The sequence below is a fragment of the Natronolimnobius baerhuensis genome (assembly GCF_002177135.1).
Taxonomy (GTDB): Archaea; Halobacteriota; Halobacteria; order Halobacteriales; family Natrialbaceae; genus Natronolimnobius; species Natronolimnobius baerhuensis.
The window spans coordinates 284154-341001 of sequence record NZ_MWPH01000002.1 but is presented as its reverse complement, the minus strand read 5'-3'; the positions used below and the strand labels follow the sequence as shown (position 1 = coordinate 341001).

Genomic DNA, 56848 nt, shown 5'->3' with positions numbered 1-56848 from the left:
AGTTTTGAGGAGTTCGGTATCGACCTCGAGCGTCAGGTAGCCACTGCCCCGTTCGCGGTGGGCTGTAATGGCATCGGCGTACAGTTGCTGCCGATCAGCAGGCTCGGTGGCGTCGAATCTGGTCATACGGTATCCTTGTGGGCGTTTCTTTAAGCCTTTATGCGACGCCGGTGAACATCGGGGTATGGCACAACCACGACTGCTGATTATGGGTGCCCCCGGGGCAGGAAAGGGAACCCAGAGCGCAAAGATCACCGAGGAGTTCGACATCGATCACATCACGACCGGCGACGCACTCCGCTCGAACAAGCAGATGGACATCTCCGATATGGACATGGAGTACGACACGCCCGGCGAGTACATGGACCAGGGCGAACTCGTCCCCGACGCAGTTGTCAACGCCATCGTCGACGAAGCACTCTCACAGGCGAATGGGTTCGTCCTTGACGGCTACCCACGCAATCAGGAACAGGCCGAAGAACTCGAGGACATGACTGACCTCGACCTCGTGCTCTTGCTTGACGTCAGCGAGGACGAACTCGTCCACCGCCTGACTGGCCGCCGTCTCGACCCCGAAACCGGCGATATCTATCACGTTGAGTACGATCCGGCGGAGGATCCCGACGTCGAAGAGCGACTCGTCCAGCGCGATGACGACACCGAGGACACGGTCAAGGAACGGCTGCGTGTCTACCGAGAGAACACGGAGCCGGTCATCGACCACTACGAGGAGGCGGGACTGCTCGAGCGCGTCGACGGTGAGCAAGCGCCTGCGGACGTCTGGGAAGACGTGAAAGCGACTATCGAGGACGCAGCCTGAGAATACTGCTGTTTTAGTTATTTCTCACACCAATTTCATGGTGTGCGACATTGAGGTACGTCAATTGTGGCGGGAGTTCGTACTCCTCACTGTAGAGACTGATTTCGTTATCGATAAGCGCTGGATCATGTTCGACCGTGACGGACGACGAGTGAGCATCAAGTGAGCGAGCGACGATGGCACCGGTGACCTCTACGTTCGATTGCATACAGACCTGTGCCTGACATTCTGTCGGATACACTTCGTTTTCCTGTCCGTCCCATGGGGAATCTCGTGGTGCGTACAACGTTCCCTCGTAGGTAGTTCCACCCGTTCCAAAGCCGATATGTGCGTCTGACGTTCCGTAGAACTGGAGATTCGTTGCGTTCCCGTCAGTCACCGACACCTCGCCAGCATCGATGTGGACGTTCCCCGTCGTGTAGAGTTTCAACTCGTGGTCTGTCTCAGCAGCATCAGCAATGAGTTCGCCACTGACAGTTACGTTTCCATCGACGACGACTGTTGAATTCCCATCGGAAATGTCAAATTCCAGTCGATCCTCGCTCGCTATCTCGAGGTCGTCGTCAACCCAATAGGAACCAGTATCAGTCAGTGTTTGATCGGTTTCCGACAGTGACTGTGCGTCCTCTTCGCCGCTTTCGACGTCGTCGATGATGTCGTCAACGATTTCGTCGATAATTTCGTCGAGTTCAGGCATCGCTCCGGTTTCGATGTCCTCCTCGTCGATGTCTGCATTCTGATGGATATCATCATCCGTTGGCCGTTCTGCAAGCAGGAACCCATCTTCGTAGGCATCCTCAATATCGAGATAGCCGACCTGCACCTCGAGTGTTTGATTGTCGTGATCAACAGATTGAACGGAGGTGTCACCCGCTTCAGTCCGGAAGAACGATTCCCACCCGCGATAGTACTCACTCTGAATCGTTATCTCGACGCTCTCGTTTTCAACGACGTTTGCATCCTGAAACGTCTTTGTCTCATGTTTCGAAAACGTCACATCACCGCCACCGAGGCGGTCATCGCCAGTTGCCGTTACAACCGGAAGCGTGAGTGTTTGCGTGACCAGATCGTAGTGAATCGGCGGTGCCGACACGACCTGTGTCTCGTTTCCTTTCTCGCGGAACACCGCTCCCGCTTCGTACGCGAGTACCGTTCCATCAGTACTCTCGTATTCAATCGTCCCGATTGTCATATCGTCTATCGCATCGTCGTCCAGCGCATCTGAATTCACGGTAATGTTACCAGTCTCCTCGCGAACGACTGCCCCATCCTGTCCAACGTCGAGGTCAATCGTCCTCGAGATGTCGTTGCTCGAGGAAGCAGTCTGGAGTTGTTGACTGAGTTCGACGAATGCTCCTTCGACTCGCTCGTCTTCTGCTTGGTGCTCGAGGGACGCAACGGCATCTCCAGCGACGAAGAAGAAAGTGAGACTGAGTGTAGCCACCATACCGATCAATAGGACGACGCCGATGAGCGTAGACTGGCCACGAGTTTCTGAATCAGCCACGTCGTCCTCACGACGGAAAACCATGCACAGACCATGGAATATCCAATTAATAATAGACTCGTCTGATCAAATACTTTGGGACCGTTTACTACCGTCCACAGATAGATTTCATCAGGGAAGCCCCTGCCGAATACTGCATTTTAACGGTTTAATTCACAAAACTACAGAATAAATTGTTGGTGTTATTATATAATGGGGGCTACGGTAGTACGCCGACTTTGTCACTCAGATTTCTGTCTCGTCTATACTCGAGTGGTTATCCATAATACCGTGTCAATTACCCTGACCGTCTTCGTACGTGGAAACCTGGGAGATAAGCTGACATCAGTGGCAGTAAATTATTGTGCTGGCGAATCTATCTTGTTACTCAAGGTTGACTTCCGCAAAACGGATATCGAAATGATGAATCTCATTTTCATGAAGTTGGAATTCCATTATATTTGGTGTATCGAGGATCATACCGGGAAGAACTGGTGAAGCTGGATTTTCTTTGGGGTCTGAATTACAATTATCCGAGTCTCCCCCAACGTACAACTCGCCAGTGATGGTGCCACCATCACACGTTACGTCGCCTGCTACGTGAAGATCGTCGTTAATGCTATTCCTGATAGTTGCGTCTCCGTTAATATACGCGGTCATACTGATCGGTTCACCATCAAATTCCAAATCACCTAGCACGTGCAGACCATCACCACCGTTGAAGTTAGGATTACCGTTGATATTGAGATTGCCGGTAACGTAGACATCTCCGTCTAATGTGCCGCCTTTGACAGTCACATCGCCGTTGACGAACAAATCGCCGTGTATATTCAGTTCGTTTGTGATCGTCGCGTCTCCGTCGACCCAGATATCGCCTTTGACGACACCACCATCGATGTCGAGGTCATCTACGACGACGAGATCGTCTTCGATGGTCGTCCTTTGGATATCGGCACCGTCTTCAACGAGTAGCGATCCGGAGTGGTCGCTCCAAGGATCTTCTATGGTAGCAGAGCCTTTCACGAGTAAATCGTCATCGAACAACCCGTCGGGATCGCCGTCAACGTGGAGGTCTCCATTGTGAACTGCCCCATCGTGATTTTCGAAATATGTTTCGAGAGGGCTGCCAGGAACGTTCGTGGTGGCGTATGGTGCTTCTCCCTTGAGCGTCTCATCGTAGTACAGATTGAAGTAGTCATCAACGTTACCCCGACCAGGATTACCCGCGCGCTTGATGTCGTCAACTGTGACGCCTCCGTACAGATTAAATTGGGGAGAATCGATTTCGAGGGTCGATTCCGTCCCGTAGAGTAAGCCAGTCATCGAGACCTCATCGTTGATGTTGACATCATCCTTGACGAAGACGGACACCTGATCACCCTGATGTGGTCCATCTGTTCGGATTGTTGAGTCAGTGAGCGTCAATTCTCCGTGGACATGTATATCGAGTGCATCATTAGCCAGGACGTCGCCGTCTTCGATTTCGAGGTCGCCATCGACTATCAGTATCGATTGGTCAGTTACCTCGATATCGCCCTTGAGCGATTCGGACCCGTCAGTATAATAGATACCACCTGTCAGATCAGTACCGCTGGCATACGTTTCTACCCCAAGGATATTCGTAACATCGTTAACATCGATTAACAATTCTGTCGTTGGTGTAGGTTCGGGGATTTCGTCGACTTGGTCGGCACCCTCGGTTATCGTAACATGAGGTGGCCCGTCGTTGACTGGTTCTCCAGAGGAAATTAGTTCACCTCGTACCATTAGGTCACCACCAACATTTCCGCCATCCGCGTCGACCGCAACCGTTGCCTTATTACGTGGATTGTTTTTGTCGTATTCATTATTGTCGTAACTTTCAACATGCGTATCTGGAATGTCGTTCAAACCAAACGACGACTCATCAGATAGTCCTACGCTCAAAGCATACGTAATGTCACTCGCTCTTGAGTCTTCGATATCATACTCAACGGTTACGACCCCGTTATGCTCGGAGACGGTTGCGTTTGCAGCATCAAATTGATGTTTCCACTGTTCAGAATACTCACTCTCAATTTCGATTGTGAGAGAGTCATCAGGATCAAGTGTCGGTGTATTCACAGTCTGTGGTCGAATTTCGCCGTCGAAACTCCCGCTGTCTTCATAATTGATGATAGTTGGGAGTTGAACCATCGAATGGCCGTCATTGAATTGGAAGTGAGGGGAATCGATAACTTGCCCATCTTCGACAACTAACCCTCCCTCGTAGACGATTTCGTTGTGGCGCAGTTGTCCTGTGTTCGTCTCCGAGACATTGGTTCCATCCTCGTACACCGTTATTTCCGCCCCTTCCGAAAATTCGAATTGGCTCTGCAAATTAGCCATCGAATTCGGATCGTTGGACTGGAGCGATGTATCGATACGTTCTGAAATCGACTCAAACTCGTTGTGCGTCTGTTCTGACTCCGACTGTCCTTCAACTGCACTCAGGGCCGTCGAACCAACGGCGACAACAGCAGTTGCACTCACAAGAACGAACCCTATCAGCAGTACAACGCCGACAAGTTCCGCACCCCCTCTAGAATTTGTCCAACTCTTTGGAATCCCAATGTTGTTTCCACTGCTTCCTTCCCAATTCATTGAGTGTCTGTTAATTCTCATTGATATTAAAGTGTAGGGTACCAATACATGTTTAATTACTGTTTGTATTCGTGGGATTAAATATGTGGCTGAATATTGGTTTTCGCGTCAGCTCTAATCCGAGAATAACGAATTAAGCAGTCTATGTCGAACATAACTATTGTTGACAGATTACCTTATAGATATTAATAGGTGAGGGACTTGAGTAGTGTGAGAAGTAGAATATAATTACGGCAGACTATCCATACGCTTGCTGTCCGCCAGTACTGGTAGTCCTACGACATCAAGACAGCAGTCCGTCTCAGTTCAACTCGTCGGCAATGCTCCACCCGAAGATAAACACTTGTATACCGGACGTACCCTAGCACAAATCAGATGACGCGTACAGCCGAGAAAATCAACGCCCTCGTCCGCGAGGATTCTGAGATGGACGGTGCCCTCCAGGCCATCCGCGAGGCGGCCGACGAGAACGGCGGGGAGGTCCAGTGGCAGGACGTCAATGACGACCTGACGAGCGGACAGTGGGGTCGGCTGATTGAGAAAGGAGTGCTGGTCGATGGGACCGAAGGGTTCGAAATCGCCGACCGCGAGGCCTACGATGAGGCACTCGACGGTGATGGCACCGATGGTGACTTGCCCGGTGCAGACGTCGATATTGACCCAGAGGAGTCGAAGTGGTCTCAGTGGGATAAGCTGGCTGCGGTTGGCTCCGTCCTGTTGATGGTTGGCTACTGGTTCGATTCCGTCCGCGATACGGTTGGAACCACGCTCGATGTCGCCCTCGCACCGCTTGACGCGGCGCTCCCGTTCTATGCCGTGATTCTCTCCGTTGCCCTGCTGACTGGCCTGTATTCGACGCTGTTGCAGGCGAACCTGATGAATCCGGAGATCATGGGCAAGTACCAACAGCGGATGAAGGCCATGCAGGAAAAGCAAAAGGACATCCGCGAACGCAAAAAGGAAGCCGAAGAGCGCGATGCAAGCGACGCAGAAATCGAGCGCATCGACAACGAGATGGAACGCGCTCGCGAGGAGCAGATGGAAGCGATGGCCGATAACCTTGGCATGTTCAAAGAGCAGTTCCGCCCGATGGTCTGGATTATGCTCTTTACCATCCCACTGTTCCTCTGGATGTACTGGAAAATCCTCGACGGTCACGTCGCCCCAGCCGAACTGACGATGGTCATGCCAATCGCTGGCGAGGTCGACCTCCACAGAGGACTGATCGGTCCAATGTGGGGTTGGATTGTCTGGTACTTCCTCTGCTCGATGGGCTTTACGCAACTGCTGCGAAAGTCGCTCAACATCGATATGACGCCCTCGGGGACCTGATCTCGAGCGCGTCTAACGTCGATATCGACTCCGGTTTCTCGCGGGTAGTGATCATGTAGCCGTGCGTGGACCCAGAGATAACACCTCGAGGGATTCAAAACCCATTTTACCGGCCACGTCGCAGAACCAGTATGTTACTAACCGTCTCCGGCCCGCCGGGCAGCGGGAAGAGTACGACTGCGGAGTTGCTTGCTGATGCGTTCGATCTCGACCACGTCAGCGGTGGCGATATCTTCCGTGAACTGGCCGATGAACGCGGCTATACGCCTCTCGAGTTCAATAAACTGGCCGAGGAAAACGACGAGATCGACCGCGATCTCGACCGCCGTCTGCGCGACATCGCGGTGACAGAGGACGATCTCGTCCTCGAGTCACGACTTGCGGGGTGGCTCGCAGGCGACGAAGCCGATTTCAAGTTCTGGCTCGATGCGCCGGCAGCGGTTCGGGGCGAACGGATTGCCGACCGCGAGGACAAAGATCCCGTTCGTGCGACCGAGGAGACAAAAGCACGCGAAGCCAGCGAAGCCCAGCGCTACGAGGACTATTACGAGATCGATATTCGCGATCTGACGATCTATGATCTCTCAGTCAACACTGCTCGCTGGAACCCCGACGCAGTGCTCGATATGCTCGTGACTGCCGTCGAGGAGTACGACGATGACGGCGACGAAGGGAAAGCTGACCTTGACCTCGAGTACGAGTTCTGATCGATGACTGAACTGCGTGGTCCACCCGACGACCGCTCGCCCGCCGAACTCCTCAGCTTCGGCGTCGTCAACCTCGATAAACCACCAGGGCCGTCCTCTCACCAGCTCAGCGGCTGGCTTCGCGATGCCGTCGACGACACGCTCGCCGACCGCGGTGTCGATACAACGATTGATCGCGCTGCCCACGCGGGGACGCTCGATCCGAAAGTCACCGGCTGTCTCCCGATCATGCTTGGTGATGCAACCCGGCTTGCACAGGTCTTTCTCGAGGGGTCGAAAGAGTACGTTTCCGTCCTCGAGTGCCACGGATCGATTCCGGCCGATGCCGAGTCGGTGATCGACGAGTTCGAGGGGCCGCTCTATCAGAAGCCACCGCGAAAAAGCGCCGTTTCGCGTCGCCTGCGCGTCCGTGAAATCTACGACCTCGACTTACTCGAGCGAAACGACGAGGATCGCCAACTTCTGCTTCGCATTCGCTGTGAGAGTGGCACCTACGTCCGGAAACTCTGTCACGACCTCGGACTGGCGCTTGGCACTGGCGCACACATGGGGCATCTGCGACGAACGGCGACGACGCCGTTTGACGACCGCGACCTGCACACTCCCTACGAGTTTCTGGATGCACTCGCGTTCTGGCTCGAGGACGACGACCCCGAGCCCCTGTTCGACATCGTCGATCCCGCTGAACGGATTCTCGAGGACCTGCCACGCGTTCTGATCGCCGAAAACGCCGCCCGCGAAGTCGCACACGGTGCGCCGGTGTACGAACCGGGCGTGCTCGAGGTCAGTGATGATCTCGAGTCTGGTGATCTCGTTGCGTGTTACATGCCGAATGGGGCCGCGATCTGTCTCGGCGAGTTCGTCGGTGACCGTGACGGCGAGGCGACGGACGGCGTGGCGGTGTCGCTCGAGCGCGTGCTGGTGTAGCCTCGAGTCCGCTTGAGGGCTGTTTGGGGACGATGAGGGGCGTGAACGGCAGCGAAACGACACGCTTAAACAGCAGACGGCCATCGAATACGATACGGGACCGTGGGGTAGTGGTATCCTCTGCGGATGGGGTCCGTAGGACCCGAGTTCAATTCTCGGCGGTCCCACTCGAAATTATCTAAGTGTTCATCCGTGGGGTTCTCAGCCCCCTGAGACACCCGAAAATCCAATTCTCGCTTTTGAGATATTTCTACTTAGTCAACAGTATGGCCGGAGGTGGTCGGCGTGACGGTCGCACCGTGGCCGTCGACCGGCACCGGATCGACATGCCTTCACTGCGAGAGACACGTTTCTGACCGCTTCAGTCGCGTCTATGGCGATAATCAGAACCGAGTTCACCGTTGCTCGAACTGCGATTCGTACCGGCGACTGACTCGAGGCTCTGCAGCTGGGAAAGCGCTCGAGATTCCAGACCCAGAGACGGCGAACGGCCACCAAGGGGGTGAGTCCGATGTCTGAGTTCGTCCGGGCCAGCCGCCTGTATCACGTCTCGAGTCGGACGCCCATAGCCCATCCAGCCCATCAAGCGAGCGACGACGACGTTCGCCGTTCGCTCGAGGAACGGGAAGTTCGGGCAGACGGCGGGACTGCCTCGAGCGAGCAGCACGTTCCAGTTCGAATCGACGGTGCTCGAGTCCCTGCGTTCCAGATTGATCGGATCGACGACGACGTGATCGTGCACGTTGAGGTCGCGTCTGCGGTCAGTGAGGGATTCGATTTCACCGGTATCTGGCGGTGCAAGCGTGCTACCATCGAGACACCTGGGATACAGTTCACAGCGACGATCACCGCATGTAGTGTCGAGCACGGCATTGCGGCGATTCGATTGACCGACCGTGAGACGCTCGAATCGAACGGTGGTTCCCGATGACGGTCGCCGAGAACCGCGAACGCGGCCACTACGTCGAATCGGCTGCCTGCGAACGGTGGCCCCTCGAGCGTGTCGACGACGACCGTGCCGAATGGCACGATCTCGAGTTCGTCCAGGACGTGATCGGCGAGCAGGTCGGCGTGATCGCAACGGTTGGCGAGGTCGCCGAGGCGAAGTCGTGTTACGAAACGTACGACGACCGCGCCGGTCGCTGGTGGATTCGCCGCGAGAATCACGAGCGCCTGGTCGACGCGAACGGCTGGTACATTCTCGTCGTCCTCGAGCGCGACACCGACGAGATACTACGTATTTCGCTTACTCGAGCGAAGACAGTTGATCGAATCATTGGCGGCAGTTGGTGGGACTGCGGCAACGGTGGCCGCAGCGCCGAGCAGTACCGACAGATCACTTGGACAGCCGTTTTCGACGACCTTCGGGGGCCACAATGACGGTTCACACGACCTACTTCGGTGGTCTCTCGCAGTACGGGCCAGCCGCGGACGTCGACGTCTTCGGCGTGGTTCGGTATCCGAAGGACTTCGTGGACCGGGTGACTGATCGGAATATCCCGGCCGTTGCCCCGCCCAACGACCTGCTGGATGCGTACAAGACGGTCGAAGAAGCCGCCGAAAAGAACGACGAGCCCAACCCAGCGGCAATCGCCTGGGATTCGGTGAGCTACGAACCGCGGTATCTGCAGTACCTCGAGCGAGACGGCCCCCAGGCGGTGATCGATGAACTCGCCGACCGCGCTCGAGAGTGTGATATCTGGCTGGTGTGCTGGGAGAAAGACGCTCGCTGGTGTCACCGGCGACTGCTCGCGGACGTCGTCGCCGGTCGCCTCGAGGACGTCGAGGTCGTTCATCACCCGGACCCGTCAACAATTCCGATAGCGACTGACAGCGAAAGCGGCGAGAGTAGCGACGAGACGGCTACGCTGCAGGAATTTGCGGAGGCTGGAGGGGACTGATGCACCGCTTGATTGCCCGCGGTTCTGAGCTACGGGACTCGTCAGCGCCTGGCGCTGGCGACGATCAGGAGGTGCGCCGATGAGCCAGGTCGAAACGACGCCCCACGAGATCGAGGGTCGCTGGAAGTGGCCCGACTGGGGTCGCGGTCCCTACGACGCGCTCTCGTCGGTCATGCTCGGTGATCCGTTCGAAGGCTACCTCGAGTTGAACGTCGAGATCGACGGCGAGCCGTGGCTGTTGAAAGTCAAGTACAGCCAGTCCGGGTTCGCGCCGCGGCTGAGCGACGGAATCAACGCCGAACGCCTGTACGAGTGGGATATCGTTGGGCGCGGGCGCGGCGAGCGAAAAGCGTCGTTCAACATCTCGCCCCGATTCCCGGACATGCGCCACTGGGAGACCGGCGAGCCGATCAACCTCCCCTGGGAAAACCAAATGGGCGAGGTCGACGGTGTCGACGTCGAATTCCACCTGAGTAACATCGAAGCCGACCGCGGCCTCGAGTTGTTGCCAGCGTTTTTCGAAGAGATCTTCGAGCACGCCGGCGAGCGAATCAATTCCGAGTACTTGCGGGCAGAGCCGCACGAAGCCAGCCGAATGTGGGCGTACGAACGCTATGTTCGTATCCAGCGTGAATGGGCTGAGAAACTGTCTTCGGCGGGTGTGCTGCAGAAGGTCGTTCACTATCTCTCCGACCTGGAGGGAATCAAAGCCGAGTTGCATCTGGATAATAAGGAGGTGATCAACCACCAGAATCGGCTGTTTCTCGACCCTGCGTCGGCCAGCGAGCTACTGCCGGGACACACCTACGGACGAAAGTTCGAGATCTACCAGCTGAAAGACCCCGATGCGGTGTCGAAAGACCACCCGTCGTATCACCCGAAAGTCGAGGTCTTAGTGAACAAGGCGAACAACGACGGGAATGCATGGGCATGGGCTGACAGACACGAAGTCACCGAGCAGATCGAAGAGACGCTACTGAACGCGCTGCATTGGGAGGATATTCCGCTGGCACCCGATGGCAGCGGCGTGTACGTCGCTGACGATCACTTCGACGCCGTCGCCCGTGACGATCCAGTCGAACTCTACGAAGACCCGACACCCCGACTCGAGTCGAAGACCGATCACCTGCTAATGACCACGCTGCGGGATATGAGCGACACCGCTCGCGAAGTGACCGAGACGGTCGCGACGGATGGACACGGCACTGTCGACGGGCTGGCCGACGAGTTGGGCAAGCACCCGGCGACGATCTACCGCGCCATCGAGGATCTTGGAGACATCCTCGAGCTTGACCAAGGCGAGATCTCGTTCCGAGCGCGCAAGTACCAAGAGGAACTGCGCGCGCTCGTCGAGTCGGCCGAGTACGCAATCGAGAGTTTCGCCGACCGAATTCAGCACGTGATGGGCCTGGCCGATCACGTCGCCGAGTCGTCGCCGTTCCAGCAGTGGCTTGCCGAGAACGGCGCTAAAATCGACTTTGACGAGCAGGGCAACCCGAAGAAGCTCCGTGTTGACGCCGTGCTGTCGATGCTGAAAGGCGATAGCCTCGAGAACGCCCGCGAGGTCGCACAGGAAGCAATCGACGCCTGGCGGCACTCAGGGAACGACGTCGTGCTGTTCAGTCAGGTGCCGATGATCTGGCGGACACCTGGCGGCGGACAAGACAGCCGACGAGTCGGTTCGCTCGCCGACTGGTAGAACCGCCCTCCTGAGTGGCAACGCTGTTCTGATACCTGTTTTCAGCAAGTTTACTTGCGTAAGAGCGGTGCTTAGTCAATTCTGGTTGTAGTTTTCTGCTCGAGGGCGGGGTCGCCGCGCCGATCCCGCCGCACCGCGTGCGGGGTCGTTTCGCGCGAAGCGCGAAAACCCCCTTGGCGTGTGTCCCCAAGGGGACAGAGCCGAAAAAATACACCGCCCCCGCCCCACTTCCGCACGCAGATCTCCAGTTGAAGCACACGAAACAGAGGATCAATACAACAGAGATATGATGTTGTATATTCAGTGGTATTTTATACTTGATAGAGACCAATCAATATAATGCCTGACCAAGAGCTACTACTATCACTACTCCAGTTTGTAGGATTAGTTGCTCCTGCTATAGCTATTTTAATGCAAGCACTCATGTCCTTTCATGATTCTATGGATATCAATAGGAGTGGATTTCCTTTAGAATTAGAGTTACTCACAGTAAGCTTGCTGATGATAGTTAGTGGAGGGATAGTGATTGGTGTCAGTCTCCTCTCTCAATTAGATAATCCTTTAGTCATCTTAGGCACAGGACTGACATTTTTATCACTTTTGTTTGTAATTGGGGCAATAATAACTACAATTATTAGAAGTGCATGGCTTAGAAGTTCTGCTGACGATTTCAAAACACATCTGCTGAATCTGACATCTATACTTTATTACATTTTTGTCGCATCGTCTGTCAATATATTCTTCTTTGGATTGGCCCTCTGGGCATTCTGGACATACTTAGATCCCCACCTGCAGTATGGAATATTTGCTCAATATGGACCAATCACACCGACAATGGTAGTTGGAATTATATTGCTGGTCTTATTCATGAGATCAATTATGGTGAAGTGGGAGGAAGGAATCCTATTTAGAACAGATAATCAGATGGTTATCAAATACTCTTTCGTAGCTTCCCTATCTTTGATTGTATTTGCAGTTGTATTCATCTTCCCTTCCATCCTAATTATCGCCATTTTTGAATTGATACCTGATCATATAATTTCTCTTGATGAATCACACAAGGTATATAATATACCAGTGGTCTGGTCAATCTTCATTTTAATCCTAATCTACGCTATACCGCTTAATCTTCTTGATGAAGAGGAGATTGAAGAATACGACCTACACAAAGACAACTAACTCGTTCATATCCGAATCGGTGTCTTTCTCTACATTATCTCCCAGTAAATCCCCAGGGGTCGCACGTCGGCAAACCACGTTTCCCGAATATGCACACGAGACGACGAACCCCGTGTGCATATTGGTCGGTGATCGGGCTGCCGATCTACCGAACCACTCTGGTTGACTGATAGAAACACCCCCGTTTTGGGCTGAATGGGCTGGTTCAGTGAGTCGAAAAAACTAGGATTTTGGGGGTCGTGTGTACGAGCATGCGAATCAGAACTGACGGCGACTACGCCTACCGGAACAGCGCAATCGAGCGAGCAGCGGACTTCTACGACTGTAACAAGACGAAAGCCGTCGTCTCTGCTTGCGAGGACGTGCCCCTGCTCGTCGCAGCCGCACGCCAGGTCCTCGAGCGCGACGACCTCACGCACGAGCAGCGCCAAGAGATCGCCGAGACACTGAGTACTCGAGTGACGAGTTTCAAGGTCAAGAAGGCCGTAACCGTTGATCGGGACTAGAGGGCTGTTGATAGTAAATTCCCAATACAGAGGTCAACCGGCAAATGTAAGACCTAGTGCACTATTGATATGATAAGTGATGGTGGGGCTGAAGGACGATTGGCCGAAATGGGGGGCTCTCACTCTACTGCTGATCGGGTTATCCGGAGCTACCTACTGCCTCAATTACACAATCTCCGGCACTGGGGTATCGATTCTAAATACCTTGGCTAGGGCCCAGGCAGCGATTTTCGCTATTGTATTCTCTGTCCTCATCCTTGGTGTTCAGTTGTCTGCTTCCAGTTACTCACCACGGCTTGCCTCCTCGTTCAGCTCCGATCCAGCCTACAAATGGGCTGTTGGAATATTCGCTATCTCAATTGGCTTCAACATAGCCGTCCTCTTCCTCATTGATCTCTTTTCAAATTTTCAGTTGACCGTTTTGGTCCTCACAGCATTTCTCCTAGCCGTTGGCGCGTTCTGGACTATGTACGAATTCGTTGATGAAACACTTGAGAAAACGACTCCAGAAGGGATTCTCAATCAAATAAGTGATAATTTGACCTCTGAACACATAATCTCTGTATCAGAGGCTTCAACAGGAGATCCGACTGACCGAGATCCTTTCCTCACCCTGATCTCAGTCATTCGCTCTTCAATAGAACAATCTGATCGGGTTAGCGCCAAATTCGGATTAGATATACTCGCTGATCGAATTAACAACTTATTGAAAACGGGCTCAGAGGATATTTTCGAAGAAGAATCTCCCGTAGACGAATCATTGGAGGGCGTCTGCGTGGATCAACTAGCTCACATTGTTGAAGATGCCATAGATGAAGACTTGACCCAGACCGCGGTAGAAGTCACGAGTACAGCGGAGTCGATTGGTGAAACAGCGATTGAGGAGGAACTAGAACGGCCCCTTGAGCACGTTCTTGAGGGCCAAAGTGATCTAATCGACTTACTTGGATTTGCACCAGATGAGGAACGTGTTCGGCGGGAGGCTATCGACACGTCTCGTAGATTGATCTCGGATTCAATCGATGCTGAGTTGTGGTATCCGGCAGCGGTCGGAATCAGGAGATTGGGTTGGATATCTGCAACTTCAGTGATAAAACGTGATGCCGACCAGCGACAAGATGAACGGTACACCACTCTATTGATCAATGGGTTCCCGAAATATTTGAGGGATGTACTCCAGTCCGACAAAGGACTCACTGAATACCAGACTACCGCATGGTTCTATAGATCAACAGGAGATGTTGACCCAGCCGATTTGCTAAGTTGGGCATGCTACGAATCGATAACCGAATTAACCTCTGCGGCCGTAAGGTACGAGATCAAAACTGATAGACAGTTTCTCAACTGGCAGCACGCGAGCCACGGGTGGGTGGAAGGTTTCGAAGAACTATACGAGTCAGATCTAGAGAACCTGACTCAGATATGGATGGGGACAGCTCTCTACTTAGACTATCTTGAGTCAGAAACTGGCTCAAATATCTTGAATGGTGCTGATCTCAAGCGCCTATACATGAAGGACTATGGCTTTACAGTGGATACTATTGATGCTATTCTGGATGGAGACATTGACGTGAGAAGGCGGATGGACTATTACCCGGGAGGACCGAATCCGGTCGATCTTGGCGGCATTAACTATACTGTGCCGATTATCAGAGATCCCGACCAGACATTCCAAGAGTTCCTTGAACATCAGAAATCGGTTTATCAAACCGTAGGTCAATCATCAGGAGGACGTGTTGGTGGTTTTGGGGATCCTGATTTGGATGATTTGAACGACAATAAAGAGTGATTTGGAGATAACTATCGAGGGATATGGAGTGCAGCATAGATTCTGAAACCTGTCTCTGGTTTGGAATCACAACAAGACTAAATTAGAAGATGTCGCCGATAGATATCTTTGATTGTTGAGTTCCACGGTGATCGCCGCCCCCGTGCCACCGAAGCAGCGGGAGATCGCACGCTCGCACCATTTTGTCTTTGACGACAGTCAACCCCGAGCGGCCGTGTGGCCGGTAGACGACGAAACAGTACCAGCCGTCGTTCCGTCGTAGCTTGTCGTGATAGGCCCGATAGACCTTGAAATTCCCCGGCTGGCCGTTACTGTGCTCGAGCATGGTGCTCTTAATCTCGACGGGTGTGCCGTTCTGGAACGTCGCATCGTGCCAGCTGCAGCGGGCGAGTTCGAACCGACGTTTCCGCGCCATGCGCTTCTCGCAGATCGTTCCGAAGTGATTCGCGCGTTTTGATCGATTCATCGGTTTCTAATTCTGACCTTCTGCATAGGTCACTGGTTCGGACCAGACCCAGCGCGTTCGACCAGGGCGAGTGAGCCACCAAACCGCTGGCGGGAGATCGTCGTCGACCGGCCAGCGAGGCTCACATTCGCACGCGCCTCGCGCGCCGTTATATATAAACCTCCGCTGGCTGTGAGACGAGCGTCGCGATGGGCCGAGCCTGCGAGGCCCTGGCGGGCCACGCAGCCCATGTCTAAAGGGGGGACGGTTGCGCTTTACAGCGTTACATCCCGACGCCGTCATGCGATCACCTGTTCAACAGTGGAAACCCAGTTTGCCTTCTCGCCGCCGTTGTCGATGTCTTTCCACCAGTTTCCTACGGTAGTGTGACTGTACGGGACGAATTCGGCGGTTTCGCGTGGGGACATGCCCTGCCGTCGGCATTCCTCCATTGTCCACGCAGCGACCTTCTTGATGTCCGTTTCGGCGATTGCGTCGTCTTCCTTGTCGCCGCTGCTCGGCGCTTCCCAGTTCCAATCGGCTTCGTCCTTGGTGTTGTAGTTCCAGTCCGTCGGTGGGATACCCTCGAGCGGTCGCGGATCGATACCTTGGAGCGTTCCACCGGAAACGCGGTCTGCGACGATAGCGCGTTTCTGCGACTTCTTTTTGATAATCGTGCCGACGCGCCAGAGCATCGGGTGAATCGACGACTCGCCGTGAGCAATGTAAATGAGTGCGCCGCCGTACTTGCGGATCTTGTAGACGAGCGGCCCCATCTTCTGGCGGACTTTGTGACCGTCTTCGCCGGTTCCAGAGGCATTGCTCGAGAATTCGTCGCCGATGAATAGCTTCGGTTGCTGGCTGTTGTGTACCGGGTCGCCGTCTTGGGTGACCCACTCCTCGAGGAGCGGGTAGTGCGGAATCCAGCCGTCTTCGACGCTGCCGTCCTCTCGCACCCAGCGGTTGATCCGGTCGAGCGTGCGGATGTTGCTGCCGACGAGCAGATCACCGTCGACCCATCGCTCACGGAGCTGACCCAACAGCCCAGCGAAGTCGGTCTTGCCCGCGCCCATCTCGCCCAGGAGGACGATCACGGGTGCCGGTCCGGCGACGATCTCCTGCAGCCTGGTGACCGCTTTGATCCCAGCGAGGTCAGCCTCTTGGGAGGGGTCGCCGATATAGTGTTTCAGCGTGAGCGTATCGCCGTTCTCGAGGGCGTTGCGCGCTGTCTCGCTACCCTCAGCTTTCAGGATTTTGCGGTTCTTGCCGACCGCCAGGTAATCTTTCGAGGCCTTGCCGTCCCAGCGGTCGACGTCGTGGTGAATCGCTCGCATCGTGAGCTGGCGGTCGACCTGCTCGTCTCTCACGAATCCCGAGTGTGGCAGCACTTCGTCGGGGTCGCGCTCGAGGTTGCCATCTTGCCATTCGCGAAAGCCACCGACCGCATATGCTTCCTGTTCGTTCGTGCCGCCGTCGGTCATCAACCGCTGCCCGTTCTTGCGGTACTCGCGCCTGGTGCTCATCGCTTACCACGCGCTCGAAGCGCCACGAGGGTTGCGAGGTAGCTGTTTCGTTGCTGTTCGACTTCTCGGTGAGACTTGTGTAGTTCCCTGAGTTCCAGCCGTTGTGCGGCCGTCAGTGTGTTCGCGTGCTCGCGCTCGCGGATGCGGTCCTCGAGTCGCTGTCGTTCGTCGTCACAGACGGTGTAGAGTTTACGTAGCGTGTAGGTCATTCCTCAGTTCCTCCATCGGTTGCGGCTTGTTCTGCGGCCTGTGCGCGCGTCTGTGGTGGCCCGCTGACGGTGTCGATGCCGTGCTCGTCGGCGTAGTCCTCGACGTAGCCGTTCACGTCCTGAATCCCATCCGTCGCGTTCTCTTCCGCGTCTGCTCGAGCGTCGTCGAAGCGAGTCTTCACAGCGGTCTTCGGATTCATCATGCCGCGCTCGTCGGCTTCGGCTTCTTCGTTGACGACGTCTTTCTGAATCTGCAGCCCCATCTTGCTGATTCGACCGCGGAGTCGGTTCGCTGCCAGAAACTCTTCGACGAGGTCGCCGTGAATGTCCTCGAGCATGGCTTTGATCGTGATTAGCTTCGAGTCGGCCATCTGGCTGAAGTAGCAACCCCGAACGATCAGGGTTTCAGTGTCCTCGTGCCACTCGAATTCCCGAACTTCGAAGTCCGAGCCGTCGTTGACGGTATACGGCGACGGGCCTTCGACGGTCTTGTTCTGCCAGATTTTGGGTTCGACGTACCACTTCTCGCGGGTGTCAGTGACGCCGTTGATGTGGTGAACGGTCACCATACGGCGTTCGCGGATCTTCTTGACGAGCCAAACGAAAAAGCCGAACAGCGCCGGCCCGAACAACAGCGCCGACGCGAAGATCCCGATTGCAATCGGTGGCACAGCTGGGAGCGACGGCCGGAAAATCACCAGCGCCGCGCCGAGGCTGAACAGTACGCCCAAGAGTAGGATCTGTGCCTCAGCGGCCAGATACGTGAATCGGTCGCGCCAACTGCTGAACGTCGCGCTCGTGGTCGCGCTCATGCACGGATCACCCCGCTTTCCTCACGCCAGAGCACGAACCACGTTGCCGCGCCGGACATGCTGACGGCCATGATCATGCCGGTGAACAGCCCGGATTCGCCGCCGAAGTACTGTAGCGGGTTCTCGTCGCTGCTTTCGTCCATCTCCGTCGACAGGCGAACCGACTCGCCGTTGACCGTGACGGTGACCGACTCGCCGCCCTGGAAGGACTCGACGGCCATTGTCGCGACTGTTGTTTCCGTTCGGGAGAGTTGGTGACTCGTCTCGGGGACGTGAACCGCGCCACCCTGACCGATGCCGGCGACGTTGTCGGAGATCGACGCCCAGGCGGTCATGTCCGACTCGAGAGCGACCTGTGCGGTGCCGCCGGTGATCTCCCAAGCAACGATGCGGGTCTGGTTGGTGAGTGCGATTCGCTCCTGGTGCTCGAGCGTGTCGGCCAGCGTTTCGTCGTCGACGGTCTCGGCGGTCTGCTCGAGGTCGCTTTGGTTGGCCGGTGCAGTTGCGTTGTCCTGTGCGGCTGCGCCCATAACGCCCATGCCCATCGCGCTAACCAGCGTCAGCACTACCAGCACGGTTGAAAAATGGAAAAGTCGAATCATGGTCAATTCCCGGCCAGATAGCCGATACCGAAGATTCCAGCGAGCACGACGAGTGCGCCGACGATTGCGCTGGCGACGTCGCCAACGCTCCCATCGAAGTCGGGCAGGAAGCCGCCGCCACCGCCACCGCTGTCGCCCTCGAGGTCGACGACGATCTCGTGCTGTTGGTCGGCTATTTGCTGTTCCAACTGGTTGATGTCCTCGCGCGCTGCTTGCATTTCCTCCCAGTTGTCCGGCGGTTCCTCAGTCTCCGTCTGCGACCATGTGAGTTCGTCGTCTTCGACTACCTCACCGTCTTCGACGCGTTCCGCGTTGACGATCTCGAACGGTTGTTCGATTTCTCCGAGTTCGCTCGATTGCTGCCCGTCGTCGTCAACGACGTGAAACGCATACCAGAACCGGGATTCAACCGTGTCCGGGTCGACCGTTTGGCCGACTTCGAACCCTCCGCTCGGCATCGGATGCGCGTACAAGTTTCCGGTCGATTCGACAGGTTCGCCGTCATCGTCCAGTTCCTCAGGGAACCGAAGCCTGACCGTCTGCGCCGAATGCGGAAGCCCGAGCGCGGCCAGCGAACCGCCAGCGTACGGGAACGTGTCTTGATCGCTCGCCATCTCTGCCAGCATGCCGGCAGTCAACACGTCCTCTGGATCCGTGTCGTCGTCCTGCAGGTCGTCCCAAACCGACTCGAGGAAGGTCTCAACCTCTGCAATCGTCTCCTCGTAAAAATTGACATAGTCGTTAAAAGCGACGTTTATATCGTGATGTCCGTATAGATTGGCGTACTCATCCGCGGTCACTGGAGGGCTGATCTCCTCTTGCGTCTCCTCATCAAGATTGTCATAGTCATCGTAAGGGAATGGACCAACACTAACAAGCTGACAAGAGGATCTTTCAGGCCCCTCGACTGAAATGTCATCTCCAACGTGATAAACTCCATCCTCAAATTCCGGACCGATCGAATTGAGATGTGGAGCCAGAGTGCGTTTACCATCTGATGTCCCAATATCATAGTCAACATCCTCGAGCCAGGTGAACTCGAGAGTTACCTCGCGTCCGTCGAATAGCGAATAAGTAAACTCGTCCGTGCCCCAATCAGCGATGTCTTCGATCTGATCTCCCCCCCAATAGAAGGGCTCCTCAATATCCACATCAGTGATATTCTCGAAATCTCTGAGAAGGTTCTGGAACGTCCCATCTGCGTGTGCAGCGACTCTTAACAGCGACTCAATCCCGTTCGATAGCATCTCTGCGAGATGATCCGCTGCAGCGTCGATGGACTCCTCTTGGGTCGCTCCCTCGTCGGCCTCGAGCACGGCCTCGACTGCCGCCTCGTCGTAGGCGTTCGATTTGCCGAAATCAACGAAATCAGACACGAACCCCATCATGTTGAGGTCCTGCGCCTCGTGTTGAATCGCCGACTCGTACGCGTCTGCCCAGAGTCCGAGCCGCTGCAGTGAACTGAACTCATCGGACCCGCGCAACTCGTCGTCATCGAATCCGACACCCAGAATAATTCCAGAACTGGCCGCAAGACCGACACCAACGGCGAGAGCCGGAAGCGCAGCCTCGGCACGGCCAACCGGCGCGTACTGGGGAGCGACCTTCGATCCACCCGCGCCGATCACGCCGACGGCCGCCGCGCCGGTGCCGACTCGCTGCAGGTAGCCCCGCCTCGAGCAGGTGGACGTCGACGACTCGTCGTCGCGGTCGCCCTGGTCGCCGCGCTCGAGATTGTCACGATGGGCTGTGGGCTGTGGGCGTGGGCTACTCGACATGGATCACCTCCCGGCGGATGCCGACCTTCTCGAGCGTACTCACGATTCGATTCGCCAGCGGACTGTCCCCGAAGTTCTCGAGGACGATTCGTGGTTCAGTAGTGGTTGTACTCATTGAGATCACCCGAGGTAGGAGACGGCGACGGTTGCGCCGGAGACGTACAGGAGCGCCGCGACCTGCATGAGGTCGTGCCACATCACTAGCGCCTCGACGGCCGGGACGAAGACGACACCCAGCGGCAGGGCGATAGCAACCGCAATTACGGCGATTTCGTACGAACTGTGATCCGTCTGCAGGTTCGCGACGTTGGTCGCGAGCACCCAGACGCTCGAGAAGACGGTGACGATCAGCGCGACGGAAATGTTCGCGCTCGCAATCGTCCAGATCGGGTCCGTGAAATCGTAATTCCCGAAGACGTTGACCTGCCAGGTGAAGACCTTGAAGATCATCGAGGCCATGATCGGGAGGATGATCAGCGCGCCGATGTCGATCAGGTCCACTTCGTTATTGTCTGTGCCACTGCCGAGCGCAATCGATCTAATTGCTGCCATTGTGCAACGACACGGGCTGTAACACGTCGGATAAAAAGGGTCCGCAAAACCTTGGTGGGGCCTTGGTGATACCTTGGCAAAACCGATAGTCAGCAACCTTTATACCAAGGTAAGTTGCCCGCCCTCTATGGCACTGAACAAATTGCGGCAGCTAGATCGGAACTCGATGGGCGTGACGATTCCAAAGGATGATCTACGGCTCGAGGGGTTGGTCGACGAAAACGGTGAGTTACAGGATGAGTATCACCTTCATGTTCGCCACATCGACGATGGGGAATGGAAACTTGAACTTGTTAACGAAATATGTATATAAAATACAATATATTATGTAATTATTTCTGCACTTGCTACGATTAATAGAGAGGGAAACCACCCCTTCTAAAAGGGTTGGTTATGCAGTGTTGAAACTAAAGTCGAATTCTTCACTTGCGACTTGCGTTTCTGTGTCGTCCCCTTCAATTACCGCAATTGCAGTAACCGTTCCAGATGGACTGTTAACATCATCCATATTAACATCTTCTCCGTCACCAAGTGTGACCACGTCACCGACTCCGAGTTCAGTCATCTCATCACCTGGGTTTCCAGTGTCGTAGAAGTCATTCTCGCTTACACCGTCGTACCAGTCGGCATTGGTTACAGAGCCGCTGAGGTTGACATGATCAGAGTTTCCTATCGATGTGATTTCTACCTGAATCACCTCGTCGTTCTCGTCAACCTCAATTGTTACACCGGCCTGGGCTTCTTGACCAACACTATCTCCCAGATCAAGCACGAAGGCTGCAATCACGGCCGCCAGAATGACAGTTATCGCGACCATGAGGATGACACCAATAACTGGTGAGACAGCTCGCTCTTCCTCCGAACCGACTATTTTTGATCGAAGCGGTTTCAGATCCATTTTTAGTCGAAGTCGTAGCTTTCACTAGCTACCTGTGTTTCGGTACCATCCTCTTCAATTACAGCAATTGCAGTGATTGTACCTGAGCCATCTAGACCACTACTCGAATCATCGTGGATCGTATGTACATCTCCCACTTCTAACCCTTCGTCACCATCTACATCATCACCATCTACAGAATCAAAGTCATCTATAGCGTTGCCACCGAGATTAACGTGATCTGCGTTCCCAAGGGACGTTACCTCGACAGTGATTCTCTCCTCACCGTCGGTATTATCAACGTCAATTGTCACACCAGCCTGTGCTTCCTGCCCAACACTATCGCCGAGGTCCAGCACAAACGCGGCAATCACGGCCGCCAGAATGACGGTTATTGCCACCATGAGGATGACCCCGATCACTGGAGACACGGCTCGCTGTTCCCCATCACCAATTAGTCTGTCGCGTACGATTTTCAAATCCATGTATTATCACACGCCGTGAACGGTCGGAAGGATTATCGCTGACACCACCAACGCATTACACGCGTTGAAGGGTTGGGAAACTGCCCATCCCAAGCACCCTTCCATCGTTCTTCTCTGGCGCTGGTAACAACCAGTGAACAGTGACTATATATAATTTGTCCATAGTGTATCTCAAAAGCGAAAATCAGCGAACTGAACGGTTTCAACCCTGAGAATCAGGCACCTGTAGAAGGCCTACAACACCCCCTTGAAGACGCCTCAGTCTTGCGATTTCTGAAAATAGCCCTCGAGTCGGCAGCTACTTGATACCACACTCACGACACGAGAGTATGTCCGACCGCGCCACTAGTCTTGTCTCCGAACCGGACTTTGCGGCGACCTACGATGGGGGCGCATACGACGACGCGTACACTGCGGTCGACCAGTACCGGCGCGTCCGAACGTACCAGGCGGACAACCCAGACAAGGGCTATACCGCAATCTCGAACGCGCTCGGCTTACCGACAGGGCGCGTTCGGTCGTGGACCGACGGCAAGACACCGAATGTCGTCGCCGGACTCCGAACTGCACGTGACCGGGAGTGGCTCGAGGTCGGATACGACGACGAGCAATTCACCGCGCTGAACGCACTCGTCGCGAACGTCTATTCCGGCGGGTCAATCCTCAAAAATTGGCAGCCCACCTTCGTACTGAACGAACGCGGGTATCACTCGCACGTGATCGACGCGCTCGAGTTGGCCGGTGTCGGCCACACGGTCCACGAAGAGGCTGACGAAGTGAGCGGGCCTGTCGTCCGGCCCGGTGACGACGGCGCTATCTTGGGCCGTGTACTGCACGTGTTGGGGGCACCACTGGGAAAGAAGAGCGAACTCGAGGACTTTGCCCTCCCCTGGTATCTCGAGGACGCGCCCGTGGACGTGCGTGAGTTGTTCGTCCACAGCTATCTCGCGAACCGTGCGTACAAAGACTCGAGCAGTGATTCAGTCCAAATAATCGAAGAGCGACCGAACGGCTACCGGGAAGCGCTTGCGACCCTCATCGAATCCGTTGCAGGTGAACCAGTCCGGGCTGGCGAGGCCTCGGTAACGATCTCGGCCGACGCTGCTCGAGCACTGGAACTGTAGCACGCCTCTCGAATCTGTCTCGACCATCTAGTTTTATTACCTGACTGTTACTGCAGGTTAGGTATGATAACCGATGCTCGAGCCCTCGAGACGACGTATCTCCCCCAGGACCTCGAGCACCGAGACGGGCAAATCAGTCAACTCGCGGCGGTGCTCGACCCGATTACGAACGGACACAGTAGCGACCACGCGCTGATTTTCGGCCCCTCGGGCTCAGGGAAGACCACGCTCGCGAAGTACGTCGTGCGGAAGCTTCGCCAGGAGTCCTTCGGCGTGCGGCGTGCGTACTGGAACTGCATGTCAGGATCAGCGAAAACCGACGTCTTGCACGGGTTCGCCCAAGACTCAGGAATTGGAACACACCTCTCGAGAGACGGCACCGGCGCAGGGCGGTTTATCGACGAGTTTCGACATACCGACGACCACATCGTCGCAATTCTTGATGAGGTCGACGTCCTCGAGGACGAAACCCTGCTGCTCGGGCTGGGTGACCTGCCGAACGTGACGATCATTGCGATTACAATCGACGAAGACGACTTTTTCGCGAATCACCAGCTAAACGGCCGCGTTAAATCTCGCTTCTCGAGCGCGGAGACGCTGTACTTGCGCAAGTACACGCACATCGAACTGGTCGATATCCTCCTGGCACGAATCAACGCCGGCCTTCGACCCGGCGTGATTGCGATGGATGTTATCGAATACATCGCCGATCTCGCTGCTGGGGACGCACGCGAGGCAATCAAACTGCTCGAGAAAGCCACCCGCCGAGTCGCTCGCACCGAGCGCTCACAGATCGAACTCGAGGATATTGATGCGGTTCACGACGAAGCCCGCCGTGATCTACACCAAGATCACATCGACGCACTGGGGACGCACAAGCGGTTGCTGTACGATATTGTTGACAGTGCTGGCGAGATCGGCGTGACCGAACTACACGCGACGTACGAAGAGCGCGCCAGCAAGCCGAAAACCGCCCGGACGCGGCGGCGCTATTTGTCGACGCTCGTCGAAAAGTATGGCATTCTCGAGGCGGTGGGCAATGGGCGCGGAAAAACCTACTACGCTCCTGAACCCTAAGTCGGTCAGTCCTGCTCGAGGTCGTCTGCCTCGAGATCGCCCGCCAGGTACGCACGACCTTTGTTGGTAATCTTGTACGGCGAGCCTTTCCCGTCGCCTGCCTTTTCTAACAGCCCGTGGTCGGCGAGTGTGGACATTCGACGGGAAAACGTACTCAGACTCTTATCCAGCATCCCGAATTCGGTGACGACGTTGTAGTGCACAGCGCCGGGCTTGAGAGCCACCGGGTGGCCGTCAATCTCGAGTTCGTGTAGAAACTCGAGGATGGAGTCGTCAACTTCGTTCATCCACGGCACCCGGGGACGCATACCCCTCTGTTCTGAGGTTCGTTTCTTAGTCGCACCGATGAATTTCCTACATGCATATCTCTATCCACTTGTGCAAGTTCTATTGCATAGATTTAAGTTCTATCGCTCCAGTCGGATGAGCAACGAAAGCCAGACGGACCCGCCGCTGCCCGGTCGGGTCCTCGGTAGAAGTCGCGGACCCGGTGTTTGTGGCACCGGCCCGCCTGGCCTTCGTGAGACTGCACGAAAGCATGCAAACACGCAACCCGCGGGGGATTAAACTTCCCGCTCGAAAGGCGCATCGCTCGCTCACTGACACACCGGCCGAATGTCCGGAAAGAGATTCAGCTACCACCGCGCTGTACTGCGGTTTCGAGTTTTCCGGACACGTTCCGGCCACTTCCGGACATTTTCCGGACACGGGTTACAGCGCTTCTCGAGCCGAATTTCCGGCCGTAGAAGCGTTTTGGCGGTTTTCCGGACATCACCGGTGTAGACATAAGAAACAGGCACCCCATCCACTGGTTATGTTCGAATTGTCAACTACAACTCGGGCGGCCGGGGTGGCTGTATGAGCCAAGGGCTCGAGCCGATTGCTCCGCGAGAGGCTGCAGAGATGTGGCTTGATCGATTGCAGTCAACACGAGCCGATGAAACGATTCAGAGCTACGAGTACCGACTGAAGCCGTTTCTCGAGTGGTGTGATGCGGAAGGAATCGATAATCTGAACGATCTCACGAGCCGCCAGGTTTTCCAGTTCGACTCGAAGCGGCGTGCAGATGGGCTGAAGGTGACGACGTTGAACAACCAAATTGGGACGCTCAAGCAATTCATTCAGTTTTGCGAGCGGATCGATGCGGTTCCCGAACGATTGCCGACGAAGGTCGAGGTTCCAACGGTCAACCTGTCCGACCGCGTCAACGACGAGTTGCTGCCAGCCGAGCGTGCAGACAGAATCCGCGAGAAACTGAGCCGGTATCAGCGCGCGTCGCGACAGCACGCGATGTTCGAACTACTGTGGCACACCGGTTGCCGACTCGGTGGGCTGTGCTCGCTCGATCTACAGGATTGCTTTTTCGAGGAATCCGACCTCGAGCGACTTCGCCACCAGGACGATATCGATCAGGCGGCACTCGAGGCAGTTGAAATCCCATTCGTCTACTTTCGACACCGGTCGGAGACGCCGTTGAAGAACAAACGCGAGGGTGAACGGCCGGTGGCCCTCGAGCAGGAGGTAGCCGACTGCGTACAGGAGTATATCGACATAAACCGCGTCGAGCGGACTGATTCGACTGAACGGCAGCCGCTGTTCACGACTGAGAAGGGCGCAAACGCCAGAGCGTCGAAGTCGAGTATTCGCCGAGAGGTCTATATCCTGACTCAGCCCTGCCGCTGGGGCGGGTGTCCACATGACCGTGACACGATGAACTGCGAGGCCCTGGACCACGGGAAAGAGGCTCGGTGTCCCTCGAGCAGATCGCCCCATCCGCTTCGAACGGGTGCGATTACGCACATGCGCGACCGTGGCTGGCCGCCGGAAGTCGTTGCGGAGCGAGTGAACGCTACCCCTGACGTGATCAGGGAGCACTACGACCACCCCGACCCGATTCGGCGAATGCAGTCTCGCCGAGAGTTTCTGACGGAGGATTCAGCATGAGTTTTACAACCGATCAAATCAGTGTACGCAAAACCGGTATCGATGACCTCGGCGGTCCCACTCGAAATTATCTAAGTGTTCATCCGTGGGGTTCTCAACCCCCTGAAACACCCGAAAATCCAATTCTCGCTTTTGGGATATTTCTACTTAGTCAACAGTATCTCCAGGGGTGGTCGGCGTGACGGTCGCACCGTGGCCGTCGATTCAAGAAAATTTAAATAAACCAACAGAATGGCGGACGTACGGATAGGGATTGATGAAGCCACGCCAGAAGACGTCGAAGAGGCGCTTGCCGAACTCGAGGAGGATAGTGACGATGAAGACAGCGAAGAGACCGACGACGACTAACTCAGAAGACATCGCTGATAGTGATCGTCACCTGTTCGGTGTCGCGGTGACCCGCCGCCACGTGTCATTGAAGTCACTGTAGTGCTCTCCAGCTGGTCTATCCAACGGTCTGTGTGACGCGACTCGAAGGGGTGTGTGCGTTACTCACGGTCTTTGAGAGCGTTTGTGCGAATTCTAAGTGATCTTCGGGGAGTATGACACTGACTGCGACTTCGCCATCGGCTGTTTTCAAATGAACAGTCACTGAGCCCGCTGGTGTATTGTATGCCTCTAGCAGCAGAATAATTCCCATGACACCGACACCGATTCCAACGAGTATCAACACGGCCGAAGCATCGCCTTCAAATTGCCCTGTGAGCGCAATCGAGACGAGAGCGATGAACAACGCAATGACGCCATAAATGAGTGAATCCTGATCGAAATCGGGTGTTGTTTTGTGTTCGACTCTCGTCTCGCACACCTGATTGAAGTAGGTGGATGTGACCTGTGTCTTGTCTTCGTTTCGACCCAGCGTTTTGAATCGGATAAGACGTCGATCTGTTAGAATTCCTGTTTCCACATCAGAGGAGTATGCGTCAATCGAGGTTTCGTCGTCCTCGATAAACGGCTGAATCTTGGTTAGCTCATCCTGTAACGTCATCAATACTCCGTACTCGACACTACCAATGGATCATAGTTTCGGAAATTCTTCCTTTTGAGATCACCCAACTGACTCGACAGCGAGGAGTTTGTACTGAATCTGTCCAGACATGTTCCCTGTATAGTAACAACTGAAACTGTTTACACACTGATCGCAACGCTGTCCTGCGGTCAGGTGTACATTGACTTTCAATAGCTACTATATTATGGCCTCAAGAACGCCGACAGACATGCGGTGTCACCACCAGGGATCACGGTTGTTATGACGATACCGCCGAAATCCGCACTCAATGACGGTCGTCCTCGCGGGTGTCGGCGCGGATAGCACGAATCTCGGTACGCTCGGGTCGCTGTACGATGACGGGCGCTTCGAGTACATTCCGATTCCTGAGAAGACTCGCGAGACAACGGAGTCTGCAACGCTTGGCTCGTGGACGCTTCGCGCAAGCGAGGGCACTGCTGCAGATCTAACCACTCGCATCCAACCGCAGCCGATCCGCGGCGGCCAAGACACAGTCACCGGCGACGACCTCGAGTCGTGGCCACTCCACCGGGATCCGAATTTCGAGGCCCTCACGTATGGCGAGCACCGCACCAGTGGCTACGTGTCTCGGCTTCGAGCGCTTGAGCCCGGTGACGTTGTCGGCTTCTATGCTGGGTTGCGTCGCCCCGGCGGCGACCGCGCCCATCGGTACCTGATCGGCTATTTCACAGTTGATTGTGTTGACGTGGTCACACCCGACCAGTCACTCGCTGCGTGTGAGGAAATATTCGATGCTCACCCCGAGAACGCACATACGAAACGCGCTCGAGAGGGGCGTCCGTATCTCGAGAAGCCGGTCGTCATGATCGACGGTCGCGAGCCGGGTGGACTCTTCGACAGGCACCCAATTCGTCTGAGCGAGTACTACGTGAAGTCGGGGAACGAGCGGGCACAGTACTATCTGCGCGATGAGATCGACGAGGCCTGGGACGTTCGCGAGGGTGGCAAGAACATGATGTACAAACCGGCCTACCGCTGTGGTCTCTCGGGCGACGCGTTCCGCGACCGTGTTGGTCCACTCGAGGGGCGAACCGAAACCGATGGAGCAATCTGAGCGCGAGTGGCAGTCTTGCGGTCGGTGGAAAGACCCACGTGGAACCGGTCGGTTTCTTGTACTGATCCGTCGAATCGGCAGGTGTGACCGACGATAGTCCTCGCGCCCGCCACGACCGGATTACGCGCCATTCGACTCCGGGCGCTCGCAACTCGCTTGCCTTTTGGACGGACGCGAAACACCCGCTTCGGATCGCGCTCAACTACATCTTCGTCTGGCTCGCCCGCATCTCGCCGAGCCTGCGCGCCAGACGCTGGTTCCTCCGACGAATCGGCGTCACAGTTGGGACGGGCGTCTCGTGGGGACTCGAGGCGACCCCGGACGTGTTCTGGCCGGAACTAATCACGCTCGAGGAGCACGCAATCGTCGGCTACGATGCCACGATTCTGTGCCACGAGTTTCTGCAGGACGAGTATCGAACGGGTGGGGTCGTGATCGGCGAGCGAGCGATGATCGGTGCGGGTGCGATTATCCTTCCAGGCGTCGAGATCGGTGCGGATGCGAGCGTCGCGGCGAACTCGCTGGTCACGACCGACGTCGAACCGGGGATGACAGTTGCGGGTGTGCCGGCCGAGCCGATGGGCGGCGACTCGAGCGATGGCGACGCCACTGACGACACAGCCGACGCTGACGAGGAGTAGCTACGAAAGAGAGAAAAACTAACCCGTCCGGCCGATTACAGCGACGACCAAGACTTACGGGCCGTATTCGCTGAGGTAATGCTGGCGATCCACTTGGCCGCGATCATCTTTTTCAGGTTCTTCGCGGCGAAGCCGCCGAAGGTATCCACAGGCAGCGAAACGCCGAATGCTGGCTTGACTTCGTGGGCGACGGCTTTGTCACCGACGGAGACGACGGTCCCTTTGTCCTCGTACTCCCAGGTCTTGAGCGGGCGGTTCTCGATTGCACGGGAGATGTTCTCACCGGCGACGTCGGCGGCCTGCCAGGCAGCCTGCGCGGTTGGTGGAGCTGGCTGGTCACCCTGATCGACGATTGCGGAGTCACCCACCGCAAAAACGCGCTCGTTCGACGTCTGGAAGTTCGCTTCCGTGGTGACGCGGTTGTGTTCGTTCTCGAGGTCGACTTCATCCATCGCGTCGCGACCCGTAATGCCGCCGGTCCAGACGAGCACGTCGTGATCGAGTGGTTCGCCCTCGTCGAACTCGATGACGTCTTCGTTCGCTTCAGTGATCGGGTCGTCCGTGTGGATCTGGACGCCGGCGTCCTCGAGCAAGTCACGAAGTGCCTGCTGAATCTCGGGGTCGTTGCCGGGGAAGATTTCTTCGAGTGCTTCGACAAGGTGGATGTCGATTGGGGCGCGGTGTTCGTCGCGGAACTCCGCGATTTCGCCTGCTGTCTGGATGCCGGAGAGACCAGCGCCACCGATGACGACCTGTGCGGGTTCACCGCGGGTGGCTGCTTGGCTGGCGTCTGCGATAGCCTCGTGAATCTCGAGGGCGTCGTCGAGACTCTTGAGCGTCAGGGAGTGCTCCTCGAGGCCGGGGATACCGTAGTAGGCAGTCTGGGTGCCGAGTGCGACGAGAACATAGTCGTAGTCAACACTGTCGCTGTCTGCGAGTTCGACGACCTGTTCGTCGACATCGACTCCGACGACCTCGTCCTGGATGAATCGTGTCGAGGGGTCAGCGATGTCGCTGACGGGGAACGTAATGTCCGAGCGAACATCGGGATCACGAATCGCGCGGTGGGATTCGTGAAGAACGAGGTGATAATCAACGTCGGCAATCCACGTGAGTCGGGCGTTGTCGTCGAGTTCCGACTGCAGTTTCGATATCGCACCAGCACCAGCGTATCCGGCACCGAGTACGACGACGTTTTCAGTCATACGTCATACTCCGAAACCCTCCGATACAAAGGTGTTGGAACCGGTACACGCACGATTCGTGTTACCATTGAACACGCTTTTGGCAGTTCGAACTCAGAGAATTCGCTTCCCGAACACACTTGCAGTAAGTTCAGTAGCCAGTGTCGCCGTCTCGTTGGCTTCGTCGAGAATCGGGTTCACCTCGACGACGTCCATGGATCGGAGGATGCCATTGCGGTCGTGATGTTTCGAGAGTGTCTCGAGGGCCATATGAGCTTCTCGGTAGGTGACGCCGCCGCGAACGGGGGTGCCGACGCCGGGGGCTTCTTTGGGATCGATCCAGTCGAGATCGAGGCTGACGTGCACCCCGTCCGTCCCGTCGGTCGCGACCTCGAGTGCGTCTTCGACGACGGTAGTCATCCCGCGCTCGTCGATATCTGACATCGTGAAGGCGGTCATTTCGCTGTCTTGAACCAGTTCCCGTTCGCGCTCGTCGATGCTTCGGAGGCCGACGTAAGCGATGGATTCCTCACGCAGTTGGGGTGCGTGTGCCCACTCGAGGTCGCCGAAGACGCCGCGTCCGAGAACAGCGCCGAGTGGCATCCCATGGACGTTCCCACTTGGCGAGGTCGCGGGCGTGTTCAAGTCGGCGTGGGCATCGAACCAGATCGCTCCGAGGTCGGCGTCCCGCGCGGACCCAGTTATCGAGCCAATCGAAATCGAGTGATCGCCACCGACCACGAGCGGGAACTCCCCATCGGCGAGCGTCTGTGCAACGCGGTCAGCCAAACGCGTACTGACGTCTTCGATTGCTGGGAGGAACTTGGCGTTCTCCACACCCGCAGTGTCGTCGTCGGGATCAAGTTCTTCGGCTCGAGAAATTTGTAAGTCACCCACGTCATCCGTGGCGACGCCGGCTGCCTCGAGTTCGTCACTGAGTCCGGCGTATCGGATCGCAGACGGTCCCATGTCGACGCCACGCCGATTTGCACCGTAGTCCATTGGCGCGCCGATAATTCGGAGACGGTCGGTCATACTAGTGTCTACGAGGCCGGTTGCTTTGGTCGTAGTGGTCTCGATCACACCCACGACCGTTCCACGCTCCGATAGACGACAGATTTAGGGTTAGACAGGGCTAAATATTGTCTATGATGCTGAGCGACGTGATGGAAGACTATCTCAAAATCATCTATCAGCTCCAGCGGTCGACAGACGACCGCATCAAAACCTCCGAAATCGCCGAGGAACTGGATGTCACGTCGCCCACCGTGACCAGCATGCTCGACAAACTCGAGGACCGGAGCCTTGTCGACCGTGAAAAATACCGTGGTGTTACCCTCACTGACGAGGGCGAAACGGTTGCACTCGAGGTCGTTCGACACCATCGCTTGCTCGAGGCCTACCTCACCGAACATCTCGATTACGACTGGTCGGAAGTTCACGACGAAGCCGACCGACTCGAGCACCACATCAGCGAAAACTTCGAGGCCCGTGTCGCAGACGCACTCGACCAGACGGAGGTCGACCCCCACGGGGCACCGATTCCGAGCGCCGACCTCGAACCGCCCAAACGAACGGACGGGAAGTCGATGATGGAGTTCGAAGCGGGCGAGACCGTCATCGTCGAGGAAGTCGCTGACCACGATGCGGACGTTCTCTCGTATCTCGCAGACCACGGCGTCGAACCCGGTGTCGAACTCGAGATTATCGAAGTTGCGCCGTTCGGAATGCTCACCGCACGGGCAACCGGCCACGATGAGCCAGTCTCGCTCCCCGAAGACGTTGCCCACCACGTCCGTGTCTCCAGGCCAGCCGAACTCGAGCAATAACCACTGGTATACAACAACTGTCTGTTCTTCTCCGAAAGCTGCAGGTTTAGATCCAGTCTAACCGAAAATCGGTTGAAAAGATATATGTTTAGCCCCATCTAAACTTGACTCAATGAGTAGTCGATGTTTCGGAGTTCGAGGTGATCGAGTCAATGGCTGATCGATGGCTAGATCGGGTCCCACGATGGGTTCTCGCAGTTGGGCCAGTGGGTATTCTTGCCGTCGTCTTCGCGTTGCTCTATTTCACCGAACCGTTCGGTGCGCTTACGGCTGGAGATGCAAGCACAGCCGAAATTCTCTGGATGCTCACCGTGATCGGCGCGATTGCAGGCGTTATCCCTGTCATTATCGGAATGCTCTGGTTCCCATTTATTCGCGATCTCGAGGCACGATATCTGCACGCGTTCATGGCGCTTGCAGCCGGTGTCCTCGTATTTATCGCCGTTGAGATGGCTGGCGACGTCCTCGAGCATGTCGCAGATTCCCAGCACACGCTGGTAGGGATTGCCCTCGTCGGTCTCGGCTTCGGAGCGACCTTCGCAGTCATGTACGGCGCAAGCACGTGGCGACAGCGAAAAATGGCCGCAACGGATAAAAGCGGCCTCGAGGTCGCCTATCTCGTCGCCCTCGCACTTGGTCTCCACAGCATCGGGGAGGGGCTTGGTATTGGGACTTACTTCGTCCTCGATGAGCCAACACAGGTCTTGCTCTTGATGCTCGCGTTCATCATGCACAACGTGATGGAAGGGCCAACCGTCGTCGCCGCGGTCGCTCGCGACCGTGAAACCCCGCCGCTTCGACACTTCGCCGCAATGGGTGTCATCGCGGGCGGCCCCGTCATCCTCGGTGGCTGGATCGGCAGTTTCGCCCAGTCAGATCTCCTTGCAGCCCTGTTCTTTGCAATCGCAATCGGTGCAATCTTGCAGGTTCTCATCGAGGTTGCTGACCTCATTCGATTCGATGCCGAAGCCGTCCTGACACGGATCAATGCTGCCACGTTCGTGGTCGGATTCGCCCTCATGTTCATCCTCGAGGACGTCCTCACCGAACTCGTTCTCGAGGGCTGGCTCTTCCCAGCCTAACCGCACGACCGTGTGTGACTGTCCCCCGTAGAACAAAAAGAAACACCTTACTATTCCCGCTACTGATATCATAATCCGAACCGTAGCTCGGCTTCACCCGTCGGGTTTAAGGAAACCAAATACGAATAATTCACTATGTCATCAATTGAACTGACGCCGAGTCAGAAGAAAATCCTCCGCGCACTCACGAATCTACACAAGGAGTCCGAAGACGCGATCAAAGGTGAGGATATCGCCGCACAGGTCGACCGTAACCCGGGAACGATCCGCAATCAGATGCAGAGTCTGAAAGCCCTCCAACTCGTCGAGGGCGTCCCCGGTCCCAAGGGTGGGTACAAACCAACCGCCGCAGCCTACGAAGCCCTCGAGATCCAGCAGATGGATGACCCGGCATCCGTCCCACTCGAGCACGAAGGCGAATCCGTCGACGACATTATCGTCGAAGAGATCGACCTCTCGAGCGTCCACCACCCCGAACTCTGCCGCGCGGAAATCCACATTCAGGGCACAATCGACGGCATCTCCGAAGACGACGCCGTCACCGTCGGCCCGACGCCGCTGTCGAAACTGGTCATCGAGGGGCGACTCGATGGCAAAGACGACACCAACAATATCCTCATTCTTCGGATCGAGGATATGGTTGCACCAGGCCCAGGCGAAACCCCTGACCACTGATCGCGTCTCGAAACAACCGCTCGTCGCGGAGGCAGAGATTCTTCTCAGATCTGTTGTCGGTTTTGTCTCAGGCGCGCTGATTGACTGATCGGACTGCTGTATCTGTGTATCACCACACTCGAGACTCGTCTGCGGAGTTCGGCGATACTGACTGACAGTAGACGGTCCCAGACACACTGCTGTCACAACAGTGACTCTGTAACACTACCACACAATCACAGCAAAAAACCGCACTGAAAAGAGTCGCGCTAGTTCTCGTCGGTCGCGTCGTCGGCATCGTCGTCCGCAACTACCGATGCTGCCGGAATCACATCGACGCTCGAGACGGCATCGCCAGTTTCGACGTCCATGACGATTACGCCCATCGTGTTGCGCCCGACCGTCGAAATCTCGTCGACTCGAGTGCGGACGATTTGGCCGCTCTCGCTCATCATCACGAGCTCGTCGTCGTCGTCGACGGCCTTGACGGCCGTGACGGGGCCGTTTCGCTCGCCCGTCTTGATGTCGATCAGTCCCTTGCCGTATCGCGACTGGGTTCGATACTCGGTGAGGCGGGTCCGTTTGCCGTACCCGTTCTGTGTCACGGTCAACAGCGCCTGGCCGTCGTCTTCGTCGGTCGCGACGAGGCCGGCAACTGCGTCGTCATCCTGGAGTTTGATGCCGTTGACACCGCGAGCGGTTCGACCCATCGACCGCACCTCGGCTTCGTCGAAGCGGATCGTCATCCCATGTTCGGTCCCGATCACGAGGTCGTTCGAACCATCGGTCACTTCGACGTCGACGAGTTCGTCTCCCTCCTCGAGGTCAGAAGCGATGATCCCAGTCGTTCGGATGTTCTCGAACTCCTCGCCTGCAGTCCGCTTGACGTAGCCATTTCGGGTGGCCATCGTCACGAACTCATCGGACTCGAGGGCGTCAGTGTCGACGATGGCAGTAATATCCTCGTTCGCGTCGAGATCGAGGATGTTGACTGCGGATTTTCCGCGGGCGGTCCGGCCCATTTCTGGGATTTCGTAGGTTTTGAGCTGATAGACTTTGCCCTGATTGGTAAAGCAAAGCAGGTAGTCGTGGGTGTTCGCTCGGAACACCGTGGTGACACGATCACCCTCTTTGACGTCCGCGCCGATGATGCCTTTGCCCCCTCGACCCTGGGGGTCGAAGGCCTCAATCGGCATCCGCTTGACGTAGTCGTCTTCGGTCATGACGACGAAGACTTCCTCTTCTGGGATGAGGTCTTCGTGGGTCACCGTCCCCTGATCTTCGATGATTGAGGTCCGACGGTCGTCGTCGTACTCGGCTTTGATCTCGCGGAGTTCGTCTTTGATGACCGAGAGCAGTTCCTGCTCGCTGTCGAGAATCGCACTCAGGCGCTCGATTTCGGCCTGTACGTCCTCGTATTCGTCTTCAATCTCGGCGGTCTCCATCGAGGTGAGACTGCCCAGTTGCATCCGAACGATGTGGTCTGCCTGATCCTGCGAGAAGTCATAGGCCTCTCGAAGCGCATCTTTTGCGTCCGAGCGGGTCTCGCTGTTGCGAATCAGTTCAACCACGTTATCCGCGTTCTCGACGGCCTTCAGACGGCCCTCGAGAATGTGGGCGCGGTCTTGTGCTTCGGTGAGGTCGTACTCACTGCGTCGGCGAACGACTTCGCGGCGGTGGGAAACGTACTCTGCGAGCGTTTCCTTGAGCGAGAGCACCTGTGGCTGGCCATCGACCAGCGCGAGGTTGATGACACCGAAGGTTCGCTCGAGATGGTTCTCGAGCAGTTTGTTCTTGACGACCTCGACGTTTGCGCCACGAGTACATTCGACGACGACGCGGACGCCGTCGCGGTCAGACTCGTCGCGTAGGTCGGAGATGCCCTCGATTTCGCCGTCGGTGACGTCCTCGGCGATGCGTTCGACGAGGCGAGCTTTGTTGGACTGGTAGGGCAGTTCCGTGATGACGATGCGTTCGCGGCCGTTTTGCCACTCTTCGACCTCGAACTCGGCGCGGACGCGGATGCGCCCGCGGCCGGTCTTGTACGCCGAGTAGATGGCATCGCGGCCGACGATGTTCGCACCAGTGGGGAAGTCTGGCCCCTTGACGTGGTCCATCAGATCCTCGACGGTTGCGTCGGGGTTGTCAATGAGTTCGATTGTCGCGTCGATAATCTCGCCGAGGTTGTGCGGCGGGATGTTCGTCGACATTCCGACTGCGATCCCCGACGAGCCGTTGACCAGCAGGTTCGGGAACGCCGCCGGCAGCACGTCCGGCTCCTGTAGGCGGTCGTCGTAGTTCGCCGAGAAATCAACGGTGTCCTTGTCAATATCCTCGAGCAGTTCCTCGGAGATGGACGACATCCGAGCCTCTGTGTATCGTTGGGCGGCTGCTGGATCGCCGTCCATCGACCCGAAGTTCCCCTGGCCATCCACGAGCGGATAGCGCATCGAGAAATCCTGGGCCATCCGCACGAGCGTGTCGTAGATTGCGCTGTCACCGTGTGGGTGATAATCACCCATCGTCTCCCCAACAATCGAGGAGGACTTGCGGTGACTCGAGCCACTCGAGACACCCATCTCGTGCATTGCATAGAGGATGCGCCGGTGGACGGGCTTGAGGCCGTCTTCGACGCGTGGGAGCGCACGACCCGCGATGACGGACATCGCGTAGTCGATGTAGCTCTGTTCCATCTCGTCTTCGATGCGGACGTTTTCGACCGCTCGAGCCTGTACGTCAGTTGAATCGGGGACGTCTGAACTCATGTACTCACCTCACTCATATGTCAATCCACTCCGCTTCAGGTGCATTCTCTTTGATGAACTGTTTTCGCGGTTCGACAGCGTCGCCCATCAACACGGAGAACATCTTGTCCGCCGCAGCCGCGTCCTCGATTGTGATCTGCTTGAGAATGCGGTTGTCCGGATTCATCGTCGTCTCCCAGAGCTGTTCGGGGTTCATCTCGCCAAGTCCCTTGAATCGCTGGACCTGTGTTGGGTTGCCGTCGCATTTCTCTTCGACGATCTCGTCGCGTTCGGCGTCAGTCATCGCATCGTAGGTTTCCCCACGGTAGCGGATGCGATACAGGGGCGGCTGAGTCGCGTAGACGTAGCCACCCTCGAGCAGCGGGCGCATGTGCCGATAAAAGAACGTCAGCAGGAGCGTTCGGATGTGTGCCCCATCAACGTCGGCGTCGGTCGCCATCACGATCTTCTTGTAGCGGACATCCTCAACGTCGAACTCGTCGCCGATCCCCGCGCCGATTGCGGTGATCATGTTTCGAATTTCCTCGTTCTCGAGGATGCGATCCAGTCGGTGTTTCTCGACGTTCAGGATCTTTCCTTTGATCGGGAGGACGGCCTGGAACTCCGGATTGCGGGCCTGTTTGGCGCTGCCACCCGCGGAGTCACCCTCTGCGATGAAAATCTCTGCTTCGTCGGGATCTTTGGTCTGGCAGTCTGCGAGTTTGCCCGGCAGCGAGGTCGAGTCGAGCGCCGACTTGCGGCGTGTCAACTCCTCTGCTTTCTGGGCGGCCATGCGGGCCTTCGCGGCTTCGACGGCCTTCATGACGATGGCCTGGGCGGTGTCTGGGTGTTCCTCGAAGTACGTCCCAAGTCCCTCGTGCATCGTACTCTCGACGATGCCGCGGACCTCCGAGTTGCCGAGTTTCGTCTTCGTCTGGCCCTCGAATTGCGGGTCCGGATGTTTGATCGAGATGACCGCCGTCAGTCCCTCGCGAATGTCCTCGCCTTTGAGGTTGTCCTCGAGGTCAGAGAGCAAGTCGTTCTCGCCGGCGTAATCGTTGATCGTTCGCGTAAGAGCGGTCTTAAAGCCGGTAAGGTGGGTGCCGCCTTCGCGTGTGTTGATGTTGTTCGCGAAGGCATGGATCGAGCCCTGTAGTTCCTCAGTGGCCTGCAGGGCGACTTCGACCTGGATGTTCTGATCTTCGCCCTCGAAGTAGATGATGTCGTCGTGCATCGCCGAGCGCGTCTCGTTGAGATACTCGACGAACTCGCGGATGCCGCCGTTGTACTCGTAGGTCTCCGAGACGAACTCGCCCTCGTCGGTCGTCTCGCGTTCGTCACAAAGCGTGATCCGAACGCCGGAGTTGAGGAAGGCCAGTTCGCGGAGGCGATTCGACAGCGTCGAGAACGAGAAGCTATCGGCCTCGAAGATGTCGTCGTCGGGCCAGAACCGAATCTCGGTCCCGGTGCCGTCGTCGGCATCTAGCGAGCCACCCTGCTCCATGTCGCCAACGGGTTCGCCCGCCTCGAAGGCGTGATTGTAGACCGAACCGTTGCGTTTGACTTGTGTCTCGAGTCGTTCCGAGAGCGCGTTGACAACACTCACGCCGACGCCGTGGAGGCCGCCGGAGACCTGGTAGGACTTGTTGTCGAATTTCCCACCAGCGTGGAGGACCGTCAGGATCACCTCGAGTGCCGGGCGGTCGTACTCTTCGTGGGTGTCGACGGGAATCCCACGGCCATCGTCTGTGACGCTTACCGACTCGTCCTCGTGGATCGTGACGGTAATTTCGTCGCAGTAGCCAGCCAGTGCCTCGTCAATCGAGTTGTCCACCACTTCGTAGACGAGATGGTGGAGTCCTCGAGAATCGGTAGAACCGATGTACATCGCCGGCCGTTTCCGAACGGCTTCCAGGCCTTCCAGAACCTGGATTTGTCCGGCGCCGTACTCGCTATCCTGGGACATACAAAACCTGTATCCGGGTAGTCGCTACCGACCTATAAAGGTTCGCGTGTACGCGCGAGCGCGCGAACCGGCGGTGGTCAATAGAAGTCACCGTAGCGGTTGCAAGGGTGGCCAACAGTGTGATCACGGGGGCTGTGAGGTCCAGTGGCTACTGGACTGCGACCAGTCACAGCAGCGGTCGACAGAAGCGGCTCGATTCTAACCACAAACACTTAACTGTTGAGGATAGTCCGGCTCACTCACAATTCCCACCCACTTTAGGGGAAGATGGTGAGTGGGCCATACTAGAGGGGAATTTCAATGGCAACTGGAAGCGGTCGACAACCGGCAGAACGCACGCTCGATGCGAACCTACTCGGTAGCAACGTCTCGTTCAACTACTCCGAAACCTGGCTTGCATACTCGATCTTCGGGCTTCGACTCGTCATGGCCTGGGTGTTCCTGCAAGCCGGCCTCGAGAAGTTAGCCGAAGGCGGCTGGGGCGATCCGCTGGCGTGGTCGTCGGCTGGCTACCTGAACAACGCAGTCGCGGATGCAAACCCGCTTTCCGGGCTGTTCGCCTGGTTCGGAGAACTCGCCACTATCGTTGATCCGATGGTGATCTTCGGACAGATCCTGATCGGGCTGGCACTGCTGTTCGGACTGTTCTTCCGATTCGCCGCGTTGATGGGTGCGGTCCAGATGCTGTTCTTCTGGACTGCTGCCTGGCAGGACGGTCTGATGGCCGGCTTCCCGGTCGAGAACGGCTTCTTTATCGACAGCTCGTTCGTCTACATGCTGTTGCTGTTCGGACTCGCCGCCTGGGGTGCCGGTCGAATCCTCGGTATCGACGCGACGCTCGAGCAGTCGGACATCGTACAGCAGAATCCGTGGCTGCGATACCTGTTAGGGTAAGCGTTGGTCACGTTCTCGTGAGAGACACTCGAATTCGGCCATCCCAACGTGGTTTGGCGTCACCGCTATGCAGGAGCCACCACTACGAATAGATGCGGCAGGACGCCACATCATCACTGCGCCATACACGCATTCTGTCCTGCCACCGTCCTACTCGCCCTCGAGCAACAGCGACTCACAGAGGGCGTCCGGTCCCTCCGTCTCGAGTAGCCGGCGCTGTCTCTCGGCGCCGCTGTCGCGCTCGTAGACGTCTTTGATGCCGTCGATACCGAGACGGTCACACTCTCGGTCGACGAGTTCGCCCAACTCGAGTGTGCCCTCCATGTCGCGCTCGAGCAGGGAAGCGTCGTGACCGTAGCGGATCGCGCGCCACTTGTGTTCGTCGAGCAGTTCCCGGCGGTGCGTCTGGGCATAGCCCGACGCGCCGTCGTCGTACTCTTCGGCGAGTGCCTCGACGAGTGCGTGGGCGTACTCGACGAACGCCATCACGATGTCGGGGTCTGCCTGCCCGTCAGGCGTGCGCAGTTCGACCGTTCCGTGGGCCGTGTGCGGACGTACGTCGTACCAGAGTTCGCCCCGGTCGTTGATCGATTCGGTCTCGAGCATGCGGCGTTCGAATCGGTCGAACGCGTCGAAGTCCTCGAAATAGGTCGGCATGCCGGTGTTCGGTAAGGCCTCGAAAATCTTCGCGCGGGCGGACTCGAGGCCGGTGTCGAACCCGTTCCAGTAGGGCGAATTAGCCGACAGCGCGAGCATGATCGGGACGTACCACCGCAGTTCGTTGGCGATCCAGACCGCCTTATCGGCGTCGTCGACGCCGACGTGGACGTGGACGCCCGCGGTCGTGTTCCGATGCTGTGGATACTGGATTCGGTCGAGTTGCGCTTGATAACGGGGCTTCTGGGCGTGCTCGAGTTCGCGCCACTTCGCGAGTGGGTGCAAGCCAGCGGCAGCGATGTCGTAGCCGTGGTCGTGGGCGTGCGTGAGCAACGCCTGTCGAATCTCGAGCAGCGCGTCGCGGGCGTTTCCCGGGTCTTCGATCAGGGGCGTCTGGGTTTCGATGACGAATGTGAACAGTTCGTGATCGAGTTTGCCCTCGAGGATCTCGGGTGGGTCGTGTTCGTAGACCAGGTCGTCGGTGCCGCTCGTGGGGCGGCCGCGCTCGTCGACGATAAAACACTCCTCTTCGATGCCCAGCGTCCCCATGCGCGTAAACGATTCTCGAGACCCGCGTTCCATCAGTACGGGCTTTCGTCGCCGGGAGTAAATACGGTTTGGAGTCGGCAGCGTGGGGTTGCAGTCACTGTACGATTACGTGACACCGATCCGCATCTGTCGGTATCAGCGTCCAGTGCACTCGAGGCACCCCGTCTCTGCACCCTATCGCGGCCGCGCGACGATTCCCAGGTGGTCCGCGTGGTAGGCCTCGAGGCGCTCCGATTCGAGGATTTCGTAGCCGTCCGCAACTGAAAGCGCGTCCCGTACCTCAGCGAAAATCTCGCCCGGATCACGGGTTACGTCCTCGCTGCGTGCCTTGACCGCGAGCAGGAGTCGGCCATCCTCAGCTAGGAATCGCTTGTTCTCGAGGGCGACGCGTGCCTGCCCACGGGTTGCAACGTCCTGTATGAGCACGTCTACGTCGGATTCGACGACGTGGGCGTAGCTCTCGGGCTTTCGGGCGTCTTTGAGCAGCGGGAAGAGTCGCGGGCGCGAGTCCGCAGCCTCGAGCAGATCACGCGCTGGCCGGGCAGCGAACTCGACGGCATAGGTCGGGCCGGCGAAGTCCGCGACGTGGCTGACTGTCGTCCCGCTGGCCGCGCCGAGATAGAGGACGGTTTCGTCGTCGCCACCTTCGAGGCCGGTGTCCATCCCCAACTCGAGCATCGCGCCCAGTTTGGAGCGGTTCGGATTCCAGGCGCGCCACTCGCCATCTGTCGGCTCGCCGTACACCGGCTCGCCCCGCGTTGCGAGTCGCTCGTTGCCGTCGATAGAGCGGCGTTCGACGCCTTCGGGAAGTACAGGCTCACTCATCGGACTCACCTCCCTCACCGGCGCTTTCGTCCACGGTCCGGGCCTGAATCGTCTCGATTCGGTCGACGAGTTCCGCCTCGAGTTCGGGTTTCAACTCTCCCGAGTAGTGGTCGACGCGGGCGGCGATAGTGAGTTTACCCGCAACCGCTCGCGCCGCCGAGCCGCGATTGTCGGGGTGGGTACCCCGGACTGCGTCGTGCATGTAGATGATCCCGTGTTTCGGCGACGGAGCGTGCCCTCGGAGATGTGCGAACAGCGCGTCTTCCGCGCCGAGGACCTGCACCGTGCCGCTTGGCTTCTTCGCGAGTTCCTCGAGGCCGCCGGCCAGCGAGAGGAGTCGCGCGCCAAGCACTGGATCCGCGAGCGCGGTGAGATTCGGCGCGACGCTTGGCATCTGCTGTTCGACGTACTCGCGAACGTCGTCGGCTTCGTCCGCGAGCGAGACAATGTTCTCGGCCAGCGAGACGAGTCGCGCCTGTTCGGGTGGAACGTCGTCTCGAGCGGCCAGTTCCCGGGCGTACTCGATTCCCGTTCCGGCCTCGCTGTCAACGCTGCCACCCCACTCGGCGAGGCGCTCGGCGAGTTCGTTCGCTGTTCGCTCACAGTCGTCCATCGTTCGGATCGCGTGGACAATTTGGCGGTCGTCCGCCCCTTCGCGCTCGCGAACAGCAGTGCGCGTCGCTGTCGTTGTCGCCGCTTTCAACTGGTCGTAGTAGTCCGCTTTCGATTCGACGAAGCCACTCTCGAGGGCGTTCGCGGGCCAGTTCTCGGGACTGGGACTCGAGCCAGTTCGGACCGCCGTCGCGGCGGCGTCTCGGGCGTCGTCGCTCGAGGGATCGCCGTCAATCGCTGCGAACCAGCCCGCATCGGCGGGCGTCTGCTTGGTCATACCTCGAGTGTAGTCACCGGGCTGGTATATGCGTTCCCGAACGGAGAAGGAGTCGTATTGGTGCTGTGTTACCGACCGAACAGGCGCTCCCACAGCGACCGCGAGGTCGGACGCTCGGCCATGATCACCGAACTCTCGACGTCGTTGACCACGTCATAGGCGAGCGTGCCGCGGAACAGCCGCGAGAGCAGCCCGCGTTCTGTCGCGCCGATAACGAGCAGCGTGTGCTCCTCGGCTGCGGCGGCGATTGCACCCTCCACGTCGCCGGACGTGTCGATTCGGATCGACGCATCCTCGAGGTCGTGCTCGTCGGCCCAGGTCTCGAGGAATTCCCTCCCAGTCTCGCCGTCGGCTTCGGTGTCGACGACGTGCAAGAGCGTGATCTCGGAGCCGACCTGATCGCGCAGATGGCGTGCCAGTTCGGCGCTCAGATCGGAGTCGGGACCACCGGCAGTCGGCACCAGCACGCGCTCGGTCTCGAGGCCGCGGTCGTTGAACACGAGGAAGTCACACGGCAGGTCGTGTGCGAGTTCGTCGAATGCCCCTTCGACGCGGCCGGCGGACCACGAACGGCCTGGTCCCCAGCCCATGACGACGGTGTCTGCGTTGTCACGGCGTGCAACGTCGAACACTTCCTCGACGGAGCGGTGGGAGACGACCGTTCGGACGTCGACTGGAACGTCCATGGTTTCCGTCCGCTCACGCACCTGCGACATCAGTTTCTGTGACTCCGCGTCGATGCGCTGGATGTGTTCAGAGCCCTCACGCAGTGGTGTCTGGTCCGGCACCTCGACGATGTGGACTGCCTTGACGCGCCCGTCGTTTGCCTTCGCGAGAACGCTCGCAAGTGAGAGCAGCGTCGACTCAGTTCGCGGGTTCGAGACGGGAACGACGACCGTGTACTCGTCGGTGCCCTCCGGCTGGACGGCGCTTGCCGCCGACACTGCAATGTCGGGCATCTCCTCGGAGCGGTCCAGAATGTAGTTTCCGAGGATCCCCTCGAGTTCGGTTTCCGAGCGGGCGTACGCGAAGTACCAGACGACCGCGAAGACGACGAACGCGCCGGCGATCAGGGTCGCCCTGTTGTTCATGAAGTACACCAACGCGAGCGAGAGGAAGAATCCGGCAATCGGCAAGAACGGATAGAACGGTACCTCGAAGTCGGGGTCGTACTCCGGCGGATTCGTCTCGCGGAAGACGATCAGCGAGGCGTTGATCAGCGCATACACCACGAGGTGAAGGACGCTCGCCGCACTCGAGAGAATTTCGACGGTTTCGCCGAGGCCGATGATGAAGACGATGATCATGGCACCGGTGACCGCAATCGAGCGGTACGGCGTCGCAAAGCGTGGGTGAATCTCGTTGAGTTTGTCCGAGACGATCTTGTCTCGGCCCATCGCGAAGTTGATCCGGGCCGAGGCCAGGATCGAGGCGTTCGCACTCGAGGCGGTTGCTAAGAGCGCTGCGATGGTAATCGAGGTCACGCCGGCACCGAGCAGCGGAATGTCGAAGCCAAAGACCGGAAGCTGGTAGTCGAAGACGATTTCAGCGGCGTAGGACATCGGTGCATCTTCGACGGTCTCGAGGAAGAACTCCTCGTGGGGAATCAGTCCCAGCAGGATCGTGACGAGGATGGCGTAGATGACCATCACAATGGCGACGCTGCCGATGATGGCGATTGGGAGATTTCGGCCGGGGTTTTTGAGTTCCTCGCCGATGGTCGCGATTTTCGCGTAGCCGAGATACGAGACGAAGACGAGCGCCGCGCCGGGGAGAATCGCGCCGGCTCCTTCGGGCATGTAACTGCCGTCGGCGGCGACGGTGCCCCAGTCGAACGAGAAGAAGCCGATGATGGCGAAGATCGTCAGCAGGCCGAGTAAGATCGTGACGATGGCGGTCTGGATGCCACCGGTTTCTTTTGCACCGATGTAGTTGACGCCGACGAATGCGATGCCGGCGATGACGGCACCGATCTGAATGTCGGTGAGTACGAGCGGCCCGAGTGCAATGGTTGGCAAGAGTGCGAGTTCACCGAGGCCGGGAACCGGGACGACGACGCCGTCGAGCAGGTCGGCGAGGTAGCCACCGAACCCGATGGCGTAGAACGCACTCGCAAAGGCGAGGCCGATCCAGTCACCCATGCCGGAGATCGATCCGAACAGTGGGCCGAGCGCCCGGTTGATGTAGTAGTATGCGCCACCGGCTTTCGGCATCGCCGTCCCGAGTTCGCTCACCGAGAAGGCGTTGATCATCGCGATCACGCCGCCGATAATAAAGGAGATGACGACGACCGGTCCGGCCTCCTGGGCCGCGATACCGGGCAGGACGAAAATCCCTGCGCCGATCATCGTCCCGATACCGATTGCCAGTGCCGAAATCAACCCAAGGTCTTTGGCGAGATCTTCGTCACTCATACTGTCCTCCATCCCGTCTGCTTATCTCTTACTGACACTTGTGTCCCTTTCATAGTGATATGGTAGACGCTTGACTCACGGTCCGGTCTGTATACCAAACCGAAACGGGACCTCCCCCTTAACTGGTTTGTTTATCGCTCGAGGGTGTTTCGCTTGGGATTCGAAAGAAATGTCTGATATGAAATAATATCCGTTGACGAGCGGCTCTGTGCTTTCTCAGACAATGGTTTTCCAAAGAATATCCTATGGGAGTTCCGTTTCACTTTCGATAATATATTGGCAATATATTTCTCCATCGAAAATAGAGTCGGCGGATTTATATATTCTGATACAGTAGCCGACGGCGATGAACCGAGAGACGGCGACGGACGATGTGACTGCTACTGCCGGAGAGAACGAGTCACAGACTTTCGACCCCTCGTTCGGTCGAACAGTGGTACTGACTGTTGTCCGGCAGTATGACCAACGGTCGTTGGCGACGTTCGCCGGTGGTCTACCGTGACAGACGGTGAAACAGAACTTGCCCGCGACCTCGGCTTCCTCGAGGCTTACACTCTGGGGCTAGGGACGATGATCGGTGCGGGAATCTTCGTTCTGCCTGGTATCGTCGCTGCGGACGCCGGACCGGCGAGCATGATCTCGTTCGTAATTGGGGGTGTCGTCGCGTTGCTTGCGGCACTCTCACTCTCGGAGTTGGCGACGGGAATGCCTCGAGCGGGCGGAAGTTACTACTACATCAATCACGCGCTTGGGAGCTTTTTCGGCACAATCGTTGGCTGGGGGATGTGGGCCGGGCTGATGTTTGCAACGGCGTTCTACATGCTTGGGTTCGGCCAGTATTTATTGGGGCAGCCATCTGATGCACTGGCGGTCGTCCTCGCCGGATTGGTGATGGCGTCGGTGCTCGTCGGCATCAATTACCGCGGCGTCAAAGAGACCGGGTCGCTTCAGAACGTCATCGTCACTGTTCTGGTCGCGCTCATACTGGCGTTCATCCTCGTCGGCCTGTTGAACATCGACACCGGGCTACTCGATCCGTTCGTCCGCGAAGGCGAGAACTGGACAGTCGTCGCCGCGACTGCCGGCACCGTCTTCGTGACCTTCATCGGCTTCGAGGTAATCGCGACCAGCGCCGAAGAGATCAAAGACCCCGGTCGAAATCTTCCACTCTCGATGATCGCAGCCGTCGTCACGCCGACGATCCTCTACGTCCTCGTCATGTTGGTGAGTACGGGGACCCTTCCCGTCCCGGAGCTTGCCGCATCGAACATTCCCGTCGCCGACGTTGCCGCAACGGCTGCCGGCACGTTCGGCTCGCTCACACTCGCTGACTACACCCTCGAGTTCGCGACGGTGGGTTCGCTCGTCATGATCGCCGGTGCCATCTTGGCGACGGTTTCCTCGGCGAACGCATCGATTCTCTCTGCTGCCCGCGTCAATTTCGCGATGGGACGAGATCAGGTTCTGACGAACTGGCTCAACCAGATCCACGACCGATATCAGACGCCGTACCGAGCGATCCTCGCAACTGGGGCCGTCATCCTCGTACTCATCGCCAGCCCGCTGCCAATCGACACACTCGCTGATGTGGCGAGCTTTATGTTCCTGATCACGTACGCACTCGTCCACATCGCCGTCGTCGTTTTGCGGCGTGCTGATCCTGCGGAGTACGAGCCAGACTTTCGCATCCCTTCGGTCCTCTATCCAGTCGCCCCGGCCCTCGGCTTCGTCGCCTGTGTCGCAGTCATGACCCAGATGGGACGAACAGTCCAGTTGATCGGCCTTGGCGTGATCGTCGTCGGCATGGGTTGGTATCAGTTCTACGCGAAAGAACAGGCGATTTCGACGACACTCATCGGCGAGGCGGTTGCACCAACCGAATCCGAAGACAGAGCGGACGACGTCTATCGCGTTGTCGTTCCCGTTTCGAATCCGAAAACGGAGCGGACGCTCATCAGATACGCCGCAGCAAGTGCCGCAAGTCGGGATCGGCCAGGGGAAATCGTCGCGATAAACGTGATGGAGGTCCCGCCCCAGACCTCACCCGCCCAGATCGAACTCGAGGAAGAACGAATCGGAAACCAGCAAACCCTCCTCGAGAACGCTCGCGACGCTGCGTCGGACCTCGATGTCGGTGTTCGGACGCGTGCAATCGTCGGCCGTAACGCAGGCGAGACGTTGCGTTCCGTTATCGAAGACGAAGACGCAGATCACGCGTTGCTCGGCTGGGCTGGTGAACGCCGCCGCCGTGACGTGCTCTTTGGGTCGACAATCGACCCGCTCCTCGAGCGCGCACCCTGTGACGTGACACTCGTCAAGCAGCCGAGCGAATCGCCGGGCGAGATCGTCACGCTCGCCGGGAGCGGTCCGAACGCACCCGTGTCTGCACAGCGTGCTCGCGAACTGTCTCGAGCGTTCCCCGAAAGTACGCTCACACTGTTGAACGTACAGGCTGCGTCGGACGACGACGAGATCGATCCGGTGGTCGTTGGCGAACAGGCAATCGAAGCTGTCGCAGACGAAGTCGGTCTCGAGCCGGACGAGTACGAGCCACGGGTGATCATCGCAGATTCCGATGGTGTTCGGGAACGACTCATCACAGCCGCCGCGTCCTACGACACGGTCTGTGTCGGTGCGACGGGAACGAGTCCGGTTGCACAGGCTCTGTACGGCACGATTCCCGAGCAACTTGTCGAGGCGAGTGACGGGACAGTCCTGATGGCTCGCGGCGAGCAGCGCTCGCCACGAACGCTTCGACAGGCGCTCATCCAGCGATTGGAGGGAAGTGCATGACCGTAACGCAACTCCTTACAAGGCAACAGAGCGTAGGTGACAGTCGATGCGTGTAGTCATTGTCGGTGCTGGCGAAGTCGGCCGCACAATCGCGCACAATCTCGAGCAGTCTCACGATGTCGTTGTCATCGACCGTGATCCGACCATCATCGAGGAGGTCACCTACTCACACGACGTACTCGCCATTCAGGGCGATGGCACCGAACGCACAACACTCGTGGAAGCCGGTGTTGAGCGCGCTGATCTCGTCATCGCCTGTACGGACCACGACGAGGCAAACGTCGTCATCTGTGGCACGGCCAAAACAGTCAGTGACGCCTTCACAATCGCCCGCGTCAGGCAACGAACGCTCCTCGAGACCTGGGAGGGGTCACAGGGCGCATTCGGCGTCGATTTCATGGTCTGTACGGATCTATTGACTGCTCGAGCGATCACGCGAATCACGGACCTGCCGGCGACACAGGATGTGGATACGTTCGTCGGCGGACTCGTCCGAATGGCGGAGTTTGAAATCGACGCCGAGAGCCCAGTTGCGGGGTCGACCGTCCACGAGGCCGACCAGTACGACTCGCTGACGTTCGCTGGTGTCTTCCGCGAGGAGGAACTGATCGTCGCGACTGGTGAGACCGTCCTCCAGGCTGGAGACCGCGTCGTCGTCATCGGGAGTTCGAGTTCCGTCACCGAGTTTGCGAGAGATATCGTCCCGGCAATGGCGGACAACGGCAACGAAATCGTCATCGTCGGTGCCAGTGAGATTGGCTTTCAGGCTGCCCGCGAGTTCGAAGAACACGGCTACCAGCCACGGCTGATCGAACAGGACCACGACCGCGCCAGAACGGTCGCAGAAAAACTCCCGAACACGATGGTTCTCGAGAGTGACGCGACCGATGTCGAGTTTCTCGCTCGAGAACACATCGATGAGGCCGATCTGGTCATTGCGGCGCTCGACGGCGACGAGAAGAACCTGCTGGTGTCGTTGCTTGCGCGCCGACTCGGTGTCGGTCGAACCGTTGCCGTTATCGAGAACCTCGAGTATGCCGAACTGTTCGAAACCGTCGGCGTCGACGTGGCGATCAATCCGCGTGAGGAAACTTCCGAAGAGATCGTCCGGTTTACCCGCGCTGATCACACGGAGAAAGTCGCGATGCTCGAACACGACCGGGCAGAGGTCATCGAATTCGAGGTCACCAGCGAGAGTGTGCTTGCTGGTACGCCGATTGTTGAGGCCGTGACTGACCTTCCGGACGGCGTCGTCATCGGGGCGATTTCTCGACGAGGGGAACTCATCACACCTCGTGGGGGAACCGTGGTTCAGCCAGGCGACCACATCGTCGTCTTCGTCGATGCAGCCGTTCTCGAGGCGGTAATCGAGGCGATCTGAGTGCGACGACACGTACACGTCGACTGGCGGGCCGGATTGAGTCTCGTCGGGACGTTACTGGTACTGCTGTCAGTGTCGTTCGTCGTCCCGATTCTCGTCGCACTCGTCTACGGCGGGACGGATCTGTGGGTATTCGTTACCGCGATGGTGGTCACTGCTGGCTTTGGCGTCCTTCTTCGACAACTCGAGTCAGAGCCGGAGCCGGGTGCTCGAGAGGCGTTTCTCGTCGTCGCGCTGACCTGGCTGTTCGCAGCGGTGTTCGGCGCGCTGCCGTACGTACTGGCAGGCAACGGTGCCGTTGCCCAGCCGATCAACGCGCTGTTCGAGAGCATGAGCGGCTTTACAACGACCGGAGCAACGGTTATGGACGACATTTCCTTCGATACCCACTCGCGGTCGATTATGATGTGGCGCCAGCTCACGCAGTGGCTCGGCGGAATGGGGATTATCGTCCTCGCAGTCGCGATTCTGTCCCAGATGGCCGTCGGTGGGGCGCAGTTGATGAAAGCTGAAACACCCGGCCCGGGTGTCTCGAAGCTGACGCCACATATCGCCGAGACAGCTCGCGTGCTCTGGATTGCCTACGTCGCGCTGACAGTCGTGTACATTACGCTGTTGTACAGCCTCCATCTGCTCGGCTACGCGCCAAATATGGACCTCTACAATGCTATTGCCCACGGCTTTACAACCCTTCCAACAGGCGGTTTCTCGCCGGAAGCACGCAGCATGGAGGCGTTCTCACCACTCGTGCAGTGGCTCGTTATCCCGTTCATGTTCGCCGCCGGCGTCAACTTCGTCCTCTGGTGGTACGTCATCTCCGGCAACGCCCGGTCGCTGCTTCGGGACAACGAGTTCCGACTCTACCTCGGGGCGACCTCCGTGCTGACCGTCGTCACGACCGTCGTCCTGTTCGTCTCCGCCCTCGAGACGCCCCAGACCGGCCAGATCGGGGGCAACCTCGAGCAATCTGCGCGATACGCGGCGTTTCAGATCGCGTCGCTGATCAACTCGACTGGCTACGCGAACATGGACTTCGATGCCTGGAGTGGCCCCGCGAAGGGCCTGCTGTTGTTCGCGATGTTTATCGGGGGCTCGACGGGGTCGACCGGCGGCGGAATCAAGGTTCTCCGCTGGCTCGTGATCCTCAAATCGCTCCGGCGTGAGGTGTTTACGACGATTCACCCCGAAGCGGTTCGACCGGTTCGGATGAACGGACGCGCCCTCGACGAAGATGCGATTCGCGGAATCTACGCGTTTACGTTGTTGTACGTCGTGATCTTCTTCGCTGGCGTTGGACTGTTCGCACTCGATGCAGCACGGGTCGGACTCGACCTCGAGTTGCTCGATGTGATCAGCGCATCAATTGCGACACTCGGCAACATCGGACCGGGGCTGGCTGAAGTCACCGGCCCGATGGGCGGCTACGGTGAGTTCCCGGTGAGTTCGAAGCTGCTCATGATCGGCTTCATGTGGATCGGCCGCCTCGAGCTCTTCCCGGTGCTCGTGTTGCTGACGAAAGCCTACTGGACGGACTGAGTGCCGTCCTCGTCGCTCGTTTCACCGCGAGTATCGTCCGACCAGTGCCGAAAAGAGAGTCGAATCGCTCGAGTCGAGCTTAGACGCCGAACGTGGCTCGGAGCATATCCCGCGTTCCGGGGCCGAGGCCGACGGCGACGACGGTGATCATCAGCAAGATCGCATACCGGGGGCTGTCCTCGAAGACCTCCTCGTTGAAGATCCAGATGACGACGACGGCAGCCAGGAGTTTCACCAGCAAGAACGGCCAGGCTGCACCGGTGATGTCGACGATTTCCGGTGGCAGCGCTGACCCGGTGATGTCCACAATCGCCGCGTTGACCGGATGTTTCGGCACGAGGTTGTTCGCGTGGCCGAAGGCGACCGCCCAGTCGAGACCGATGACGTTTGCGACGCCGTCGACGGCGTGTGCCCAGATGACGACCACTCCCATGTACCGCGTCCCGCGATTGAGACCTGGTGCGAGTTTGACGATCAGATACCAGACGATAGCCGTCGAGAGCGTCGCGCCGACAAGTGTGGTCACCAGCAGATACGGATAGAAGGTTGCGTACTCGTGGACCGCGGCCGTGTAGCCGAGGTAGCCAACTGTCACTGCGAGCAGGGCCGTCCCGATCCCAAACAGCGGGTACTCATAGCCCGAGACGTACTCCTCGCGCTCGAGCCAGACCGAGACGGTGACGGCAATCGCGGCGATGATGAAGACGACGAAGTAGATCAGCGGACTAATCAGAAAGCCCGACCAGGGGAGTTCGATTGCGAGTTCGCCGGTGTCGCGGTAGGCCGCGACGTTGACGTCTTCGACGACGCGCAGGGCGCCGCCAAAGAGCATGAACGGGAACAGCCCGTAAAAGCCCGCACGGTAGCGCTCGATCTCGAGGCGCTGAATCAGGAAGATTATCCCGATGACGCCGAGGATCAGCGTCGGGATGTAGCCGGCGTAGGAGACGAACGTGTAGCCGGGTTCGGCGAACGGTCCGTCATCGGGGCCGGCCTCGGCAGCGTGGATTTGTTCGCCGCCGGCCCAGGCGATTTCGCCCCAGCCGTGGGCGTCTGCGACAACGGGACCCCAATAGTACTGCCAGATGAGATCAACATAGACGCGATTGGGGAACAGGAACGCTGCAAGCGCTACCCCCGCAGCGAGGACGAGGACGGTCGCGGCCCAGACGCGCTCAGGGCCGTACCGTTCGATATACTCGTACATGATCGAAAGGCCGAACGGTGGCCGCTTACCGTTTCCGGTTTTCTGCAGGTACCGAAACTACGCTGTCTCCGTTTCCGTTTCGATCTCCCGTGCAGCCTCGAGCACATCCTCGTGAATTGCGCCGTTCGAGGCCACTAACCCGTGGCTATCGTGTCGCCAGCGCTCGCCCTCGAGGTCGGTTACGCGCCCGCCTGCCGCCCGAATCAGGGCGACGCCAGCGACCGTATCCCACGGGTTCGCCTGCTTGTTCGTGACGACGCCCTCGAGTGCGCCCGCGGCGAGGAGGCCAAGCTCGAGTTGGGCACAGCCGTAGCGACGGATATCGCCGAATCGGTCGACGAGCGCGCGCGTCGCGGCGGCGTACTCGTCGCGGTCGTCGAAGTTCCACCAGAACGTCGGACAGGCGTGTCCCGCTTCCGGGTCGGTACAGTCACTTACCGCGAGCGACTCGCCGTTTCGGAACGCGCCCTCGGGACCCATTCGATACGTATCCGACAGCGCGGGACAGACCGTCGCCGCGGCGACCGGTTCGGCGTCGACGACGGCTGCGACGGCCGTTCCGAACGCCCGCACGCCGTCGACGTAGTTGTTTGTGCCGTCGATGGGGTCGACGATCCAGGCCGGCCCCTCCGCGGGCACCTGCTTGAGCGCGTCCTCTTCCTCGCCGACGACCGGGTCGTCTGGGAACGTTTCGCCGAGGATCTCGATGACCCGCTCCTGTGCATCTCGGTCGCTCTGGGTGACGACGTCCGTCTTCCCGTCTTTGTAGTCGATATCCAGTTCGCCCCGGAAGGACTCGAGTGCAATCTCGGCACCCGCTTCGGCCGCCTCGAGTGCGACGGTCGCCCGTCGCTCGGTATCGTCGCGTTCGCTCATGCCCTCACTGCGACTCGGGGGTGAAAAGACCTAGCGATTCACGATGGGAACAATTAGCATACGTACTCGAGGCGGTCGTCGACCTCGAGACCGCCTGTCGGCCCGTCGGCGTCGACTGGCTGCTCGAGTTTGAAGACGGTCACCATCTCCGGAGTCGAATCGGCGTTCATCGTCACCTGCTCGCAGTAGTACGCAGCCAGTGGCTCGTACTGCGAGGCAGGGGCGTACCGCAGTTCCGACCCGTAGCGCTTCCAGAGCACGGACGGATAGCGGTCGGCGGCGTCCGGCGGTCGATCAATCGCACCCGACTCGTCGGTGAGCGTCCCGACCGTCTCGCCGGATTCGAGGTCTGCCTCCCAGGCGTACCACCAGTAGCCCTCGGGCGGGTTCGGCGCGAAGAACGCCCAACTTGCGCCCTCGATATCGTCCTCGAGCGCCGCCGAGGCTGGCTCCGGCGTCTCGAGAAAGCCAAGTGCAACTGCCTGCCAACTCAACACGGCGACGAGCCCACAAATGAGCGCCACGGCCACAGCGATGCGCCCGGCGCGACGGATTGGTGCTGGTATGCGCGCTGAACTCGTCGGCCTCTCTATCATCGGTATCGACTCGAGCGCACGGTAGCGCGCCGGAACGTACGTCTCGAGGGCGTCCTCGAGTCGGTCCCAAACCTCCGGTGGAAGGTACAACAGCAGGATGGCGACCATGACGAACGGGAACGCGCCGAGGCGCATCGTCACGCCCAGCCCGAGTTGAGCACAGATAAACGCGCCCGCGAGCGCGAGGCGAAGCCGCCCTGTCGCAAGTATCAGGAGTGGTGAGACAGTCAAAAGCGCGACCCAGGCCAAGTTCGCCGCGGTGAGCAGCGCCGAAAACTCCGTCAGGAACGGCCCGACGAGGACGACGTACTGCTCGAGGTGGAAAATCCGCTGGACGGCCGTGCCGGTCATCCACGAGTCGCTTCGAAATTTGAGCACGCCGTTGACCGCGTAGATGCCCACGAAGTGAACGAGGATAACTGCGGTCGCGACGGTACAGACGCGGTCCGTTCGGCACTCCGTTTGTCGGCCGCCACAACGGTGTGCGTCGAGTGACCAGCGAGCGCCAAGCGGGAGGAAGAGGCCGAGAGCCAGCACGGAGAGCATGATCGTATCGCCGCCGTTGAGCACGTATGGATTGCGCGCGAACAACGACGCGAGCAACACCGCGGACACGCCCGTCGCGAGTCGGGTGCGATAGCCGACAAGTAGACAGCCAGCTGCAATCGCGGCCACCGCGATCAGTAGCGTCTGCACCCAGAGCGACCCCGACAGCGCGTGCACCGACAGCGTCTCGAACGTCGGAAACGACTGTGCGAGCACGTCTCGAGGCAGTGTCCCCTGATCAGTGTAGAACGTCCGCAGTCCCGGCAGTCGAATAAACAGTAGATCGGCGAGGACAATTGCGCCGAGTGCGATGCGGAACGCAGCGAGTGCGCGCAGGTCGATTCCGAGTCGCGTCCGCATTGCCGACCGAATTGCCCGTCCCGCCGCTCGAGTGCGGGTCGATCTGTCGTTCGTAGTCTCTGATTGGCCCCCTGTCATCTACTCGGTCTACAACGCGCGCCGTTGCTGTCGGCGTTCTCACTGTCTCAGTATATGTTTTCTCCTCGAGTACGACGGCTCACTACGCTTCGTGGCGACTCTGTCCGTCGGTGTTCGTCTGCATGCTCGAGCGATCTACCGATAGCGGGATTACTGCACCCCAAATCGCAGGAAGGCATTGTAATTTGTGTATCACTCGTTCCAAGAACGACCACAATAGAGATCGCGGAGATCGATCACGTGTCATCCTCGCCCGCGTAAATCTCTTCCCAGGACACGTCGGCCGTCTGTTGAACGGGTTCTAAGTAAATCCGTCCCCACTCGATTTGGCCGTCCGGAATGCCCTTGATGACGACGCCGCGGACATCTAACTCCTCGCCGTCGGTCTGCCTGCCGTGCATTCGCAGTTCGATCCAGGCCGTGTCGCCATCGATTGTCGTTCGTGGAAACTCGACGGACAGATCCGGTGTCGTATCGAACATTTGTATCCAGTTCTCCCGAACCTGTTCGCGTCCGGTAAACGACCGTTCGGGATGGGCCGGTGTCTCGCTCCGATAGTCCTCGTGGAAACACGAGAGCAACGCCTCGAGGTCGTGATCGTTCATCGCCTGCAGAAATCGCTCGACAGTCTGTTCGGGTGAACGCGAGTGTGACATTGGTGTGCTAACAACACCCATAGAGATAAACCCGAGACCATACTGATCGGCTGTCGTGTGAGTCTGGTAGCGTATCGCGAGCCACAACGGCTGTACTGGACAGAACCCGTCGGCAGCGCTACTCGGAATTTGTATTGGGACAGAAGTGTTGCGAGGGAAGATCGCTCCGTGCTGATCTTCCGCATCGTGCGACGTGGTTGCGCCGCATGCGATGCGAGGGGAGGGAATCGAACCCACGAACGTCTACACGAGCGGATCTTGAGTCCGCCGCCGTTGGCCGCTTGGCTACCCTCGCACGCGAGTAGTGATTGGAGGTAATTGCTTGAATACTCTGCGATTTTCCGCTGTCACTGTTCCGTGCTTACGCCGACGAAACGCGCCCACCAAACTCGATCCCTGTGCGCTCGTAACGACGCTCGCAGTTGAGACACTGGTAGTCGCCCTCGATGTGTTCGTACAGGCGCTCGCCACACGTTCGACAGTTGCCGTCGGGATGGTGCATTCACTCGAGGACCGAGTGCGCGCTGTCGTAGTGCTTGCCCTGCACCGGTGGTCGCATTATATACGCCTCGAGCGGCGAGCACCACGAGTCGGCCAGACAGCGAACAGTATACCCGTCAGGCACCACAATATCCCGGTATGGACGACCACACCAGCGACCCAAGCGTCAACCCGCCGCCGCGGGGACAGACGCCCGCGGGGTGGCTCGAGGCTGACGAGCGCTGGAACCACGCGACGCTCCGGCAGGCAATCGTCCACGGCGTCCGACTGTTCAACGACGGGGCGTACCACGAGAGCCACGACTGCTTCGAACTCGAGTGGTACAATTACGGCCGCGGCAGCGAGGAAAGCGCCTTCCTCCACGGGATGGTCCAGGTCGCCGCCGGCACGTACAAACGGATCGACTTCGAGAACGACGACGGCATGCGCTCGCTTTTCGAGACCGCGCTCCAGTACTTCCAGGGTGTGCCCACGGACTACTACGGCGTCGATGTCCTCGAGGTTCGAACGATGCTGACAAATGCACTCGAGGACCCCTCGCGCGTCGACGACTGGCAGATCCTGCTCGATGGCGAGCGCCCGCCTGGTCGGGCGGTCGACTACGAGTACATCCACGCACTCGAGGAGTGAGCGCCTCGCTGTTCGATAATCCGTGTGCTAATAACACACAAGGTTTCCTGACCGTGTGAGAAACCGAACGGCCTTTTGCGTCCCAGGCCGTTACGTAGTCTATGAAAGTTGCACAGCTCGGGTCGGGAACGCCAGAGATCGCCGTCGTTGCAGGAGTTCACGGCGACGAACCGTGTGGCGTTCGCGCCGTCGAACGGCTCTTAGACGAGCGCCCGACCGTCGAACGCCCTGTCAAACTCGTCGTTGTCAACGAGAAGGCACTCGAGCGACAGGTTCGGTTCGTCGACGAAGACTTGAATCGCGCGTTCCCCGGTAACCCGGATGCACAGACGCACGAAGGACAGTTAGCCCACCAACTTGTCGAGGAACTCGAGGGCTGTCTCACCTTTTCGATGCACTCGACGCAGAGCCACGCGGAGCCGTTTGCAATCGTCAACGGCGTCAGCGAGACCGCACAGACGATCATCCCACAGCTCCCGGTCGCGGCGATGGTCGAAACGAGCGACTTCGCGGAGGGACGACTCTTTACCGAAGTCAGGACGCTCGAGGTCGAGTGTGGCCTCCAGGGGTCGGAAACGGCTGCCCAGAACGCCGACCGGCTCACTCGAGCGTTCCTGACCGCTGTCGGTGCTCTGCCCGGTGATACGATGCACCGCGATCTGCCCGTCTACCGACTCACTGACGTGATCCGCAAGGACGATGCCGACACCTACGAAGTGTTCGTCGACAACTTCACCGAAGTCACACCCGGCGATCCGTTCGCCGCAGCCGACGGTAAGAAACAGGTCGCCAAAGAGTCGTTTTACCCGGTTCTCATGTCGTCCAACGGCTACCGTGACGTCTTCGGCTACGCCGCCGAGAAACTCGAGGTGCTGACAAC

The 56848-nt window shown here is 58.1% G+C and carries 55 protein-coding genes and 2 tRNA genes (2 of these 57 only partly in view); 28 read left to right on the top strand and 29 right to left on the bottom strand.

The features are described from left to right. Positions 1-126, bottom strand: the start of a protein-coding gene (locus B2G88_RS07955) for a hypothetical protein (protein ID WP_087714473.1). Its footprint begins 333 nt before the window's first position; the window shows 126 of its 459 coding nt (coding positions 1-126); it begins with the start codon at positions 124-126; its stop codon lies off the left edge, out of view. A gap of 58 nt (positions 127-184) precedes the next feature. Here B2G88_RS07955 and B2G88_RS07950 point away from each other — a divergent pair, with 58 nt between their 5' ends. Further along, complete coding sequence (locus B2G88_RS07950) at positions 185-820, top strand: adenylate kinase (protein ID WP_054863422.1); 636 nt, start codon at positions 185-187, stop codon at positions 818-820. A 13-nt stretch (positions 821-833) separates the two neighbouring features. Here the strand turns inward: B2G88_RS07950 and B2G88_RS07945 are convergent, their stop codons facing one another. Together B2G88_RS07945 and B2G88_RS07940 are read right to left on the bottom strand one after the other, a co-directional pair. Further along, positions 834-2351 (bottom strand): DUF7289 family protein, encoded by a 1518-nt coding sequence (locus B2G88_RS07945; protein ID WP_054863423.1) that lies wholly within the window; start codon positions 2349-2351, stop codon positions 834-836. 339 nt (positions 2352-2690) lie between these two features. After that, positions 2691-4928 (bottom strand): DUF7289 family protein, encoded by a 2238-nt coding sequence (locus B2G88_RS07940; protein ID WP_176393201.1) that lies wholly within the window; start codon positions 4926-4928, stop codon positions 2691-2693. A 375-nt stretch (positions 4929-5303) separates the two neighbouring features. Between B2G88_RS07940 and B2G88_RS07935 the strand changes: the two genes are divergently transcribed. The 12 genes from B2G88_RS07935 (at position 5304) to B2G88_RS07880 (ending at position 14968) form a co-directional block, all read left to right on the top strand. Then, a complete protein-coding gene (locus B2G88_RS07935; RefSeq protein WP_087714472.1) occupies positions 5304-6260 on the top strand; it encodes a DUF106 domain-containing protein in 957 nt (318 codons plus the stop codon). A gap of 131 nt (positions 6261-6391) precedes the next feature. After that, positions 6392-6967 carry a (d)CMP kinase gene (gene cmk / locus B2G88_RS07930; protein ID WP_054863425.1) on the top strand — a complete coding sequence of 192 codons (576 nt, stop codon included), beginning with the start codon at positions 6392-6394 and terminating at the stop codon, positions 6965-6967. A gap of 3 nt (positions 6968-6970) precedes the next feature. Further along, positions 6971-7894 carry an RNA-guided pseudouridylation complex pseudouridine synthase subunit Cbf5 gene (locus B2G88_RS07925; protein WP_087714471.1) on the top strand — a complete coding sequence of 308 codons (924 nt, stop codon included), beginning with the start codon at positions 6971-6973 and terminating at the stop codon, positions 7892-7894. A gap of 96 nt (positions 7895-7990) precedes the next feature. After that, positions 7991-8061, top strand: a tRNA-Pro gene (locus B2G88_RS07920). A gap of 109 nt (positions 8062-8170) precedes the next feature. Continuing rightward, the gene (locus B2G88_RS19880) at positions 8171-8413 is read left to right on the top strand and encodes a DUF7563 family protein (RefSeq protein WP_054862777.1); all 243 of its coding nucleotides are present in this window, start codon (positions 8171-8173) and stop codon (positions 8411-8413) included. Then, positions 8406-8825, top strand: coding sequence for a hypothetical protein (locus tag B2G88_RS07910; RefSeq protein ID WP_054862778.1), 420 nt, complete (start codon positions 8406-8408; stop codon positions 8823-8825). The genes B2G88_RS19880 and B2G88_RS07910 overlap by 8 nt, the downstream gene beginning before the upstream one ends. Then, on the top strand, positions 8822-9274 hold the full coding sequence (locus B2G88_RS07905) for a hypothetical protein (RefSeq protein WP_054862779.1): 453 nt from the start codon (positions 8822-8824) through the stop codon (positions 9272-9274). Before B2G88_RS07910 ends, B2G88_RS07905 begins: the two co-directional genes overlap by 4 nt. Then, positions 9271-9795 carry a DUF488 family protein, N3 subclade gene (locus B2G88_RS07900; RefSeq protein WP_054862780.1) on the top strand — a complete coding sequence of 175 codons (525 nt, stop codon included), beginning with the start codon at positions 9271-9273 and terminating at the stop codon, positions 9793-9795. The genes B2G88_RS07905 and B2G88_RS07900 overlap by 4 nt, the downstream gene beginning before the upstream one ends. Positions 9796-9874: 79 nt before the next feature. Beyond that, on the top strand, positions 9875-11494 hold the full coding sequence (locus B2G88_RS07895) for a DUF7845 domain-containing protein (RefSeq protein WP_087714470.1): 1620 nt from the start codon (positions 9875-9877) through the stop codon (positions 11492-11494). Between the two features lie 339 nt (positions 11495-11833). Then, the gene (locus B2G88_RS19055) at positions 11834-12673 is read left to right on the top strand and encodes a hypothetical protein (protein WP_140408828.1); all 840 of its coding nucleotides are present in this window, start codon (positions 11834-11836) and stop codon (positions 12671-12673) included. A gap of 251 nt (positions 12674-12924) precedes the next feature. Further along, entirely contained in the window at positions 12925-13179 is a 255-nt protein-coding gene (locus B2G88_RS07885; RefSeq protein WP_054862813.1) for a DUF7692 domain-containing protein, read from the top strand. An 82-nt stretch (positions 13180-13261) separates the two neighbouring features. Then, entirely contained in the window at positions 13262-14968 is a 1707-nt protein-coding gene (locus tag B2G88_RS07880; RefSeq protein WP_176393200.1) for a DUF2254 family protein, read from the top strand. 82 nt (positions 14969-15050) lie between these two features. Here the strand turns inward: B2G88_RS07880 and B2G88_RS07875 are convergent, their stop codons facing one another. The 8 genes from B2G88_RS07875 to B2G88_RS07845 form a co-directional block, all read right to left on the bottom strand. Continuing rightward, positions 15051-15434: a hypothetical protein gene (locus B2G88_RS07875; RefSeq protein WP_054862783.1), complete on the bottom strand. Its 384-nt coding sequence runs from the start codon at positions 15432-15434 to the stop codon at positions 15051-15053. A gap of 278 nt (positions 15435-15712) precedes the next feature. Next, positions 15713-16936, bottom strand: a complete 1224-nt coding sequence (locus B2G88_RS07870) for a P-loop NTPase family protein (protein WP_176393199.1) — start codon at positions 16934-16936, stop codon at positions 15713-15715. Then, the gene (locus tag B2G88_RS07865; protein ID WP_054862784.1) at positions 16933-17145 is read right to left on the bottom strand and encodes a hypothetical protein; all 213 of its coding nucleotides are present in this window, start codon (positions 17143-17145) and stop codon (positions 16933-16935) included. The genes B2G88_RS07870 and B2G88_RS07865 overlap by 4 nt, the downstream gene beginning before the upstream one ends. Continuing rightward, positions 17142-17957 carry a hypothetical protein gene (locus B2G88_RS07860; RefSeq protein ID WP_054862785.1) on the bottom strand — a complete coding sequence of 272 codons (816 nt, stop codon included), beginning with the start codon at positions 17955-17957 and terminating at the stop codon, positions 17142-17144. The genes B2G88_RS07865 and B2G88_RS07860 overlap by 4 nt, the downstream gene beginning before the upstream one ends. Then, a complete protein-coding gene (locus B2G88_RS07855; RefSeq protein WP_054862786.1) occupies positions 17954-18523 on the bottom strand; it encodes a hypothetical protein in 570 nt (189 codons plus the stop codon). Before B2G88_RS07855 ends, B2G88_RS07860 begins: the two co-directional genes overlap by 4 nt. A 38-nt stretch (positions 18524-18561) precedes the next feature. After that, complete coding sequence (locus B2G88_RS07850) at positions 18562-20337, bottom strand: hypothetical protein (RefSeq protein WP_087714468.1); 1776 nt, start codon at positions 20335-20337, stop codon at positions 18562-18564. Continuing rightward, entirely contained in the window at positions 20327-20452 is a 126-nt protein-coding gene (locus B2G88_RS20070; RefSeq protein WP_281253857.1) for a hypothetical protein, read from the bottom strand. The genes B2G88_RS07850 and B2G88_RS20070 overlap by 11 nt, the downstream gene beginning before the upstream one ends. A 5-nt stretch (positions 20453-20457) precedes the next feature. Then, complete coding sequence (locus B2G88_RS07845) at positions 20458-20889, bottom strand: hypothetical protein (protein ID WP_054862790.1); 432 nt, start codon at positions 20887-20889, stop codon at positions 20458-20460. A gap of 127 nt (positions 20890-21016) precedes the next feature. Between B2G88_RS07845 and B2G88_RS07840 the strand changes: the two genes are divergently transcribed. Next, positions 21017-21202, top strand: coding sequence for a hypothetical protein (locus B2G88_RS07840; RefSeq protein WP_054862791.1), 186 nt, complete (start codon positions 21017-21019; stop codon positions 21200-21202). A gap of 78 nt (positions 21203-21280) precedes the next feature. Here B2G88_RS07840 and B2G88_RS07835 read toward each other — a convergent pair whose 3' ends face one another. After that, entirely contained in the window at positions 21281-21787 is a 507-nt protein-coding gene (locus B2G88_RS07835) for a type IV pilin (protein ID WP_087714467.1), read from the bottom strand. 2 nt (positions 21788-21789) lie between these two features. After that, positions 21790-22251 carry a type IV pilin gene (locus tag B2G88_RS07830; protein ID WP_054862792.1) on the bottom strand — a complete coding sequence of 154 codons (462 nt, stop codon included), beginning with the start codon at positions 22249-22251 and terminating at the stop codon, positions 21790-21792. Positions 22252-22580: 329 nt separating this feature from the next. Here B2G88_RS07830 and B2G88_RS07825 point away from each other — a divergent pair, with 329 nt between their 5' ends. Together B2G88_RS07825 and B2G88_RS07820 are read left to right on the top strand one after the other, a co-directional pair. Next, entirely contained in the window at positions 22581-23375 is a 795-nt protein-coding gene (locus tag B2G88_RS07825) for a hypothetical protein (protein ID WP_054862793.1), read from the top strand. Between the two features lie 63 nt (positions 23376-23438). Then, complete coding sequence (locus B2G88_RS07820) at positions 23439-24452, top strand: Cdc6/Cdc18 family protein (protein WP_054862794.1); 1014 nt, start codon at positions 23439-23441, stop codon at positions 24450-24452. Between the two features lie 5 nt (positions 24453-24457). Here B2G88_RS07820 and B2G88_RS07815 read toward each other — a convergent pair whose 3' ends face one another. Then, positions 24458-24739, bottom strand: a complete 282-nt coding sequence (locus tag B2G88_RS07815) for a helix-turn-helix domain-containing protein (RefSeq protein WP_054862814.1) — start codon at positions 24737-24739, stop codon at positions 24458-24460. A gap of 571 nt (positions 24740-25310) precedes the next feature. Here B2G88_RS07815 and B2G88_RS07810 point away from each other — a divergent pair. Further along, positions 25311-26396, top strand: a complete 1086-nt coding sequence (locus B2G88_RS07810; protein ID WP_054862795.1) for a tyrosine-type recombinase/integrase — start codon at positions 25311-25313, stop codon at positions 26394-26396. Between the two features lie 445 nt (positions 26397-26841). On the opposite strand, the gene B2G88_RS07805 is transcribed toward B2G88_RS07810, so the two are convergent. Then, positions 26842-27384 (bottom strand): hypothetical protein, encoded by a 543-nt coding sequence (locus B2G88_RS07805; protein WP_054862796.1) that lies wholly within the window; start codon positions 27382-27384, stop codon positions 26842-26844. Positions 27385-27673: 289 nt separating this feature from the next. Between B2G88_RS07805 and B2G88_RS07800 the strand changes: the two genes are divergently transcribed. Together B2G88_RS07800 and B2G88_RS07795 are read left to right on the top strand one after the other, a co-directional pair. Beyond that, the gene (locus B2G88_RS07800) at positions 27674-28480 is read left to right on the top strand and encodes an Nmad3 family putative nucleotide modification protein (RefSeq protein ID WP_087714466.1); all 807 of its coding nucleotides are present in this window, start codon (positions 27674-27676) and stop codon (positions 28478-28480) included. A gap of 83 nt (positions 28481-28563) precedes the next feature. Further along, positions 28564-29121, top strand: a complete 558-nt coding sequence (locus tag B2G88_RS07795; RefSeq protein ID WP_054862797.1) for an acyltransferase — start codon at positions 28564-28566, stop codon at positions 29119-29121. Positions 29122-29156: 35 nt separating this feature from the next. Here the strand turns inward: B2G88_RS07795 and B2G88_RS07790 are convergent, their stop codons facing one another. Both B2G88_RS07790 and rocF read right to left on the bottom strand, forming a co-directional pair. Next, positions 29157-30326, bottom strand: a complete 1170-nt coding sequence (locus B2G88_RS07790) for an NAD(P)/FAD-dependent oxidoreductase (RefSeq protein ID WP_087714465.1) — start codon at positions 30324-30326, stop codon at positions 29157-29159. A gap of 93 nt (positions 30327-30419) precedes the next feature. After that, positions 30420-31340, bottom strand: coding sequence for an arginase (rocF, locus tag B2G88_RS07785; protein ID WP_087714464.1), 921 nt, complete (start codon positions 31338-31340; stop codon positions 30420-30422). A 113-nt stretch (positions 31341-31453) separates the two neighbouring features. On the opposite strand from rocF, the gene B2G88_RS07780 reads away from it, so the two are divergent. From B2G88_RS07780 to B2G88_RS07770, 3 genes are all read left to right on the top strand, one after another. Next, positions 31454-32134, top strand: coding sequence for a metal-dependent transcriptional regulator (locus B2G88_RS07780; protein ID WP_054862798.1), 681 nt, complete (start codon positions 31454-31456; stop codon positions 32132-32134). A gap of 152 nt (positions 32135-32286) precedes the next feature. After that, positions 32287-33216 (top strand): ZIP family metal transporter, encoded by a 930-nt coding sequence (locus B2G88_RS07775; RefSeq protein WP_087714463.1) that lies wholly within the window; start codon positions 32287-32289, stop codon positions 33214-33216. 135 nt (positions 33217-33351) lie between these two features. Next, a complete protein-coding gene (locus B2G88_RS07770) occupies positions 33352-33891 on the top strand; it encodes an Rrf2 family transcriptional regulator (protein WP_087714462.1) in 540 nt (179 codons plus the stop codon). A gap of 248 nt (positions 33892-34139) precedes the next feature. Here the strand turns inward: B2G88_RS07770 and gyrA are convergent, their stop codons facing one another. Together gyrA and gyrB are read right to left on the bottom strand one after the other, a co-directional pair. Beyond that, a complete protein-coding gene (gene gyrA / locus B2G88_RS07765) occupies positions 34140-36635 on the bottom strand; it encodes a DNA gyrase subunit A (protein WP_087714461.1) in 2496 nt (831 codons plus the stop codon). Between the two features lie 13 nt (positions 36636-36648). Continuing rightward, positions 36649-38580 (bottom strand): DNA topoisomerase (ATP-hydrolyzing) subunit B, encoded by a 1932-nt coding sequence (gyrB, locus tag B2G88_RS07760; protein ID WP_087714460.1) that lies wholly within the window; start codon positions 38578-38580, stop codon positions 36649-36651. Positions 38581-38880: 300 nt separating this feature from the next. Here gyrB and B2G88_RS07755 point away from each other — a divergent pair, with 300 nt between their 5' ends. Beyond that, complete coding sequence (locus B2G88_RS07755; protein WP_054862799.1) at positions 38881-39474, top strand: DoxX family protein; 594 nt, start codon at positions 38881-38883, stop codon at positions 39472-39474. Positions 39475-39624: 150 nt separating this feature from the next. Here the strand turns inward: B2G88_RS07755 and B2G88_RS07750 are convergent, their stop codons facing one another. From B2G88_RS07750 to B2G88_RS07735, 4 genes are all read right to left on the bottom strand, one after another. Beyond that, positions 39625-40713 (bottom strand): glutamate--cysteine ligase, encoded by a 1089-nt coding sequence (locus tag B2G88_RS07750; protein ID WP_087714459.1) that lies wholly within the window; start codon positions 40711-40713, stop codon positions 39625-39627. A 141-nt stretch (positions 40714-40854) separates the two neighbouring features. Next, the gene (locus B2G88_RS07745) at positions 40855-41505 is read right to left on the bottom strand and encodes a fibrillarin-like rRNA/tRNA 2'-O-methyltransferase (RefSeq protein ID WP_054862800.1); all 651 of its coding nucleotides are present in this window, start codon (positions 41503-41505) and stop codon (positions 40855-40857) included. Further along, the gene (locus tag B2G88_RS07740) at positions 41498-42394 is read right to left on the bottom strand and encodes an NOP5/NOP56 family protein (protein ID WP_087714458.1); all 897 of its coding nucleotides are present in this window, start codon (positions 42392-42394) and stop codon (positions 41498-41500) included. The genes B2G88_RS07745 and B2G88_RS07740 overlap by 8 nt, the downstream gene beginning before the upstream one ends. Positions 42395-42462: 68 nt before the next feature. Beyond that, positions 42463-44808 carry an amino acid permease gene (locus B2G88_RS07735; RefSeq protein WP_087714934.1) on the bottom strand — a complete coding sequence of 782 codons (2346 nt, stop codon included), beginning with the start codon at positions 44806-44808 and terminating at the stop codon, positions 42463-42465. 498 nt (positions 44809-45306) lie between these two features. Between B2G88_RS07735 and B2G88_RS07730 the strand changes: the two genes are divergently transcribed. From B2G88_RS07730 to B2G88_RS07720, 3 genes are read left to right on the top strand one after another with little or no spacing between them, the layout of a single operon-like run. Then, positions 45307-47601, top strand: a complete 2295-nt coding sequence (locus tag B2G88_RS07730) for an amino acid permease (protein WP_087714457.1) — start codon at positions 45307-45309, stop codon at positions 47599-47601. Positions 47602-47647: 46 nt separating this feature from the next. Continuing rightward, a complete protein-coding gene (gene trkA, locus B2G88_RS07725) occupies positions 47648-48982 on the top strand; it encodes a Trk system potassium transporter TrkA (protein ID WP_087714456.1) in 1335 nt (444 codons plus the stop codon). Next, positions 48983-50518, top strand: a complete 1536-nt coding sequence (locus B2G88_RS07720) for a TrkH family potassium uptake protein (RefSeq protein WP_054862801.1) — start codon at positions 48983-48985, stop codon at positions 50516-50518. It abuts the gene before it with no gap. Positions 50519-50597: 79 nt separating this feature from the next. Here the strand turns inward: B2G88_RS07720 and B2G88_RS07715 are convergent, their stop codons facing one another. The 6 genes from B2G88_RS07715 to B2G88_RS19520 form a co-directional block, all read right to left on the bottom strand. Beyond that, positions 50598-51725, bottom strand: a complete 1128-nt coding sequence (locus B2G88_RS07715; protein ID WP_087714455.1) for a DUF63 family protein — start codon at positions 51723-51725, stop codon at positions 50598-50600. Between the two features lie 57 nt (positions 51726-51782). Continuing rightward, entirely contained in the window at positions 51783-52601 is an 819-nt protein-coding gene (locus B2G88_RS07710) for an inositol monophosphatase family protein (RefSeq protein ID WP_087714454.1), read from the bottom strand. A 53-nt stretch (positions 52602-52654) separates the two neighbouring features. Beyond that, the gene (locus B2G88_RS07705; RefSeq protein ID WP_087714453.1) at positions 52655-54181 is read right to left on the bottom strand and encodes an HTTM domain-containing protein; all 1527 of its coding nucleotides are present in this window, start codon (positions 54179-54181) and stop codon (positions 52655-52657) included. Between the two features lie 236 nt (positions 54182-54417). Further along, a complete protein-coding gene (locus tag B2G88_RS07700) occupies positions 54418-54837 on the bottom strand; it encodes a nuclear transport factor 2 family protein (protein ID WP_054862802.1) in 420 nt (139 codons plus the stop codon). Between the two features lie 212 nt (positions 54838-55049). Then, positions 55050-55132 (bottom strand) — tRNA-Leu (locus B2G88_RS07695). 66 nt (positions 55133-55198) lie between these two features. Then, positions 55199-55339: a hypothetical protein gene (locus B2G88_RS19520; RefSeq protein ID WP_176393197.1), complete on the bottom strand. Its 141-nt coding sequence runs from the start codon at positions 55337-55339 to the stop codon at positions 55199-55201. Between the two features lie 137 nt (positions 55340-55476). On the opposite strand from B2G88_RS19520, the gene B2G88_RS07690 reads away from it, so the two are divergent. Then, positions 55477-55968, top strand: a complete 492-nt coding sequence (locus B2G88_RS07690) for a DUF309 domain-containing protein (protein ID WP_087714452.1) — start codon at positions 55477-55479, stop codon at positions 55966-55968. A gap of 101 nt (positions 55969-56069) precedes the next feature. Continuing rightward, on the top strand, positions 56070-56848 hold the 5' portion of the coding sequence (locus B2G88_RS07685; RefSeq protein WP_054862803.1) for a M14 family metallopeptidase. The gene runs 19 nt beyond the window's last position; only the first 779 of its 798 coding nucleotides appear in the window; it begins with the start codon at positions 56070-56072; the stop codon falls past the right edge of the window.

Bases quoted from the DNA above. Each gene is read 5' to 3' on its own strand.
- B2G88_RS07950 (WP_054863422.1), top strand. From the start codon at position 185: ATGGCACAACCACGACTGCTGATTATGGGTGCCCCCGGGGCAGGAAAG.
- B2G88_RS07945 (WP_054863423.1), bottom strand. From the start codon at position 2,351: ATGGTTTTCCGTCGTGAGGACGACGTGGCTGATTCAGAAACTCGTGGC.
- B2G88_RS07940 (WP_176393201.1), bottom strand. From the start codon at position 4,928: ATGAATTGGGAAGGAAGCAGTGGAAACAACATTGGGATTCCAAAGAGT.
- B2G88_RS07935 (WP_087714472.1), top strand. From the start codon at position 5,304: ATGACGCGTACAGCCGAGAAAATCAACGCCCTCGTCCGCGAGGATTCT.
- cmk (WP_054863425.1), top strand. From the start codon at position 6,392: ATGTTACTAACCGTCTCCGGCCCGCCGGGCAGCGGGAAGAGTACGACT.
- B2G88_RS07925 (WP_087714471.1), top strand. From the start codon at position 6,971: ATGACTGAACTGCGTGGTCCACCCGACGACCGCTCGCCCGCCGAACTC.
- B2G88_RS07910 (WP_054862778.1), top strand. From the start codon at position 8,406: ATGTCTGAGTTCGTCCGGGCCAGCCGCCTGTATCACGTCTCGAGTCGG.
- B2G88_RS07905 (WP_054862779.1), top strand. From the start codon at position 8,822: ATGACGGTCGCCGAGAACCGCGAACGCGGCCACTACGTCGAATCGGCT.
- B2G88_RS07900 (WP_054862780.1), top strand. From the start codon at position 9,271: ATGACGGTTCACACGACCTACTTCGGTGGTCTCTCGCAGTACGGGCCA.
- B2G88_RS07895 (WP_087714470.1), top strand. From the start codon at position 9,875: ATGAGCCAGGTCGAAACGACGCCCCACGAGATCGAGGGTCGCTGGAAG.
- B2G88_RS19055 (WP_140408828.1), top strand. From the start codon at position 11,834: ATGCCTGACCAAGAGCTACTACTATCACTACTCCAGTTTGTAGGATTA.
- B2G88_RS07885 (WP_054862813.1), top strand. From the start codon at position 12,925: ATGCGAATCAGAACTGACGGCGACTACGCCTACCGGAACAGCGCAATC.
- B2G88_RS07875 (WP_054862783.1), bottom strand. From the start codon at position 15,434: ATGAATCGATCAAAACGCGCGAATCACTTCGGAACGATCTGCGAGAAG.
- B2G88_RS07870 (WP_176393199.1), bottom strand. From the start codon at position 16,936: ATGAGCACCAGGCGCGAGTACCGCAAGAACGGGCAGCGGTTGATGACC.
- B2G88_RS07865 (WP_054862784.1), bottom strand. From the start codon at position 17,145: ATGACCTACACGCTACGTAAACTCTACACCGTCTGTGACGACGAACGA.
- B2G88_RS07860 (WP_054862785.1), bottom strand. From the start codon at position 17,957: ATGAGCGCGACCACGAGCGCGACGTTCAGCAGTTGGCGCGACCGATTC.
- B2G88_RS07850 (WP_087714468.1), bottom strand. From the start codon at position 20,337: ATGTCGAGTAGCCCACGCCCACAGCCCACAGCCCATCGTGACAATCTC.
- B2G88_RS20070 (WP_281253857.1), bottom strand. From the start codon at position 20,452: ATGAGTACAACCACTACTGAACCACGAATCGTCCTCGAGAACTTCGGG.
- B2G88_RS07845 (WP_054862790.1), bottom strand. From the start codon at position 20,889: ATGGCAGCAATTAGATCGATTGCGCTCGGCAGTGGCACAGACAATAAC.
- B2G88_RS07840 (WP_054862791.1), top strand. From the start codon at position 21,017: ATGGCACTGAACAAATTGCGGCAGCTAGATCGGAACTCGATGGGCGTG.
- B2G88_RS07835 (WP_087714467.1), bottom strand. From the start codon at position 21,787: ATGGATCTGAAACCGCTTCGATCAAAAATAGTCGGTTCGGAGGAAGAG.
- B2G88_RS07830 (WP_054862792.1), bottom strand. From the start codon at position 22,251: ATGGATTTGAAAATCGTACGCGACAGACTAATTGGTGATGGGGAACAG.
- B2G88_RS07825 (WP_054862793.1), top strand. From the start codon at position 22,581: ATGTCCGACCGCGCCACTAGTCTTGTCTCCGAACCGGACTTTGCGGCG.
- B2G88_RS07820 (WP_054862794.1), top strand. From the start codon at position 23,439: ATGATAACCGATGCTCGAGCCCTCGAGACGACGTATCTCCCCCAGGAC.
- B2G88_RS07815 (WP_054862814.1), bottom strand. From the start codon at position 24,739: ATGAACGAAGTTGACGACTCCATCCTCGAGTTTCTACACGAACTCGAG.
- B2G88_RS07810 (WP_054862795.1), top strand. From the start codon at position 25,311: ATGAGCCAAGGGCTCGAGCCGATTGCTCCGCGAGAGGCTGCAGAGATG.
- B2G88_RS07805 (WP_054862796.1), bottom strand. From the start codon at position 27,384: ATGACGTTACAGGATGAGCTAACCAAGATTCAGCCGTTTATCGAGGAC.
- B2G88_RS07800 (WP_087714466.1), top strand. From the start codon at position 27,674: ATGACGGTCGTCCTCGCGGGTGTCGGCGCGGATAGCACGAATCTCGGT.
- B2G88_RS07790 (WP_087714465.1), bottom strand. From the start codon at position 30,326: ATGACTGAAAACGTCGTCGTACTCGGTGCCGGATACGCTGGTGCTGGT.
- rocF (WP_087714464.1), bottom strand. From the start codon at position 31,340: ATGACCGACCGTCTCCGAATTATCGGCGCGCCAATGGACTACGGTGCA.
- B2G88_RS07780 (WP_054862798.1), top strand. From the start codon at position 31,454: ATGATGCTGAGCGACGTGATGGAAGACTATCTCAAAATCATCTATCAG.
- B2G88_RS07775 (WP_087714463.1), top strand. From the start codon at position 32,287: ATGGCTGATCGATGGCTAGATCGGGTCCCACGATGGGTTCTCGCAGTT.
- B2G88_RS07770 (WP_087714462.1), top strand. From the start codon at position 33,352: ATGTCATCAATTGAACTGACGCCGAGTCAGAAGAAAATCCTCCGCGCA.
- gyrA (WP_087714461.1), bottom strand. From the start codon at position 36,635: ATGAGTTCAGACGTCCCCGATTCAACTGACGTACAGGCTCGAGCGGTC.
- gyrB (WP_087714460.1), bottom strand. From the start codon at position 38,580: ATGTCCCAGGATAGCGAGTACGGCGCCGGACAAATCCAGGTTCTGGAA.
- B2G88_RS07755 (WP_054862799.1), top strand. From the start codon at position 38,881: ATGGCAACTGGAAGCGGTCGACAACCGGCAGAACGCACGCTCGATGCG.
- B2G88_RS07750 (WP_087714459.1), bottom strand. From the start codon at position 40,713: ATGGAACGCGGGTCTCGAGAATCGTTTACGCGCATGGGGACGCTGGGC.
- B2G88_RS07745 (WP_054862800.1), bottom strand. From the start codon at position 41,505: ATGAGTGAGCCTGTACTTCCCGAAGGCGTCGAACGCCGCTCTATCGAC.
- B2G88_RS07740 (WP_087714458.1), bottom strand. From the start codon at position 42,394: ATGACCAAGCAGACGCCCGCCGATGCGGGCTGGTTCGCAGCGATTGAC.
- B2G88_RS07735 (WP_087714934.1), bottom strand. From the start codon at position 44,808: ATGAGTGACGAAGATCTCGCCAAAGACCTTGGGTTGATTTCGGCACTG.
- trkA (WP_087714456.1), top strand. From the start codon at position 47,648: ATGCGTGTAGTCATTGTCGGTGCTGGCGAAGTCGGCCGCACAATCGCG.
- B2G88_RS07715 (WP_087714455.1), bottom strand. From the start codon at position 51,725: ATGTACGAGTATATCGAACGGTACGGCCCTGAGCGCGTCTGGGCCGCG.
- B2G88_RS07710 (WP_087714454.1), bottom strand. From the start codon at position 52,601: ATGAGCGAACGCGACGATACCGAGCGACGGGCGACCGTCGCACTCGAG.
- B2G88_RS07705 (WP_087714453.1), bottom strand. From the start codon at position 54,181: ATGACAGGGGGCCAATCAGAGACTACGAACGACAGATCGACCCGCACT.
- B2G88_RS07700 (WP_054862802.1), bottom strand. From the start codon at position 54,837: ATGTCACACTCGCGTTCACCCGAACAGACTGTCGAGCGATTTCTGCAG.
- B2G88_RS19520 (WP_176393197.1), bottom strand. From the start codon at position 55,339: ATGCACCATCCCGACGGCAACTGTCGAACGTGTGGCGAGCGCCTGTAC.
- B2G88_RS07690 (WP_087714452.1), top strand. From the start codon at position 55,477: ATGGACGACCACACCAGCGACCCAAGCGTCAACCCGCCGCCGCGGGGA.